Annotated in this window: 47 protein-coding genes; 23 read left to right on the plus strand and 24 right to left on the minus strand. The window is 72.0% G+C overall.

Annotated features, from left to right (window positions below; all coding sequences use genetic code 11):
* Nucleotides 1-136: 136 nt before the first annotated feature.
* From Vau01_RS41270 to Vau01_RS41280, 3 genes are read left to right on the plus strand one after another with little or no spacing between them, the layout of a single operon-like run.
* On the plus strand, nt 137-2,479 hold the full coding sequence (locus tag Vau01_RS41270) for a DUF5682 family protein (RefSeq protein ID WP_204005397.1): 2,343 nt from the start codon (nt 137-139) through the stop codon (nt 2,477-2,479).
* A 23-nt stretch (nt 2,480-2,502) separates the two neighbouring features.
* On the plus strand, nt 2,503-3,720 hold the full coding sequence (locus Vau01_RS41275) for a VWA domain-containing protein (protein WP_204005399.1): 1,218 nt from the start codon (nt 2,503-2,505) through the stop codon (nt 3,718-3,720).
* Nucleotides 3,721-3,762: 42 nt separating this feature from the next.
* Nucleotides 3,763-5,742 (plus strand): YehQ family protein, encoded by a 1,980-nt coding sequence (locus Vau01_RS41280; RefSeq protein WP_204005330.1) that lies wholly within the window; start codon nt 3,763-3,765, stop codon nt 5,740-5,742.
* A gap of 1 nt (nt 5,743) precedes the next feature.
* Here the strand turns inward: Vau01_RS41280 and Vau01_RS41285 are convergent, their stop codons facing one another.
* Nucleotides 5,744-6,502, minus strand: coding sequence for a hypothetical protein (locus Vau01_RS41285; protein ID WP_204005332.1), 759 nt, complete (start codon nt 6,500-6,502; stop codon nt 5,744-5,746).
* 158 nt (nt 6,503-6,660) lie between these two features.
* On the opposite strand from Vau01_RS41285, the gene Vau01_RS41290 reads away from it, so the two are divergent.
* Complete coding sequence (locus tag Vau01_RS41290; RefSeq protein ID WP_204005334.1) at nt 6,661-7,617, plus strand: hypothetical protein; 957 nt, start codon at nt 6,661-6,663, stop codon at nt 7,615-7,617.
* On the opposite strand, the gene Vau01_RS41295 is transcribed toward Vau01_RS41290, so the two are convergent.
* Together Vau01_RS41295 and Vau01_RS41300 are read right to left on the minus strand one after the other, a co-directional pair.
* On the minus strand, nt 7,597-8,265 hold the full coding sequence (locus Vau01_RS41295) for a response regulator (protein WP_204005336.1): 669 nt from the start codon (nt 8,263-8,265) through the stop codon (nt 7,597-7,599). The two genes, Vau01_RS41290 and Vau01_RS41295, sit on opposite strands and share 21 nt — an antisense overlap.
* On the minus strand, nt 8,262-9,428 hold the full coding sequence (locus Vau01_RS41300) for a sensor histidine kinase (RefSeq protein WP_204005338.1): 1,167 nt from the start codon (nt 9,426-9,428) through the stop codon (nt 8,262-8,264). Before Vau01_RS41300 ends, Vau01_RS41295 begins: the two co-directional genes overlap by 4 nt.
* Before the next feature lie 152 nt (nt 9,429-9,580).
* Between Vau01_RS41300 and Vau01_RS41305 the strand changes: the two genes are divergently transcribed.
* The 3 genes from Vau01_RS41305 to Vau01_RS41315 all read left to right on the plus strand — a co-directional run bounded on the left by Vau01_RS41305 (nt 9,581) and on the right by Vau01_RS41315 (nt 13,482).
* A complete protein-coding gene (locus Vau01_RS41305) occupies nt 9,581-10,591 on the plus strand; it encodes a DUF418 domain-containing protein (RefSeq protein ID WP_204005340.1) in 1,011 nt (336 codons plus the stop codon).
* 186 nt (nt 10,592-10,777) lie between these two features.
* Nucleotides 10,778-12,913, plus strand: a complete 2,136-nt coding sequence (locus tag Vau01_RS41310) for a hypothetical protein (protein WP_204005341.1) — start codon at nt 10,778-10,780, stop codon at nt 12,911-12,913.
* Complete coding sequence (locus tag Vau01_RS41315; protein ID WP_204005342.1) at nt 12,910-13,482, plus strand: DUF998 domain-containing protein; 573 nt, start codon at nt 12,910-12,912, stop codon at nt 13,480-13,482. Before Vau01_RS41310 ends, Vau01_RS41315 begins: the two co-directional genes overlap by 4 nt.
* Here the strand turns inward: Vau01_RS41315 and Vau01_RS41320 are convergent.
* Nucleotides 13,455-14,405, minus strand: coding sequence for a GlxA family transcriptional regulator (locus tag Vau01_RS41320; RefSeq protein WP_239152266.1), 951 nt, complete (start codon nt 14,403-14,405; stop codon nt 13,455-13,457). The genes Vau01_RS41315 and Vau01_RS41320 overlap by 28 nt on opposite strands.
* A gap of 72 nt (nt 14,406-14,477) precedes the next feature.
* Here Vau01_RS41320 and Vau01_RS41325 point away from each other — a divergent pair, with 72 nt between their 5' ends.
* Nucleotides 14,478-15,416 carry an NADP-dependent oxidoreductase gene (locus Vau01_RS41325; protein WP_239152267.1) on the plus strand — a complete coding sequence of 313 codons (939 nt, stop codon included), beginning with the start codon at nt 14,478-14,480 and terminating at the stop codon, nt 15,414-15,416.
* Here the strand turns inward: Vau01_RS41325 and Vau01_RS41330 are convergent.
* Complete coding sequence (locus tag Vau01_RS41330) at nt 15,409-17,871, minus strand: carbohydrate binding domain-containing protein (RefSeq protein WP_239152268.1); 2,463 nt, start codon at nt 17,869-17,871, stop codon at nt 15,409-15,411. The genes Vau01_RS41325 and Vau01_RS41330 overlap by 8 nt on opposite strands.
* 226 nt (nt 17,872-18,097) lie before the next feature.
* Here Vau01_RS41330 and Vau01_RS41335 point away from each other — a divergent pair, with 226 nt between their 5' ends.
* From Vau01_RS41335 to Vau01_RS41345, 3 genes are read left to right on the plus strand one after another with little or no spacing between them, the layout of a single operon-like run.
* Nucleotides 18,098-18,880: a putative hydro-lyase gene (locus Vau01_RS41335; protein ID WP_204005344.1), complete on the plus strand. Its 783-nt coding sequence runs from the start codon at nt 18,098-18,100 to the stop codon at nt 18,878-18,880.
* Nucleotides 18,880-19,779, plus strand: a complete 900-nt coding sequence (locus tag Vau01_RS41340) for a DUF6745 domain-containing protein (RefSeq protein WP_204005345.1) — start codon at nt 18,880-18,882, stop codon at nt 19,777-19,779. Before Vau01_RS41335 ends, Vau01_RS41340 begins: the two co-directional genes overlap by 1 nt.
* Nucleotides 19,780-19,789: 10 nt before the next feature.
* A complete protein-coding gene (locus tag Vau01_RS41345; RefSeq protein ID WP_204005346.1) occupies nt 19,790-20,242 on the plus strand; it encodes a DUF8820 family protein in 453 nt (150 codons plus the stop codon).
* Here Vau01_RS41345 and Vau01_RS41350 read toward each other — a convergent pair.
* The 5 genes from Vau01_RS41350 to kduI form a co-directional block, all read right to left on the minus strand.
* Nucleotides 20,239-20,985 carry a copper homeostasis protein CutC gene (locus Vau01_RS41350; protein ID WP_204005348.1) on the minus strand — a complete coding sequence of 249 codons (747 nt, stop codon included), beginning with the start codon at nt 20,983-20,985 and terminating at the stop codon, nt 20,239-20,241. The genes Vau01_RS41345 and Vau01_RS41350 overlap by 4 nt on opposite strands.
* 48 nt (nt 20,986-21,033) lie before the next feature.
* Entirely contained in the window at nt 21,034-21,225 is a 192-nt protein-coding gene (locus Vau01_RS41355) for a tautomerase family protein (RefSeq protein WP_204005349.1), read from the minus strand.
* Between the two features lie 190 nt (nt 21,226-21,415).
* Nucleotides 21,416-22,192 (minus strand): IclR family transcriptional regulator, encoded by a 777-nt coding sequence (locus Vau01_RS41360; protein ID WP_204005351.1) that lies wholly within the window; start codon nt 22,190-22,192, stop codon nt 21,416-21,418.
* Nucleotides 22,193-22,209: 17 nt separating this feature from the next.
* Nucleotides 22,210-22,959 carry an SDR family NAD(P)-dependent oxidoreductase gene (locus tag Vau01_RS41365; RefSeq protein ID WP_204005353.1) on the minus strand — a complete coding sequence of 250 codons (750 nt, stop codon included), beginning with the start codon at nt 22,957-22,959 and terminating at the stop codon, nt 22,210-22,212.
* The gene (gene kduI / locus Vau01_RS41370) at nt 22,956-23,777 is read right to left on the minus strand and encodes a 5-dehydro-4-deoxy-D-glucuronate isomerase (protein ID WP_204005354.1); all 822 of its coding nucleotides are present in this window, start codon (nt 23,775-23,777) and stop codon (nt 22,956-22,958) included. The genes Vau01_RS41365 and kduI overlap by 4 nt, the downstream gene beginning before the upstream one ends.
* Before the next feature lie 134 nt (nt 23,778-23,911).
* Here kduI and Vau01_RS41375 point away from each other — a divergent pair, with 134 nt between their 5' ends.
* The 4 genes from Vau01_RS41375 (at nt 23,912) to dctP (ending at nt 27,846) form a co-directional block, all read left to right on the plus strand.
* Nucleotides 23,912-24,916: a TRAP transporter substrate-binding protein gene (locus tag Vau01_RS41375; protein WP_204005356.1), complete on the plus strand. Its 1,005-nt coding sequence runs from the start codon at nt 23,912-23,914 to the stop codon at nt 24,914-24,916.
* 1 nt (nt 24,917) lies between these two features.
* Nucleotides 24,918-25,487 carry a TRAP transporter small permease gene (locus Vau01_RS41380; protein ID WP_204005358.1) on the plus strand — a complete coding sequence of 190 codons (570 nt, stop codon included), beginning with the start codon at nt 24,918-24,920 and terminating at the stop codon, nt 25,485-25,487.
* A complete protein-coding gene (locus Vau01_RS41385) occupies nt 25,484-26,758 on the plus strand; it encodes a TRAP transporter large permease (protein ID WP_204005360.1) in 1,275 nt (424 codons plus the stop codon). The genes Vau01_RS41380 and Vau01_RS41385 overlap by 4 nt, the downstream gene beginning before the upstream one ends.
* 119 nt (nt 26,759-26,877) lie before the next feature.
* Nucleotides 26,878-27,846 (plus strand): TRAP transporter substrate-binding protein DctP, encoded by a 969-nt coding sequence (gene dctP, locus Vau01_RS41390; protein ID WP_204005362.1) that lies wholly within the window; start codon nt 26,878-26,880, stop codon nt 27,844-27,846.
* 14 nt (nt 27,847-27,860) lie between these two features.
* Here the strand turns inward: dctP and icmF are convergent, their stop codons facing one another.
* The 3 genes from icmF to Vau01_RS41405 form a co-directional block, all read right to left on the minus strand.
* Entirely contained in the window at nt 27,861-31,013 is a 3,153-nt protein-coding gene (gene icmF, locus Vau01_RS41395; protein ID WP_204005364.1) for a fused isobutyryl-CoA mutase/GTPase IcmF, read from the minus strand.
* 69 nt (nt 31,014-31,082) lie between these two features.
* Entirely contained in the window at nt 31,083-31,964 is an 882-nt protein-coding gene (locus Vau01_RS41400; RefSeq protein WP_204005366.1) for an alpha/beta fold hydrolase, read from the minus strand.
* 183 nt (nt 31,965-32,147) lie between these two features.
* The gene (locus Vau01_RS41405) at nt 32,148-32,366 is read right to left on the minus strand and encodes a hypothetical protein (RefSeq protein WP_204005368.1); all 219 of its coding nucleotides are present in this window, start codon (nt 32,364-32,366) and stop codon (nt 32,148-32,150) included.
* A gap of 108 nt (nt 32,367-32,474) precedes the next feature.
* On the opposite strand from Vau01_RS41405, the gene Vau01_RS41410 reads away from it, so the two are divergent.
* Both Vau01_RS41410 and Vau01_RS41415 read left to right on the plus strand, forming a co-directional pair.
* Nucleotides 32,475-33,224 carry a class I SAM-dependent methyltransferase gene (locus Vau01_RS41410; protein WP_204005370.1) on the plus strand — a complete coding sequence of 250 codons (750 nt, stop codon included), beginning with the start codon at nt 32,475-32,477 and terminating at the stop codon, nt 33,222-33,224.
* Nucleotides 33,225-33,271: 47 nt separating this feature from the next.
* Complete coding sequence (locus Vau01_RS41415) at nt 33,272-34,732, plus strand: aldehyde dehydrogenase family protein (RefSeq protein ID WP_204005372.1); 1,461 nt, start codon at nt 33,272-33,274, stop codon at nt 34,730-34,732.
* 7 nt (nt 34,733-34,739) lie between these two features.
* Here Vau01_RS41415 and Vau01_RS41420 read toward each other — a convergent pair whose 3' ends face one another.
* The 11 genes from Vau01_RS41420 to Vau01_RS41470 all read right to left on the minus strand — a co-directional run bounded on the left by Vau01_RS41420 (nt 34,740) and on the right by Vau01_RS41470 (nt 44,726).
* Entirely contained in the window at nt 34,740-35,144 is a 405-nt protein-coding gene (locus Vau01_RS41420) for a VOC family protein (protein WP_204005374.1), read from the minus strand.
* Nucleotides 35,145-35,158: 14 nt separating this feature from the next.
* A complete protein-coding gene (locus tag Vau01_RS41425; protein ID WP_204005376.1) occupies nt 35,159-35,608 on the minus strand; it encodes a hypothetical protein in 450 nt (149 codons plus the stop codon).
* Between the two features lie 2 nt (nt 35,609-35,610).
* A complete protein-coding gene (locus tag Vau01_RS41430; protein WP_204005378.1) occupies nt 35,611-36,093 on the minus strand; it encodes a hypothetical protein in 483 nt (160 codons plus the stop codon).
* An 18-nt stretch (nt 36,094-36,111) separates the two neighbouring features.
* Nucleotides 36,112-37,245 (minus strand): MFS transporter, encoded by a 1,134-nt coding sequence (locus tag Vau01_RS41435; RefSeq protein WP_204005380.1) that lies wholly within the window; start codon nt 37,243-37,245, stop codon nt 36,112-36,114.
* Between the two features lie 17 nt (nt 37,246-37,262).
* On the minus strand, nt 37,263-38,372 hold the full coding sequence (locus tag Vau01_RS41440; RefSeq protein ID WP_239152269.1) for a 5-methyltetrahydropteroyltriglutamate--homocysteine S-methyltransferase: 1,110 nt from the start codon (nt 38,370-38,372) through the stop codon (nt 37,263-37,265).
* Between the two features lie 8 nt (nt 38,373-38,380).
* Entirely contained in the window at nt 38,381-39,160 is a 780-nt protein-coding gene (locus Vau01_RS41445) for an ABC transporter ATP-binding protein (protein ID WP_204005382.1), read from the minus strand.
* Complete coding sequence (locus Vau01_RS41450; RefSeq protein WP_204005383.1) at nt 39,157-39,939, minus strand: ABC transporter permease; 783 nt, start codon at nt 39,937-39,939, stop codon at nt 39,157-39,159. The genes Vau01_RS41445 and Vau01_RS41450 overlap by 4 nt, the downstream gene beginning before the upstream one ends.
* A complete protein-coding gene (locus tag Vau01_RS41455; RefSeq protein WP_204005384.1) occupies nt 39,936-40,703 on the minus strand; it encodes an ABC transporter permease in 768 nt (255 codons plus the stop codon). The genes Vau01_RS41450 and Vau01_RS41455 overlap by 4 nt, the downstream gene beginning before the upstream one ends.
* Nucleotides 40,700-41,656, minus strand: a complete 957-nt coding sequence (locus tag Vau01_RS41460) for an ABC transporter substrate-binding protein (protein WP_204005385.1) — start codon at nt 41,654-41,656, stop codon at nt 40,700-40,702. The genes Vau01_RS41455 and Vau01_RS41460 overlap by 4 nt, the downstream gene beginning before the upstream one ends.
* A gap of 155 nt (nt 41,657-41,811) precedes the next feature.
* Complete coding sequence (locus Vau01_RS41465; RefSeq protein WP_204005386.1) at nt 41,812-42,507, minus strand: glycoside hydrolase family 12 protein; 696 nt, start codon at nt 42,505-42,507, stop codon at nt 41,812-41,814.
* 311 nt (nt 42,508-42,818) lie between these two features.
* Nucleotides 42,819-44,726, minus strand: coding sequence for a beta-galactosidase (locus Vau01_RS41470; protein ID WP_204005388.1), 1,908 nt, complete (start codon nt 44,724-44,726; stop codon nt 42,819-42,821).
* Nucleotides 44,727-44,750: 24 nt separating this feature from the next.
* Here Vau01_RS41470 and Vau01_RS41475 point away from each other — a divergent pair, with 24 nt between their 5' ends.
* The 6 genes from Vau01_RS41475 to Vau01_RS41500 all read left to right on the plus strand — a co-directional run bounded on the left by Vau01_RS41475 (nt 44,751) and on the right by Vau01_RS41500 (nt 49,051).
* Nucleotides 44,751-45,581: an NAD-dependent epimerase/dehydratase family protein gene (locus tag Vau01_RS41475; protein ID WP_204005389.1), complete on the plus strand. Its 831-nt coding sequence runs from the start codon at nt 44,751-44,753 to the stop codon at nt 45,579-45,581.
* A 55-nt stretch (nt 45,582-45,636) separates the two neighbouring features.
* Nucleotides 45,637-46,218: a superoxide dismutase family protein gene (locus Vau01_RS41480; RefSeq protein WP_204005391.1), complete on the plus strand. Its 582-nt coding sequence runs from the start codon at nt 45,637-45,639 to the stop codon at nt 46,216-46,218.
* A gap of 80 nt (nt 46,219-46,298) precedes the next feature.
* Complete coding sequence (locus tag Vau01_RS41485; RefSeq protein ID WP_239152270.1) at nt 46,299-47,492, plus strand: amidohydrolase; 1,194 nt, start codon at nt 46,299-46,301, stop codon at nt 47,490-47,492.
* A gap of 42 nt (nt 47,493-47,534) precedes the next feature.
* Nucleotides 47,535-48,362, plus strand: a complete 828-nt coding sequence (locus tag Vau01_RS41490) for a transglutaminase-like domain-containing protein (protein ID WP_239152271.1) — start codon at nt 47,535-47,537, stop codon at nt 48,360-48,362.
* 67 nt (nt 48,363-48,429) lie between these two features.
* The gene (locus Vau01_RS41495; protein ID WP_239152272.1) at nt 48,430-48,768 is read left to right on the plus strand and encodes a peptidyl-tRNA hydrolase; all 339 of its coding nucleotides are present in this window, start codon (nt 48,430-48,432) and stop codon (nt 48,766-48,768) included.
* Nucleotides 48,749-49,051 carry a hypothetical protein gene (locus tag Vau01_RS41500; RefSeq protein WP_204005395.1) on the plus strand — a complete coding sequence of 101 codons (303 nt, stop codon included), beginning with the start codon at nt 48,749-48,751 and terminating at the stop codon, nt 49,049-49,051. Before Vau01_RS41495 ends, Vau01_RS41500 begins: the two co-directional genes overlap by 20 nt.
* The last annotated feature ends 149 nt before the right edge of the window (nt 49,052-49,200 follow it).

Here is a 49,200-nt window from a genome sequence, read left to right on the forward strand (position 1 = left end):
GGGCGGCCCGGCGCGGGGCGGCCCGGCGCGGGGCGGCCCGGCGCGGGGCGGCCCGGCGCGGGGCGGCACGGCGCGGGGCGGCACGGCGCGGGGAGACGAGGCGGCGACCGCATCGGGCGGTGTCACGCTAGTCGGGGTGCGGCACCACAGCCCGGCCTGCGCGCGGCTGGTCGAGGCGACGATCGCCCGCCTGCGTCCGGCGCACGTGCTGGTCGAGGGGCCGGCCGACATGAACGGCCGCCTCGACGAACTGCTGCTCGGCCACGACCTGCCGGTCGCGATCTTCAGCAGCTACCGCGATCCGGAGCGCACCCATGGGTCCTGGGCGCCGTTCTGCGCCTACTCGCCCGAGTACGTGGCGCTCACGGCCGGCCGGGGCGTCGGCGCCGAGGTGCGGTTCGTCGACCTGCCCGCCTGGCACCCGGCGTTCGCACACCGGCAGAACCGGTACGCCGACGCCGAGCAGCGCTACCACGAGGCGGTCGAGCGGCTGTGCGCGCGGTTCGCGGTCGACAACGTCGACACGCTGTGGGACCACCTGGTCGAGATCGAGGACCCGGACGGCATCGAGGAACGCCTCGCCACCTACTTCGACCTCGTTCGCGGTGAGGGTGACGGTGGCGAGGACGACGACGCCCGCGAGGCGTACATGGCCCGCTGGATCCGGGCCGCCGTCGCGGACGCGGGCGACCGGCCGGTGGTGGTGGTCACCGGCGGCTTCCACCGCCCGGCGCTCCTGCGGCTCACGGCCGAACCGTCCACAGAGGACGGTTGGCCCGAGGTGCCGGCCCTGCCCGAGGGGGCGGTGGGCGGCAGCTACCTCGTGCCCTACTCCTTCCGTCGGCTCGACGCGTTCGACGGCTACCAGTCCGGCATGCCGTCCCCGGCCTACTACCAGGACCTGTGGGACCACGGTCCGCAGGGCGCCGCCGACCGGCTCACCGGTGCCGTCGTCGCCCGGCTGCGCGACCGGCGCCAGCACGTGTCGACCGCCTCGCTCATCGCCGCCCGCGCGTCGGCCGCGGGACTGGCCACGGTGCGCGGTCACCGGCATCCGGCCCGCACCGACGTGCTCGACGGGCTCGCCACCACGCTCGTCGACGAGGCGCTCGACGTCCCGCTGCCGTGGGCGTCGCGCGGCACGCTGCGCTCCGGCACGCACCCGGTGGTGGTGGAGATGGTGGCGGCGCTGAGCGGCGACCGCGTCGGCCGGCTGCATCCCGACACCCCGCTGCCCCCGCTCGTGCACGACGTCGAGGCCGAACTGGAGCGGCTCGGGCTCGACGGCGACCGCGTGGTCGACCTGAACCTCACCACCGACGCGGGACGCACGCGCAGCCGGATGCTGCACCGCCTGCGGGTGCTGCGGATCCCCGGCGTGCGGCGCGACCACGGCCCGACCACCGGCGTCGATCCGGTGTTCGAGGAGGCGTGGACGCTCACGCCCGTCACCGAAAGGCTTCCCGCGCTGATCGAGGCCGGCGCCTACGGCGGCACGCTCGACGTGGCCGCCACCGCGCTGATCGAGGAGCGCGTCACCGACGCCGGCCCCGACGTCGAGCGGCTGGCCGCAGCCCTCTTCGACGCCGCGCTGTGCGGCATCGGCACCCTCCCCGACCGCCTCCTCGACCGGATCGACCGGGCCGTGAACGGCGCGCCGCACCTCGGCCCGCTCGGCGCCGTGCTGACCGTGACCCTGACCCTGTGGCGGCACGACCGGCTCCTCGGCACCGCCCGCAGCCTGGCCTTCGGCCGGGTGATCGGCGCCGCGGTGCGCCGGGCACTGTGGCTCGCCGAGGGCCTGCACGGCGGTCCGGCGCCGGCCGAACCGGCCCGGTTGGCGGCGCTGGTGGCAACCCGCGACGCGATCGTCCACGCCGGTGACGCGGTGGGCGCCGACCGGGAATCGGCACTGGAGGTGATGACCCGCGTCGCCGCCGACCGGACCGCCCCGCCCGATGTGCGCGGCGCCGCGTTCGGGTTCACCTGGTCACTCGGCGCGCCGGCCGGCTCGGCGGGTGGCGCGGCGGGTTCGGTGGGTGGCGCTGGCGGAGCGGCGGGTCTCGCCGGCGGTGCGGCGGGTCTCGCGGGTGGCGTGGTGGGGGGTGCGGAGAGGGCGATGGCGGCGGTGCGGTCGGCGGGGGCGGCGGATACCGTCGGCGACTGGTTGGCGGGGTTGTTCGCGTTGGCACGTGAGGAGGTGCTGCACGCGGAGGGCGTCGTCGGGATGCTGGATGAGTTGGTCGACGGGATGGGGGAGCACGACTTCCTGGTGGCGCTGCCCGCCCTGCGGCAGGCGTTCTCCTGGTTTCCGCCGCGCGAGCGGGAGACGATCGCGGGGCTGGTGCTGGCCCGGCGGGGTCACGGGGGGACGGGACGCGACCTGCTCCGGGACGCCGTCGACCCCGATGCGGTCGTGCGCGCGTTGGTGCTGGAGCGCACGGTCGACGCGCTGCTCACCCGGGAGGGGTTGATATGACGACCGGATCGGGTAGTGATCAAATCGCGGATCCCGGGTTGGAGCGGTGGCGGCTGATCCTCGGTGAGGCGGGGGATGCCTGTACCGGTGGGGGTGGCATGAGTGAGGAGGGGGCTGCCCGCGACGCCGCGCTCGACTGGCTCTACGGGCGGGACGAGGACCTGGCCAAGCGGGGCGTGCGGCGGGGCGCCGGCCGTGGGGGCGCGGGCGGCGGTGCGAACGGCCGAGGCGGTGCGGGCGGTGGTGCGAACGGGCGCGGGGGAGCTGCCGGCGACGGTCGGGCGGGCGGAAGTGGGCCGTCGCAGCTCACCACCGTCGACTGGCTGGACGAGATCACGCGGTTGTTTCCGCGGGAGACGATCGAGCGGCTCGAGCGGGACGCGGTGGAGCGGTACGAGATTCACGATGTGGTGACCGACCCGGCTGTGCTGGCGCGCATCGAGCCCAACGCGACCCTGCTCAAGGCGGTGTTGCGTACCAAGCACCTGATGAACCCGGAGGTGCTGCGGCTGGCGCGGCGCATCGTCGAGCAGGTGGTGCGGGATCTCATGGAGAAGCTCGCCCAGGAGGTGCGGATCGCGTTCACCGGGGCTCGGGCGCGCACGCCCAGCCGGTTCAAGCTTGCCCGCAATTTTGACGTCCGGCGCACGATTCGCCGCAACCTTGCCCACCACGATCCCGAGACGAAGCGGATCGCGGTCGAGACGCCGTATTTCCTGTCGCGCACGCGCAAGCACATGGAGCAGTGGCAGGTGATCCTCGTCGTCGACCAGTCGGGGTCGATGACGGGGTCGGTGATCCACTCCGCGGTGACGGCGGCGTGCCTGTGGGGGTTGCCCGGCGTGCGAACGCACCTGATCGCCTTCGACACCAACGTGGTCGACCTGACCAGCGACGTCGACGACCCGGTCGAGCTGCTGATGAAGGTGCAGCTCGGTGGCGGCACCGACATCGCCCGTGCGGTGGCGTACGGCGCGCAACTGATCGACCAGCCGCGCCGGACGATTCTCGCGGTGATCACGGACTTCTACGAGGGCGGCAGCGAGGCGCGGCTGCTGCGCACGGTCAAGGACCTGGTGGGGCAGGGCACGATCGTGCTCGGGCTGGCGGCGCTCGACGAGGACGCCAACCCCGTCTACGACCGCGAGCTCGCCCAGCGCATCGCCGACCTCGGTGCGCACGTCGGCGCGATGACGCCCGGCGAGCTGGCCGCGTTCGTCGCCGAGCGGGTGGGCCGATGAGAGCCGGGCGGGTGGGGCGATGAGAGCCGGGCGGGTGGGGCGATGAGAGCGGACCTGCTCGCTTTGACGACCGATGCGTTGACGACGTTGACCAACCGGGGTCTGGTCAAGCGGGCGACGAAGGAGGTCGACGCGGCGGCGCCGGCGTTGGTGTCGGACGGCGACGGGACGCTGACGGGCACGTTCGGCGACGGGGTCAGCACCAGGCTGCCGGTGGGTGGCGGGCTCGACGCGGCGACCTGCACATGCGGGGCGAGCGGGGTGTGCCGGCACGTGCTGGTGGTGGTGCTCGCGTACCAGCGCGACGCGGCCGGTGCCGGCGCCGAGGCGCCACCGGAACCGGAGAATGCGGTACCAGCGGCGACCTCAGACGCGTCTTCAAGAATCCACGCGACCACCGGATGGTCGCCCGGGGCCTTCACCGACGATCAGCTGGCCGCGCGGATCGGGAAGCGGCTGATGACGTCGGCGCAGCGGGCGGCGCGGGCCGGATACGCGGCGCGGGTGGTGCGGGCGACGGCGGCCGACCCGGCGCCGCGGGTGGAGCTCAGCTCCTGCTCCGTGCGGTTCCTGGTGCCCGCCGACCTCGGGTTCACGCACACCGACGCGGTGAAGGGCGCCCGCGACGACGTGATCGCGCTGGCGGTGTGGGCGTTCCGGGTCGCCGACGAGCGGCATCCCGGGGTTCCCGACGTGCAGGTGCAGGTCGGCGGGTCTTTGGACACGTCGGAGACCGGGCTCGCGGAGGCGGTGGCGCTGGCCGACGAGGTGCTGCGGACCGGCGCGGTGCACGCGGGGGCCGGGCTCGGCGGCGCGATCGCGGGCGTTCAGCGGACGCTCGACGCGGCCGGCCTGCGCTGGCCGCTGCTCGCCGTCGGCGACGTGGCCGAGCAACTGACCGCGTACGCCGAGCGCAGCAGCCGCTACCGGCCCGACCTGCTCGCCGACCTGGTGACCGAACTGCACGCCCGCCATCGTGCGGCCGCGAAGGGCGACGGCCTGCGCTCGCGCATCCTCGGCACGGAGGAGGCGGCACAGACGCCGCTGCGCCGGCTCCGCCTCGACGGGCTGGGATGCAGGATCACCGGCGACGCGACCGAGCGGGTGGTGGAGATCTTCCTCGCCCACGCCGACAGCGCGACCGTGCTGGTGATCCGCCGGATCTGGCCGGTGTCCGGGCCCGACGACCGGGTGACCAACCGGCGGATCGCCGGTGCCACGGTGGCGGCGCTGGCGGCCGGCTCGGTGGTGACCGAGTCGGCGGTGCGCAGCGCCAGCCGCACGGTGCGGTTGGGCACCGGCAACCTGGCGAAGACCTCGGTCGGCCCGTCGTCCGGCGCCTGGGACAAGCTGCCGGCGGGGCTGATCGTCCGCGACCTCCCCGCGGCGGCGGCCGAGCTCGACGAGCTGCCGCCGCGCTTCGTGCGGCCCCGGGTCGAGGCGGAACTGGTGCGGGTGGTGGAGATCGCCGAGGTGCGCGACATCGTGTACGCGCCGGGTGCCCAGCGGCTCGACGCGGTGATCGTCGACCCGGCCGGGGCGCCGGGGCTCGTGTCGTCGGTGTACCGGCCGACGGCGCCGGGTGGCCTCGACGCGCTGGCCCGGGCGTTGAGCGACGGGCCGCGGTTCGTCAGCGGGACGCTCCGGCGCCACGCCGGCGCGGTGGTGGTGGACCCGCTGGCGGTGGCCGTCGACGGTCGCGTCGTCGTGCCCGACCTCGCCGTCGACGAGCCCGCGGTGGCGCTGGCGACGGGATCGTTCGTCGAGTCGGACGCGCTCGATCTCGCCGTCGACGGTGCGGTGTCGGTGCTGGCGGAGGTGGCCCACCGCGGGCTGGACCACCTGCCGACGACGTTCCCGGAGCGGCTGCGGGCGGCGGCGGCCGAGCTGTCGCGGGCCGGGCTGGCCCGGGCGGCGGGGTCGGTGTCGGCGTTCGCGGCGGCGCCGCCCGCCTCGGCGGAGGCCGTGGTGGCCTGGGTGGACGCGTACCTGAGGCTCGCGGTGACCAGCGACCTTCGCTGAGTTACTCGTGCGGGAGGAGACGGCGCCAGCCGGCCGCGAGGTACCTGCCGTTCGGGGCGCGGTACGTGGTGAACGTCCACGCGTCCCTATGAGAATTGGCGTGGGGGATCGCCCGGACCGCCGCGCGGGCGGACCGGCCGTACAGGTCCACCGAACCGGAGAACTGGTCGGGCGGCGGGATCGGGACCGGCACGTCCGCCGGCCACGGCGGCACCGGCGTGGCGGGTGGCTGCTCGACCCGCATGGTCACGAGGCGGATGGCGGCCGGCGCGAACGGGTGGCCGCGCAGGGCCCAGTCGCGGAGATCGGTGAACTCGTCCAGAAGATCGTAGAGGGGACGCGGGAACGCGCGCTGCTCGCGCAGCACGGCCAGCCCCTCGGCCGAGATGCTCCACGTGCGGCCGCCCCGGCGGGCGGTGAACTTCGTGGCCGGCACGTCGGCGACGACCGGGGAGCCCGGGCGCTTCACGCCGTTGTCCGGGTTGCGCAGCACCGACGCGGCGAAGTCGACGAACTCGTTCAGCGCTCCCCGCCGCAGCCGGCGGTACTCGGCGGCGTCGGCCACCACCAGGCCGTCGCCGTAGACGGCCAGTTGCGGTGGACGCAGTTGCAGGTACCCGGCCGGGACGAAACCGCCCAGCTCCTCCCACAACGCCACCGGGCGGCTGCTCGTCCCCGCGATGGCCGGGACGGCCGCTCCCGCGCCTGCTACGGTGCCGGCGACGGCGGCCGCGACACCCAGGAACCCCCGACGATCCATCTTCGTACCCCCGTGCGTTGCCGATCTCCCCGGTCAGTCTTCACGGAGGGGGACAATTCGTGACGGAAACCGGGGTATACGACTCCAACGCGTGACCGCGTCGTTGAAGGGGGGTGGCAGTGATCCGGATGGCGACGGCCCTGGCTATCTTGTCGCTCGTGGCGGGCGGCATGGCGGGCGGAATAGCGGGCTGCGGTGCGGACGACACCGACGAGACGGCGTCGGCCGCTTCCACGGCGGCGTCGGCGTCGCCGTTGGTCGCGTCTGTTTCGCCCAGCGCCTCCGCGCCGCCCAGCGCCACCCCGGCGCAGACCGTCGCGCTGCCGACGGGGGTCACGGCCGGAGTGGCCGTCTACGACCGGAAGGCCGCGGCGTTCACCGTCCAGCACAACGTCGAGCAGCGGTTCCGGTCGGCGTCGCTGGTGAAGCTGCTCATCGCGATCGACTACCTCTGGACCCGGGAGACCGTCGCCGCCGGCGAGCGGAAGCAACTCGACCTCATGCTCAGCCGCAGCGACGACAACGCCGCGAGCCACTTCTACAACCTGGGCGGCCGGACGGCGGTCATCGCCCGGATGAACCAGCGGCTGGGCATGACCGTCGTCCCGCCGACCGCGCCCCGCACCGGCTGGGGCTCCACCGAGGTGAGCGCGGCGCATCTGGTGCGCGTCTACCGGTATCTGCTCGACGAGGCGCCGGCGCGGGTGGGGCAGTACATCCTGGGACGCCTGCGCAAGGGGACGTTCACGAAGTGCGGCACCGACGGGTACGACCAGTCGTTCGGGATCCCGTCGGCGTTTCCGGGCGTGCCGTGGGCGGCGAAGCAGGGCTGGTACGAGTTCGCGAGCGCGCCGAAGAACTGCACGAGCGCGACGCCGGCGGTGTTCGTGCCCGCCGAGGCCGAGGTCGTGCCGGTGGAGTTCGTGCCGGTGGAGGTCGCGCCGGCGCTCGCCCCGGTCGATTTCACCGGGGAGGCGCTGCACACGACGGGGATCGTCGGACCGGACGACCGCAGCATCGTCGTGATCCTCACGGTGCATCCGCACGGCACGCAGTACTCCGTGGCGACGGCGGCGGTCACGAAGCTGGCGGCGTCACTCCCGCTCACCGCGTAGCCCGGCTCGAAGGCCGGCATCGTGGGCGAGCAGCGCGGCCTCCGTGCGGTTGCCGCAGCCCAGTTTGACGAGCAGCCGCGAAACATAGCCCTTCACGGTCGCCTCGGACAGGTGCAGCCGGCGCGCGATCTGCTGGTTCGACCGGCCGGCGCCGAGGCTCGCCAGCACCTCCACCTCGCGATCGGTGAGCGAGCCGACGAGCGTGCGGGCGCGCTCGGCGTCGGCGGTGTTGTTCACCAGCCGCTGCGCGGGCACCGCCGACAGCACCGTGTGCCCGGCCGCCGCCACCCGTACCAGGTCGACCAGGTCCTCGGGCGACGTCGACTTCACCAGGAACCCGACCGCGCCGGCCCGCAACGCGCGCAGCACGTACTCGTCGAGGTCGAACGTCGTCAGCGCCACCACACGGGGCGGGGAGGGCAGCGTGACGATGCGCTCGATCGCGGCGAGCCCGTCGACGCCGGGCATCCGCAGGTCCATCAGCACGACGTCGGGCGTGAGGCGCACGGTGGCCTCGACCGCGTCGGCGCCGTCGTAGGCCTCGCCGACCACCTCCAGGCCGGGCGCGGCGGCGAGAATCGTGCGCAGGTGCGCGCAGACCATGCGTTCGTCGTCGACGACGAGGATGCGGATCGCGGCGCCGCTCATCGGCGCACCGCCGTGGGTACGTAGACCGGCAGCGTGGCCCGCACCGTGAATCCACCGTCCGATGTGGACCCCGCGGACAGCGTGCCGCCCACCACCTCCACCCGGTGCCGCAGGCCGGCCAGGCCGCTGCCGCCGCCGGCCGCGGTGAGGTCGGCGTCGGGCGGCCGCCGCGGGGGAGTGTTGGAGACGGTCGCGCGCACGCTGTCGCGTCCATAGTGGACGGACACGGTGGCGTCGGCGCCCGGCGCGTGCTTGTGCACGTTCGTCAACGACTCCTGCACGACGCGGAACAGCGTGCGCCGCACCGTCGGCGCCACCACCGCCGGGTCGCCGTCCTCGGCGAGGCACACCGGCAGGCCGACCGCGCGGGAATCGTCCACAAGGGACTCCAGCCCCGGCTCGGTGCCCGGATCCGTGGTGCCGGTGGGCTTCCCGCCGTCGGCGGCCGGCCCGGGCTGGCCGTTGCGCAGCACGCCGACCAGGTCGCGCAGCTCAGCCAGCGCCTGGCACCCGGCCACGCGAAGCTCCTCGGCCGCCGCCCGCGCGGCCGGATCGGTGCTGCTGACCCGCAACGCGCCGGCCTGCAGCACCATCAGGTTGATGCGGTGGGTGACCACGTCGTGCATCTCGCCGGCGAGCCGGATCCGTTCGTCGGCCCGTGCCTGCTCGGCGAGCAGCAGCCGCTCGCGTTCGGCCCGCTCGGCCCGGCCGGTGAGTTCGGCCACGAGGCTGCGGCGCGCGTTGAAGTACATGCCGAGCAGCGCCGACACGAAGATGACGGCGGGTGCGGTGAACGGGTCGTCGACCGCCCACGCGTGCATGCCCACGAGGAACGCCGTGGCGAGAAGCCCGACGGCGCCCCACTGCCGCGACCGTGGGCCGCTGGCGTACGCGGTGACGGCGTACGGGATGAGGAACGCCGCCCACGCCGGCGCGAACAGGCTGATCGCCGCGATCGCGAGCGTGGCGGTGTACGGGTACCGGCGGCGCACCAGCAGCATCGCCGCGGCGGCGGCCTGCGCCACCGCGTAGACCCACGCCGGCGCGGTGACGAACCGGGTGCCGACGTTCGGGTCGGCGAACGCCAGGGCGGCGCCCATCACGGCGGCGACCACTGCCACGGCCACGTCGACGGCGACCGGAAGCATCCGGCTGCGTCCCATGGGTGCAGGGTATCCGGGCGGCGGGGTTCCGGCGCGGCGTGCGCGGCGCGTCCATTCGAATTGACCGTGACCACCCGACGAAAGTAGGTCGCGGTCGCGACCTTCACCGCTGACCGCGCCGCGCACCCATGCGATGTGATCGATGGATGACAATGGCCCGGGTTGACGGGAACGAGGTGTCCACCGCCGGTCCACGCATCCACGCGCTCGACACCCTGCGCGGATTCGCCCTGTGCGGCATCCTGATCATCAACGTCTACCAGCAGGTGGTGTTCCGCGGCGAGGCCGCCGGCAGCGCCCCGAAGATGCCGGAAGCCGTACAGGTGCTGTTCTACGAACGGTTCTATCCGATCTTCTCGATCCTGTTCGGGATCGGCTTCGGCATCTTCCTGCGCCGCGCGGCGCTGCGTACCGACCGACCACGCGTGATCCTGGCCCGCCGCCTCGGCTGGCTCTTCCTCATCGGCCTCGCGCACTTCGCGGTGCACCCCGGCGAGGCGCTCACGGCGTACGCGCTGGCCGGTCTGATCGTGCTGATTCCGGTGAGTTTTCTCGGTGGACGCGCTGCGCTCGCCGTCGCCGTGGCGCTGCTCCTCCTGGGCGCGCAACTCGTCGTCGGCTACGGGCCGATCCCGGGCCTGCTCGCCCTCGGCTACGCCCTGGCGATGCTCGACGTGCCGGCCGCGCTGGAACGCCGCACGGGCCGGGTGACGGTCGCGTTCGTCGTGTTCGCTGCTCTTTCTCTCGCCTACGTGTGGCTGCGGGCGGACCTGCCGTTCGTGAACGTCGTCGGTGGACCCGGCGGCGGCGTGAGCCTGATCCCGCCGCTGGCCGGAATCGCCACCGGCCTCGCCTACTGCTGCGGGCTGCTCCTGGTGGTGCGCACCCCGATCGGTCCGGCCGTGTCGGCGGTGCTGTCGCCGATGGGCCGGATGGCGCTGACCAACTACCTCAGCGCAACCGTGCTGTTCCTCGTGTTCGGGCCGCTGCTGGGCATCGACAGCACCGACGACCTGCCGATGATCGTCGCGCTGACGGTCGCGATCCTCGTGCTGCAGGCGTTGTGGAGCCGGTGGTGGCTGCGGTCGTTCCGGTACGGGCCGGCGGAGTGGGCGTGGCGGTGCCTGACGTGGTGGCGCCGCGCCCCGATCCGCGCCGCCTGACCCGCGCGGCCTGTCCGGTTTGCGGATCTTGGACTCCTGGAGGGGTTATGGCACCTCACGCAGTCCAAGATCCGGAATTCCGAGCGTCGAGCGTGTACGGGAGTTCAAGATCGTGGGAGAGGGTTGTGGCCGTTCCGATGCCGGCGGGTGTCCGGACGGAGAGGAACGCGTTTCTACTGTCGGCGGATGCGGGGAGTGCTCTGTGCGGTGGCGATCGGGGCCCTGGTCGGTTTCCCGGCCGCACCGGCGGGTGCCGACGTGCGGGTCGCGACGGCGGATCCGGGTCCGGTGATCGTGGTCGGGGTGGCGGGGCTGCGCTGGTCGGACGTCTCGGTCACCGGGACGCCGGTGCTGGCGTCCATTGTGGACGGTGCCGCGGTCGGCGCCCTGTCGGTGCGCTCGGCGCCGGCGCCGCCGGACGTCACCTGCCCGGGCGAGGGGTGGCTGACCCTCGGCGCGGGCGGCTACGCCGCGATCGGCGGGAGTGCGGCGGCCGGCTGCGTGCGGCGGATGGCGCCGCCGGTCGAGGTGGCCGATCACGAGTCGTCCGACGGGGTGCCGGACGGCGTGTCGGCCCGGGTGCCGGACCTGCCGGCGCTGTACGCGGTCAACGCCGGCCTGCGGTTCGGCGCGCGGCCGGGGACGCTGGGCGACGCCGTGCCGTGTGCCGTGGCGGTCGGGAGCGGAGCGGCGCTGGCGGTCGCCGATCGGCACGGCATGGTCGACCGGTACGTGCCGTCCCTGCCGGACCGGCCCGGGCGTCTGTTCGAGGGCTGCCCGCTGACGGTGGTCGACCTCGGTTCGCTCCCGGCCGGATCCGGTGGCCGGCGTCAGGGGCTGGCGGCGGTCGAGCGGGCGCTGGGCACGATCGAGGCGTCCCGCCCGCCCGGCAGCACGCTGCTGGTGCTCGGGGTCGCGGGCAGCGTCGGCGATCCGGCGCCGCGGCTGCACCTGGCCGCCCTCACGGGTCCCGGTGTCGAGCCCGGGTGGCTGGTGTCGCCCAGCACCCGGCGCGCCCCGTACCTGCAGCTCAGCGACGTCGCGCCGACCGTGCTCACGCTGATCGGCGCCGACCTGCCGGCCGGGCTCGCGGGCCAGCCCGTGCGGGGCGGCGGCCCCGGCCGCCCGGACGGCGTCGAGGCGACCGCCGCGGCGCTGGTCGACCTCGACCGCGCCGCCGCCGCCCAGCGTGCGGCCGTGACCCCGTTCTTCGCCTGGTACGGCGCGCTCCTGCTGTTGATGCTCGGCCTCTACGCGCTGATCCGGCGCCGCGGCGGCGCACCGGGAGCGGCGGCGGGCGGTGCCGCGCTGCTGTTGGCGGCGGTGCCGGCGGGCACGTTCCTCGCGAACCTGGTGCCGTGGTGGCGGGCGCCGTACCCGCCGTTCGCCGCGTGGGTCGCCACGCTCGTCGCGGCCGGGGTGATCGCGGGGGTGGCCCTCGCGGCGTCCACGCTCGGCCGCCGTCCGGCGCGGCCGGGCGGAGCGGCGGCGTCGGGGCCGGGCGGAGCGGTGCGGCCGGGGCGGGCGGCGTTGGTGGTCGCGGTTGTCACGGCCGGCGTGCTCGCCTGGGACGCGGTGACCGGTGCCACCCTGCAGATCAACAGCATGCTCGGCTACAACCCGCTGGTGGCCGGCAGGTTCGTCGGCTTCGGCAATCTCGCCTTCGCCGTGTTCGCCACCGCGGCCCTGCTCGCCGCCGGTGCGGCCGCCGGTGGGCTGCGGCGAGCGAGGCCGCGCGCGGGCATCGCGCTCGTGACGACGGCGGGGGTGGTGGCTCTCACGGTCGACGGGGCGCCGGCGTGGGGGGCCGACTTCGGTGGCGTGCTCACGCTCGCGCCGGCGTTCGTCGTGCTCGGGCTGCTCACCGCGGGCGCGGCGCTCCGGCCGGGGCGGTTGCTGGTGGCGGGCGCGGCCGGGGTGCTCACGGCCGTCGGGATCGGGCTGCTCGACGCCCGGCGACCGGTCGAGCAGCGCAGCCACTTCGGCCGGTTCGTGGCCGGCATCGGTGACGGGTCGGCGGTCGCGACCGTCCAGCGGAAACTGGACGCGAACCTGGACCTCCTGTTCAGCGGCCCGCACACGATCGCGGCACTGGTCCTCACCGGTGCGGCGTCGGTCTGGCTGCTGCGCACGCCGGCGCCGCTCGCGGCGCTGTACGTCCGCGAACCGTGGCTGCGTCCGGCGCTGGTGTCGGCCGTGGCGATGGCGTGGATCGCGTTCGCCACCAACGATTCCGGAGTCGCGATCCCGATCGTGGCGATGCTGGTGGCGGGCCCGACGGTGCTGGCCGTCCACACCCTGAACCGGCCGGGTCGGGCATGACGCGCGCGCTCGTGTCCGCGTCGCTGGCGCCCGTCTTCCTGATCGGCGGCTGGACGCTCGCCGCGCGGCGGCAACCCGCCGGGTACGACGCGATCCGGGACACCATCAGCGCGCTCGCCGGCCACGGCGCCACCGACCGGTGGGTGATGACGGCCGGTCTGGTCGGGCTGGGCGTGTGCCACCTGGTGACCGCGTCGGGCCTGCGGAGCGCCGCGACGGCGGGCCGGGTGCTGCTGGCCACCGGGGGAGTGGCGACGCTCGCGGTGGCCGCGTTTCCGCTGCCCCGTACCGGATCGTCGGCGGCGCACGGGGTGGCGGCGCTGGTCGCGTTCGGCGCGCTGACCCTGTGGCCGGTGCTCGCGCGCGTCCCGAAAGGAGCGCGCGTCCCGAAAGGAGCAGTCGCGACCGCCGTCCTCGCGACACTGCTCGCCTGGTTCGGGTTGGAACTGTTCGGCGACGGCGCCCACGTCGGGCTGAGCGAGCGCGTCCTCGCGGGCGCGCAGGCGATCTGGCCGCTCTGCGCGGTCGTCCTCATGAAACGTCACGCGGCGCGGAACGTCCGCCGGTAAGCGGACGGTGAAACCCCCAACGTGACGCCGAGGTGCTGCCGCATCGACGCGGCGCTGCCGAACCCCGCGACCGCCGCGATCCGGTCGATCGGCAGGTCGCTCGACTCCAGCAACCGGCGCGCGTGCTCGATCCGTTGGCGGGTCAGCCACTGGCCCGGTGTCAGGCCGACCTCGTCGCGGAAGCGGCGGGTGAACGTGCGGACGCTCATCCGCGCGTGCGCGGCCAGCTGCGCGAGTGACAGCGGTTCGCCGAGGCGGCGCAGTGCCCACTCCCGCGTCGGCGCGGTGCCGCTCGACGACGGCTCGGGCACCGGCCGCGTGATGTACTGCGCCTGGCCGCCCTCGCGCCACGGCGGGACCACACACAGGCGGGCGACCATGTTGGCGACCTCGCTGCCGTGGTCGCGGCGCACGATGTGCAGGCACAGGTCGACGCCCGCGGCGGCGCCGGCCGACGTGAGGATGTCGCCGTCGTCGACGAACAGGACGTCGGGCTCGACCCGCACGGTCGGGTACATCGCCTGGAAGTGCGGCGCCTCGTACCAGTGCGTGGTCGCGGTGCGGCCGTCGAGGAGACCGGCGGCGGCGAGAACGTAGGCGGCGGTGCAGATCGAGACCAGGCGGGTGCCCGGCCGCACCAGCGCGAGCGCCTCGGCCGCACCGGGCGGCAGGACGCCGTGGCAGAGCCCGTGCGACGGCGGGATCACGACGGTGCCGGCGGTGGCCAGCACCGACGCGTCGTGCCGCACCGCCACCTCGAAGCCGGCGTCGGTGGCGACCGGCCGCCCGTCGAGCGTGCAGGTGAGCACCTCGTAAAGCGGTTCGTCCGCCGGGGAGCGGGCCGCGCCGAAGATCCGCGGCGCGATGCCGAGTTCGAACGGGACGACGCCGTCGAGCGCGAGCACGACCACACGATGTGCCATGGCCAGATCCTTGCACATGTTGGCGATCGGGCCACTCCTCTCCGTCCCGGAAATCCCGGATGCTCGGACACCATGACGAACACGATGCGGGCGATCAGCCTGGGAGATCCGGACGGACTGGTCGAGATCACGGCGACCCGGCCGGAGCCGCTGCCGACCGAGATCCTGGTGAAGGTGCACGCCGCCGGCGTCAACCCGACCGACTGGAAGTCACGCCGAACAGCCGGCAGCAAGCTGTGGAGCGACCCGCCGATCCCCGGCTTCGACGTGGCGGGCGTGGTCGAGGAGGTCGGCTTCGGGGTGACGCTGTTCCGCCCCGGCGACGAGGTGTTCGGCATGCCGTGGTTCCCGCGCCAGGCCGGCGCGTACGCCGAATACGTGACCGCGCCGTCGCGGCACTTCGCCCGCACGCCGGCCGGCCTGCCGTTCACCGACGCGGCCGCGCTGCCGTTGGTGTCGCTGACCGCGTGGCAGGCGCTGGTCGACACCGCCGACATCCAACCCGGCCAGCGGGTGCTGATCCACGCGGCGGCCGGCGGCGTCGGCCACGTCGCCGCGCAGATCGCCAAGGCGCGCGGCGCGTACGTGCTCGGCACCGCCCGCGCCGCCAAGCACGACTTCCTGCGCGGCATCGGCGTCGACGAGCCGATCGACTACACCGCCGTCGACTTCGCGGCCGCCGCGCGCGACGTCGACGTCGTCCTCGACACCATCGGCGGCGACTACGCGGAGCGGTCGCTGCGGGTGCTGCGGCCCGGCGGCACCTACCTGTCGATCGTCGCGGGGATCGACGACGGGTTGTCGGCGGCGGCGTCCGCGCGCGGGCTGCGGGCCGCGTTCGTCCTGGTGGAACCGGACCACGGTGCGCTCACCGAAATCGCCGCGCTGGTCGAGCGCGGCGATCTCACGGTGACGGTGGACGCGGTGCTGCCGCTGGCCGACGCCGCCAAGGCCCACGAACTCGGCGCGTCCAACCGGACGACGGGAAAGCTGGTGCTACGGGTCAGCTGACGGCGAACGCGTACAGGTCGCCGCCGGTCTGGGTGAACCGCAACCGGACCGGGCCGGCCGGCAGCGTCGAGGTGGCGCCCCACGTCACGGCCGCGCCGGGGGCGAGGGCGTTGGTCGTGACGGGGGTGGCGTCACCGATTCCGTAACCGGGCAGCGGGTTGCCGTCACCGTCGAGGACCTCGACCCGCAGCGAGCCCCCGCTGCCCGGGTCGTAGTTGACCGTCAGCGTGCGGCCGGCCGGCGTGAGCGGCCGCGTGGTCACCGAACCGGCGCCGCGGAACGACTCGAACCGGTCGGTCGGCCACGTGACCAGACCGATCTTCGCGTTGCCGGTGGCCTTGCCGCAGTCGCCGGCCGTCACGTTCGCCGACCCGCACCCGTGCTCGCCGGCGAACGAGCTGTACCAGAGCCGCGTCTCCCACTCCCCGTTCTGGAGTTGCCGCGTCTCCATCGTGGTGCCGCTCATGTTGAAGCCGTAGTCCCACGAGTCGATCCCGCCCCGCGTGACGATCGGGGTGCGGTTGGGGCGGCTCCAGCTGATCAGGTCGCGCGACGCGGCGAGGCCGAGGTGGCTCCGGCCGGCGTCGGGGCCGGGGTCACCGTTGTCGCGGTTCGGGCTCCAGCCGATCTCGAAGACCCACGGGACGCCGAGGAACTGGTCGCCGTAACGGATCGCGGGCATCCCGTAGAACTCCGCCCACGGCGTCATCCCGTGCCGGGAGGTGCCCGACGGGATCAGCGCGTCGTCCTGGAGGTCGGCCATGTGCGCCGGTCGGGGTGCCGTCCACGTCTTGAAGTCGGTGCTCGTCGACACCCACACGTGGCGCGGACCCGGCCCGACCGACGGCGGGGCGTAGTCGGCCGGGACCGGCTTGATCATCGCGATGTATTTCCGGGTGACCGGGTCCCAGCTCGCGTTCGCCACGTCCCAGCCGGGGATCGGTGTCGAACCGGGGACGGCCACCCACGCGATGCCGTCGGTGGACTGCTCCATGTAGTAGTGCCGCATGGGGTTGTCCGACGGCGGCGAGGCCGGCAGGTTCGGGTTGTTCGTGTGGTGGGCGCGCATGCGGAAGAACCGTGGCAGGCTGCTGCCGGGCGTCCACGCCGCGTTCTGCACGACGCCGTTGTTGCCGCGGTAGCTCACCGGCGTGGTGCGGCCGTTGCGGGTCCAGGTGACGCCGTCGGTGCTCGTCACGTACCCGGTGCCCTGGGTCGTGTGGTACCACATGCCGTAGCCGCCGTCGATCGGCAGCACCGACCCGGACAGGCGCGGGTTGGCGTCCCAGTCGCTGATGCCGCTGAGCACGACGCCGTCGTTCGGGCCCTTGGTGCCGGGGCGCATCACGCGCGTCACGCCGCTGTACGACTCGACCCGCTGGTCGCCGACGAACAGCACCGCCGCGTTCGCGGTCAGCGCGGCGTCGTAGGACGTGTCCGCGCTGGACCGCAGCGTCACGTCGTCCCACGTGGTCGTTCCGGTGGCGGCCTGCGTGCTGTAGAGCCGCACGGTCAACCCGGCGGTGCCCGACGGCGCGGTGCCCGTCACCGAGACCTGCCGCCACCCCGAGCCCGCCGGCACGTTCGCGGTCGGCGGCGTGCCGAGCCGGGCGCCGGCCGCGTTGCGGAACTCCAGGTACAGCACGCCCGTCGGTCCGTTCGCCCACACCGACGCGGTGACCGACTCCCCGGCCGACGCCGGAACCTGCCGGCTCAGCACCGACACCTCGCCGCTGCCCGACGTGTCGGTGGTCCGCACGCCCTGCCCGGTGCGACCCGGCGCCGACGTCACCGAACCGCCCGCGGTGACGACCGTCCACTCGGTCGGCCGGGTGTTGTTGCGCTTCTGCTCGAACGCGGCGTTCGGGACCTTCCGCTGCGGCGGCGGCAACGCGGTGACCGAGACGTCGTCCCACACCGTCGTGCCCGACTCGGCCTGGGTGCTGTAGGCGAGCACGGTGGCCGTCGTCGCCTCGTCCGGCGCGCTGCCCCGCACGGTCAGCTGCTGCCACCCGGTCGCGGACCCGGCCGCCACCGACGTCGCCGCCGCCCGCACCCCGTCGGGCCGCCAGAACTCCAGGTACAGCGAGCCACCCGTGCCGGCGACGCGCTGGATCCACGCGGTCGCGGTCACCTCCTCGCCGGGCAGGACGGCGAACGGCGCGCCGCGCAGGCTGATGCCCGCGGTGGTCGAGGAGTCGGTCAGCCGCGCCGCCGACCCGCCGCCGTGCACCGGCGACGTGACGACCGCGACGGCGGACGCGGTGTCGGCCGTCCACGACGACAGGCCCGCCTCGAAGCCGGGATTCGCGAGTAGCCGGACCGCGGCGGTCGCCGCCGCCGGAACGAGGACGGGTACGTCGGCCGCGCGTTCGCGGGCGGTGCCTGGGCCGGTGACGCCGGCGGCACCGACGCCGGAGAGCAGGAGCGCGGACACGAGCAGGGCGCGTCGCATCGATAAACCTCACTTCCCCCGTGGAGAAGTCAATCCAAAATGGCAAATCGTTCCATGTCAATCGATCGAGTTCACCCCGCGGGCACCTCGGGTCCGGAATTCCCGATCTTGGACGCCGTGAGGGCCTGGAGCACCGCAAGGAGTCCAAGATCGCGGAGGGAGGGGGTTGTGGGATTGTTGAACGATTCTTATAGTCAACACATCCTTCGATGGCGGGAGGCAACGGATGTCAGTCGACGCGTTCACCACAGCGGCCGACCTGAGAGCGGCCTTCCGCCGCGGGCTCAGCCGGCCCACCGCGGGCCTCGCGCCCGGCGCCGTGCAGGCGAACCTCATCGCCGTCCCGCGTGACTGGGCGTTCGAGATGCTGCTGTTCGCCCAGCGGAATCCCCGGGCCTGCCCGGTGCTCGACGTCACCGAGCCCGGAGACCCGGCCACCGTCCTCGCGCCCGGCGCCGACCTCCGCGCCGACCTGCCGCTGTACCGCGTCTGGCGGGGCGGGACGCTGCACCGGGAGACGCCGGACGCCACCACCGAGTGGCGCGACGACCTCGTCGCGTTCCTGATCGGGTGCAGTTTCACGTTCGAGGGCGGGCTGGCCGCGGCGGGCATCGAGGTGCGTCACATCGCGGCCGGCTCCAACGTGCCGATGTACCTCACCGGCCGGGAGTGCCGGTCGGCCGGGCGGCTGCGCGGGAACCTCGTGGTCTCGATGCGGCCGATCGCCGCCGACCGGGTGGCCGACGCGGTGCGGATCAGCGGCCGGTTCCCGGCGGTGCACGGGGCGCCGGTGCACGTCGGCGACCCGTCCGGCCTCGGCATCCGCGACCTGGGGCGGCCCGACTTCGGCGATCCGGTAGAGGTCCGCGCGGGGGAGGTGCCGGTGTTCTGGGCCTGCGGGGTCACGCCGCAGGCCGCCATCATGGCGTCGGGCGTGCCGTTCGCGATCACGCACGCGCCGGGGCACATGTTCGTCACCGACGTGCCCGACCGGGAGTACGAGACATGATGACGCGGCCGCTCACGGCCGCGGAGCGCACGGCCATCGTGGACGCGCTGCGCAGCCGCTACGAGGAAGCGGGGTTGCCCTGGCACGGCCGGGTCGTGTGGACGCCGTCCCCGTCGCCGGGCACGGTTGTCGAGGCGCTGCGCTGCCCCCCGTCCCCGATGCCTTTGACGCTCCTGGACCGCCTTCGCCACCACCGCGAGCCACCGCCGGCCCCCGCGGACCGGACCTGGCTGACCCTGGACCGGCGGTTCCGGCACCGGTGGCCGGACGGGGCGGACTGTCCCCTGATCCACGTCCGGTGGGCGCTCGACGCGGCCCTGACCCGCGCCGGCACACCGCCGGAGCGGTTCCACGGCATCGGCCGGGCCGGGCCGTGGTGGCCGCGCCGACACGTGACGGTGGTGAGCGAACCGCCGGTCGAGGTGCACGTCGAGCGGGTGGACGAGCACACCCACCGGTTGCACAACGCCGACGGGCCGGCCGTGCGGTGGGCCGACGGGTACGGCGTGTACCGGTTCCACGGCATCGCGGTGCCGGCGGAGATGATCGAATCGGGCTGGCACGGCCGGGAGATCCAGCGGCAGCCGAACAGCGAGGTGCGGCGCGCCGGCATCGAACGCATCGGGTGGACGCGCTACATCGCCGAAGCCGGCTGGCGACTCGTCGCCTCCGCGCCCGACCCGGGAAACGAACCGCACGAGCTGCACCTGTACGAGGACCCGACCCGGCGCGACGGCGTCCGCGTGCTCGTGATGACGAACGGCAGCCCGGACCGGTCGGGCCGGCCGCGGCGGTACGCGGAGGCCGTCCCCGTGCACCTCGACGATCCGGTGGCGGCGGCCGCGTGGCAGTACGGCTGCCCGGTGCGCGTCTACCGGCGGCTGAAACGACGGACCTGAGGGAGACATCATGCACACGTACGGCAGCGCGCTGGCCCTGATCGGCACCGGCGTTCCCGACCACCTGGTCGCCGACGCCGAGGTGCCCGTGCTCACCGGTCCGCAGGCGCAGGGCGACCTGCTGGTGTTCCGGCGGGCGGCACCGTCCACTGTGGAGTGGCGGGCGCTGCCGGCCGCCGGGCTACGGTTGGTCGACGGCGAGGCGACCGGCAACACGCACTGGCTGCACGCCGGCTTCGCGTCACCGGGCGTCCGGTGGGCGGCGTCGACGCTGGGCCCGCAACGGCTCGGGTTCCTGTTCGTCCCGCCGGGGGAGACGGCGCTGCTGATCCACACCGACGAGCACGGCGCCAACGGCGTCGGCCCGGGCACGTACGTTGTCCACCGCAAGCGGGAACAGGTCCAGATCCCGGACGACGAGCCCGAGCCCGGCCCGGCGGCGACCCGCCTCGTCGCCGACTAACCCCGGGCGGCCCGGCCCCGGACCGCCGCGAGGATCGCCTCGATCGTGCCTCGATCGGTGACCCGTCGGGTGTGGTCACCGTCCGCTGTGGACAGTGTGACGCGCGGGTTGCGGTGCCGGGCCGCACCGTCCACTGTGGTGCGTGCGGAGAAGTGGATCTCCGAAACGCCGGTGGCGGCCACGACGCGCGCCACGTTGTGCGCGGTGATCCCGCCGCCGGCCATGACTATGAGACGGTCGCCGGCGGCGTGCCCGAGCCCGGCGATGAGCGGCGCGCCGTCGAGCGCGGACGCCTCCTGGCCCGAGGTCAGCAACCGGTGGGCGCCGAGGTCGAGGATCGCGTCGAGCGCCCGGTACGGCTCCCGGGCCACGTCGAAGGCGCGATGGACGGTGACCGGGAGGCCGCCGGCCGCGTCCACCAACCGCCGGCACGTGTCGACGTCGAGGTCGCCGTCGGCGGTGAGCGCGCCGACGACCACGCCGTGCGCCCCCGACCGGGCGACGGCCCGGACGTCGCGCACCATCGCCGACACCTCGTACCGGTCGTAGACGAAGTCGCCGTCGCGCGGCCGGATCAGCACGTGCACCGGGAGCGCGGTGGTGGCGAGCACCTCGTCGACCAGGCCGGCGCTCGGGGTGAGGCCGCCGGTGCCGAGCCCGGCGCACAACTCGATCCGGTCGGCACCGGCCGCCTCGGCGACCAGCGCACCGGCGACCGTGTCGACGCACACCTCGGCAAGCACCCGGCCAGCCTAATGGATCTTGCCGTGGGGCCGGGCCGGGCCGGCCGGTCAGTTCGGCCGCTCGGACTCCAGCGTGCCGCCGTTGGCCACGTCGGACTTCTCGATCTCGTCGAACCGGATCCGGACGGATGCCCGCTTCGCCTTCAGGATCGCCACGGCCGCCTCCGTCACCGCCTCGACGAACTCGCGACGCTGGTCGATGGTGCGGCCCGAGAGCAGTTCCACCGTGATGTTGGGCATCGAGTCCTCCAGGATTTGTTCAGCCGTCCAGAACATCATCCCGTAGGACGGAACAAAATCAAGCCCGTGACTCTCTACGGCCGCGAGGCCTGGGCGACGTGGTGCGGCGTTAGTGGACTCCGGTGGGCCGCAGCGCGGGTGGCCGCTGCTGTTACAGGTGATCGGGTGCCGCCGCCGGCGACGGGCGGGCTCAGCCGGCGGCGCGGGTGCCGGGGTCCATCGGGGCGCCCAGCGACAGCGAGACCTCCCGCGCCGCGGCGATCACCTGGGCGGCCAGGGCCTCGTTCTCGACGTCGAGTTCGTGGGACAGGGCCGAGATCGAGATGCCGCCGATCACCCCGCCGGTGTGGTCGGCCACGGGCGCGCCGATGCAGTTGATGCCGGGGTCGTTCTCCCCGTCGTCGACCGCGAAGCCCTTGTCGAGCGCCCCCTGCAACTGCCGGCGGAGCACCGCCGGGTCGGTGATCGAGCGACGCGTCACGGCGGTGAGCCCGACCCGGCCGACGATCCCGTCGACCTCCGCCTCGGGCAGGCAGGCCAGCACCGCCTTGCCGATCGCGGTGGTGTGCAACGGGACGCTCATCCCCACCCGCGACTTCATCTGGTACGGCCGGCGACCCTCGATCTTGTCGACGTACACCACCTCGTCGCCGCTGCGGATGGCGAAGTGCACGGTGAGACCGGTGCGGTCGCGCAGTTCGCGCAGCGCTCCGCGGGCCTGCACCGCCGGGTCGAACCGGCTCATCATCCGGCCGGCGAGCGTGAGGATGCGCGGACCCGGCAGGTAGCCGCCGTTGCCGTCGGCGCGGGCGAAGCCCCAGCCGAGCAGCGACTGCAGGATGCGGTGGACGGTGGACTTGGGCAGACCGGTGGCGGCCGCGATGTCGGTGACCCGGTGGTGCTCCGCCAGCGCCTCCAGCACGGTGAGTGCCTTGTCGATCGAGCCGCTGGGCATACCTGTAGCCACCCCATCACCCTAACTGATCATCGTGTCATCCAGCCGCCGTCGACCACGAGCACATGGCCCGCCACGTAGTCGGACGCGGCCGAGGAGAGGAACACCGCACCACCGACCAGATCGTCCGGCCGACCCCACCGGCCGGCCGGGATCCGTTGCAGGATCGCCGATCCACGGGACGGGTCGGCCCGCAGCGGCGCGGTGTTGTCGGTCTCAATGTAGCCGGGCGCGATCGCGTTCACCTGTACCCCAAAAGGGGCCCACTCGTTCGCCAGCGACCGCGTGAGCCCGGCCACCGCGTGCTTCGAGGCGGTGTACCCGGCGACGTTGATCCCGCCCTGGAACGACAGCAAGGACGCGATCATGATGATTTTTCCGCGCCCCCGCTCGACCATGCCGGCGCCGACCGCCTGCGTCAGCAGGAACACCGCGTCGAGGTTCACCGCGAGGACCTCGCGCCAGGTCGGGAACGGCTGCGAGACGGCCGGACCGCGCCGGATCATGCCGGCGTTGTTGACGAGCACGTCGACCGGTGGCAGGTCGCGGACCGCGTCGGCGATCCGGGCGGGCGGGTCGCCGAGGTCGACGGTCCACACCGTCGCCGTGCGGCCCGCCGCGCGGACCTCGTCGGCCACCTCGGCCACCCGCGACGGGTGCCGGCCGTGCAGGACGACGTCGGCACCGGCGCACGCCAACCCGACGGCGAGCGCCCGCCCGATGCCCTTGCCCGCGCCGGTGACGAGCGCCGTGGTGCCGGTGAGGTCGAACAGACTCACCGCAGGTCCCGGACGTCGACCGGCTCCAGGTCGTCGTACGCCTGGTTCTCGCCGCCCATCGCCCACACGAACGAGTAGCTGTGCGTCCCGAATCCACAGTGGACCGACCACGGCGGCGAGATCACCGCCTCGCCGTCGGCGACGATGAGGTTGCGGGTCTCGTCGGGTCTGCCCATCAGGTGCACCACGCGGTGCTCCGGCGGCAGGTCGAAGTAGCAGTAGACCTCGGTGCGACGGTCGTGCGTATGGCAGGGCATCGTGTTCCACATGCTGCCGTCGGCGAGCACGGTGACGCCGAGCACCAGCTGGCAACTCCGGATCCCGTCGGCGTGGATGTACTTGTAGATCGTCCGCTCGTTCGAGCCCGACACGGATCCCAGCTTCACCGGCGTCGCGTCGGCCAGCGCGGCCCGCCGGGTCGGATGAACGGCATGCGCGGCCGTCGAGACGAGATACAGGCGGGCGCCGTCACCGGAGAAGCGCACCACCCGCGCGCCGCGGCCGACGTAGAGACACTCCCGCGCGGCGAGAGAAAAGGACCGACCGTCGACCTCGACGGCCGCGTCGGCCGTGCCGACGTTGACCACGCCGAGCTCGCGCCGGTCGAGGAAGGCCGACGCGCGCAGCGGCGCCGGCGCCGGGAGGTCGACCGGCGCGTCGCCGACCACCACCCCGCCGACCACCAGCCGGTCGTGGTGCGAGTACGTGAGCCGGATTCCCGGGCCGGCGAACAGATCCTCGACCAGGAACCGGGCCCGTAACCCGGTGGTGTCGAGCGTGGGCACCTCGCTCGGCGCCGTGGCGTGGCGGACTTCCATCGAACCCCCTGTCTACCGGCAGGTATCAATATATTCCATCAGGTCGAACCTTGTTCCGTCTGCTGGAACACAGTACAGTGCCCGACATCGAACCCGGAACACCCACGAAACCGGAACTTCATGAGGGGATCCCCATGGACAGGCGGCGCTTCCTTTCCCTGTCGATAGCCACCACGAGCGGAGCAGCCGCCCTGCTCGCCGGATGCGGCGACGGGGACGACGGTGGCGGTGGCGGTGGGAAGACCGACGTCCGGCTCGGCGACACCGTCAACGAGAGCAACCCGGAGATCGCGGCCGAGAAGTACTTCGGCGAGCGGCTCAACGCGCTCACGAAGAACGCGTACGACGTCAAGGTCTTCCCGAACGGGACGCTCGGCGACCACAACCGCATGAACGAGCAGGTGCGCAACGGCACGCTGCAGATGACCAAGACGCTGTTCGCGAACCTCACCGCGTTCGACAAGCGGCTCGGCGTCCTCTCGCTGCCCTACGCGTTCGCGAAGCAGGCCGACCTGTTCACCGCGCTCGGCGGCGATCTCGGCAAGCAGCTCTCCGGCATCCTGGAGTCCTACGACCTCAAGGTGCTCGCCTACTTCGACTCCGGCGCGCGCAACGTCTACAACAAGAAGAAGCCCATCAAGTCGCCCGACGACCTCAAGGGCCTGCGCATCCGGGTGCCGCAGGACGCCGTCGCCATCGACACGTTCAACACCCTGGGCGCGCAGGCCACCCCGCTCACCACCAACGAGATCTACTCGGCGATGCAGCAGGGCGTCATCGACGGCGCGGAGAACAACCCGATCTTCTACGTCACCAACAAGCACGTGGAGGAGGCGAAGTTCTGGTCGTGGACCCGGCACCAGTTCGGCGTCGACGCGTTGCTGGTCAGCAAGAAGTGGTTCGAGAAGCAGTCCAAGGCGAACCAGGACGCGTTCGTCCAGGCCGGCCAGGACACCGAGAAGCACGAACGCGAACTGTGGGCCACCGAGACGGAGAAGTACGTCAAGCAGGCCACCGACAAGGGCGCGAAGATCAACGACGACATCGACGTCGCCGCGTTCCAGAAGGCCGTCAAGCCGGTGCTGGAGAAGCACCGCGCCACGTTCGGCGACCTCGTCAAGCTGCTGCCGGTGAGCTGACGTGACGGCAGAGGTCGAGACCGAGGTCGAGGAGAAGAGCGCCACCCCCGACTTCCAGCGGTCGAACCGGTTCCTGGCCGGGCTCGCGGTGTTCGAGAACTGGCTCATCATGCTGCTGCTCGCCGGCACCGTGCTGGTCCTGCTGGGTCAGGTGTTCTTCCGGTACGCGCTGGAGCAACCGCTGTCGTGGTCGAACGAGGCGGCCACCGACCTGCTCGTGTACGTGGCGTTCGTCGGGTTCGCCATCGGCATCCGCGACAACGCGCACGTGGCCCTGAACCTGTTCGAGCGCAAGCTCGGCGCGCGGCCGCGCAAGTGGCTGCGGATCGGCGAACTCGTGGTGCTCGGCGTGGTGCTCGGCTGCATCGGGATCGGCGGCGCCACCTACCTGTGGGAGCAGCGCGACGTGGTGTCGCCGGTCGGCATCCCGCTGTGGGCGGCGTTCCTGCCGCTGCCGTTCGGCGCCGTGCTCGGGTTGGTGCACATCGTGGTCGAGGTGGTCGCGGTGCTGCGCGGCGCATCCGTGGAAGAGATCGTGGACCGCGAGGCAGAGGCCGGGGGTGCGGTGTGAGCTTCGCGCTCGCGTTCTTCGGCATCGTCGCGCTGATCCTGCTCGGCGCGCCGATCGTCGCCGCCCTCGGCGCGGTCGGCCTGATCCAGGCGACGGCGTCCGACGTGCCGCTGTCGATCGCCGCGCAGGCGGTGTTCCACGGGCTCAACTCGTTCACGCTGCTGGCGATCCCGCTGTTCGTGCTCACCGGCGAGATCCTGCACCGGTCGGGCGCCGCCGAGCGGCTGGTGCGGTTCGTGACGATCTGCGTCGGCTGGATGACCGGCGGGCTCGGCATGAGCGTGGTCGCGTCGACGATGCTGTTCTCCGGTCTCAGCGGCTCGGTGAACGCCGACGCGGCGGCGATCGGCTCGACGATGATCCCGCCGATGACGAAGGCCGGCTACCGCCGCCCGTGGTCGGCGTCGATCGTCGCCGCCGCGTCCGGCACCGGCATCCTCATCCCGCCCTCGATCACGATGATCGTGCTGGGGACGGTGGCCAACCTGTCGATCCGCGACCTGTTCCTCGCGTCGCTCGTGCCGGCCGTGGTCGTCGCCGCGAGCAAGGGCGTGGTCATCTACTTCTACGCGAAGTACAAGGAGCCGACCGCGGAACGGGTCCGGGTGACGCCGCGCGAACTCGGCCGGGCCGGGCTCGACGCGCTGCCCCCGCTGATCGCTCCGGTCATCATCCTCGGCGGCATCCTGTGGGGCGTCTTCACCGCCACCGAGGCCGCGGCCGTCGCGGTGCTGTACGCGGTGGTGCTCGCGCTGGTCTACCGGTCGGTGTCGCGGGCCGACTGGATCCGCATCTTCGTGAACGCCGGACGCACGAGCGGCGTGGTGCTGTCGCTGGTCGGCATGGCGCAGCTGCTCGCCTACATGCTGGCGTACGAACAGGTCGAGATCCAGCTGGCCGACTGGGCGAGCCAGTTCACCGGCAACTTCTTCCTGTTCGTCACGATCGTCATGGTGCTGTTCTGGATTCTCGGCGCGCTGCTGGACGGCGTTCCCGCGCTGGTGGTGCTGATTCCGCTGTTCATGCCGCTGGCCGCCGAAGCGGGCATGGGCGAACTGCACTTCGCCATCTTCAGCCTGGCCGTGTTCGGCATCTCGCTGGTGACGCCGCCGCTCGGGTCGGCCTGCTTCATCGTCACCGGCATCGCGCGGATCAGGATCGTCGACATGATGCGGCCGATGCTGCCGTTCATGGCGGTGATGTTCGCGACGATCGTGCTCCTCGCGTACGTACCGGCCTTCTCGGAGTGGCTGCCGAACCTGATCAGGTGATCCCGCCGCCGGGGTGCTCCAGTACAGTCCGACGACGAAGATCCAGAACACGTCGGGACCTGGAACTCCACGGAGGGATCGCCATGGACAGGCGACGGTTACTTACGGTGTCGCTTGGGATGTCGCTCGGAACGACGGCCGGTGCCGCGGCGATGGCCCTCACCGGCTGCGGGAAGGACGACGCGGACGCGACCGCCATCCGCCTCGGCGACACCGTGGCCGAGAGCAACCCGCAGATCGCGGCCGAACGCTACTTCGGTGAGCGGCTGGCCGCGCTGACCGACGGCGCCTACGACGTGAAGGTCTACCCCAACAGCACGCTGGGCGACCCCGCCAAGATGAACCTGCAGGTCCGCGACGGCAACCTGCACATGACCAAGACGCTGTTCGCCAGCCTCACCGTGTTCGACAAGCGACTCGGCGTGATGTCGCTGCCGTACGCGTTCGCCCGCCAGGACGACCTGTACATCGCGCTGCTGGCCCGCCTCGGCCGGCAGCTCGGCAACATCCTGGAGGCCCAGAACTTCAAGGTGCTCGCGTTCTTCGACTCCGGCGCCCGCAACGTCTACAACAAGAAGCGGCCGATCCGCACCCCCGACGATCTCAAGGGGCTGCGGCTGCGGGTGCCACAGGACACGGTCGCGATCGACACGTTCACCACGCTCGGCGCGGTGGCGACGCCGATGGCCGCCAACGAGATCCTCCCCGCGCTGCAGCAGGGCACCATCGACGGCGCGGAGAACAACCCGATCTTCTACGTCACCAACAAGCACGTGGGGGAGGCGACGTACTGGTCGTGGACCCGCCACCAGTTCGGCATCGACGCGCTGCTGGTGAGCAAGAAGTACTTCGACGGCCTCTCGAAGAAGCACCAGGACGCGTTCGTCGAGGCCGGCTTCGACGCCCAGAAGCGGGAATGGGACCTGTGGGCGAAGGAGACCGACAACTACGTCAAGCAGGCGACCGACAAGGGCGCCAAGATTAACGATGACGTCGACGTCGACGCGTTCCGGCGCGCGGTGAAGCCGATCATCGACAAGAACCGGATCGTCTACGGCGACCTGCTGGACCTGCTGCCGATCGTCTGACCGGCCCGGCCGGGTCAGACGTTGCGCCGGTACTGGCCGCCCACGTCGAAGAACGCCTCGGTGATCTGCTGCAGCGAGCACACCCGGGCCGCGTCCATCAGCACCGCGAACACGTTCCCGCCCGACATCGCCGCCTCGCGGAGCGCGGCCAGCGCCGCCGGCGCCTCGTCCCGGTGCGCCGCGTGGAACGCGTGCAACCGCGACAGTTGCGACTCCTTCTCCGCCTCCGTCGCCCGGGCCAGCTCGACCGCCGTCACCGTCGGAGCCGCGCCGTCCGGGCGCAGGAACGTGTTGATGCCGACCAGCGGCAGGCTGCCGTCGTGCTTGCGCTGTTCGTACAGCATCGACTCGTCCTGGATGCGGCCGCGCTGGTAACCGGTCTCCATCGCGCCGAGCACGCCGCCGCGTTCGGAGATGCGGTCGAACTCCGCCAGCACGGCGTTCTCCACGAGGTCGGTGAGCTCGTCGATGATGAACGCGCCCTGCAGCGGGTTCTCGTTGACCGCGAGTCCCCACTCCTTGTTGATGATCAGCTGGATGGCCAGCGCCCGCCGCACCGACTCGGCGCCCGGCGTGGTGACCGCCTCGTCGAACGCGTTGGTGTGCAACGAGTTCGCGTTGTCGTAGATCGCGGTCAGCGCCTGCAGCGTGGTGCGGATGTCGTTGAAGTCCATCTCCTGCGCGTGCAGCGAGCGTCCGCTGGTCTGGACGTGGTACTTGAGCTTCTGCGAGCGTTCGTTGGCGCCGTACCGCTCCCGCATGGTGACGGCCCAGATTCGCCGGGCGACGCGGCCGAGCACCGTGTACTCGGGGTCCATGCCGTTGGAGAAGAAGAACGACAGGTTCGGCGCGAAGTCGTCGATCTTCATCCCGCGCGCCAGGTACGACTCGACGTACGTGAACCCGTTGGCGAGCGTGAACGCCAACTGGCTGATCGGGTTCGCCCCCGCCTCGGCGATGTGGTAGCCCGAGATCGACACGGAGTAGAAGTTGCGCACCCCGTTCTGGATGAACCACTCCTGGATGTCGCCCATCATCCGCAGCGAGAACTCGGTGGAGAACAGGCACGTGTTCTGGCCCTGGTCCTCCTTGAGGATGTCGGCCTGCACGGTGCCGCGCACCTGTGCCAGCGCCTCGGCGGCGGTTCCGCCGTTCGCCACGTGCTGGTCGATCACGGTGTTCAGGAAGAAGGCGAGAACCGTCGGCGCCGGGCCGTTGATGGTCATCGAAACGCTGGTGGACGGCGAGAGCAGGTCGAACCCGTCGTAGAGCACCTTCATGTCGTCGAGGGTCGCCACCGACACGCCGGAGGTGCCGACCTTGCCGTAGATGTCGGGCCGCGGGTCGGGATCGCGGCCGTAGAGCGTCACCGAGTCGAACGCGGTCGACAGGCGGGTCGCCGGCGCGTCGGCCGACAGCAGCTTGAACCGCCGGTTCGTGCGGGCCGGGTCGCCCTCGCCGGCGAACATCCGGGCCGGGTCCTCGTTGTCGCGCTTGAACGGGAACACGCCCGCCGTGAACGGGAACGAGCCGGGCAGGTTCTCGCGGCGCAGCCAGCGCAGCAGGTCGCCGTGGTCGGTGAACCGGGGCAGGGCCACCCGCGGGATTTCGTTGCCGCTCAACGAGGTGCGGGTCAACGGGGTGCGGAACTCCTTGCCGCGCACGGTGAAGACGTGTTCGGTGCCCGAGTACGCCTCGACGACGGCCGGCCAGGCGGTGAGCTCGTCGCGCGTCGCGGCGGGGAGGGCCGCGCGGGCCTGGTCGCGCAGGTCCGCCGCGGCCGGCAACTCGGCGGCGACGGCCTCCAGCCGCTGCACGCGCCGCGCCCGCTCCGCGAGCGTCTCGGTCTCCGCGTGGAAGTCGCGCACCGCCTGCGCGATCTCGGCGAGGTAGCGCACCCGCTCCGGCGGGATGAGGCGGCGGATCATCGTGGTGGTCTTCGCGGTGACGGGCGTGAGCAGGCCCTCGCTCACCGGCAGCCCCTTGCCCGCCAACTGCTCGCGGAGGAACTGGTAGAGCGCGGTGACGCCGTCGTCGTTGAACGTCGCGGCCGACGTGCCGAACACCGGCATCTCGTCGGGACGCGAGCCGAACGCCTCGCGCTCGCGGACGAGCTGCCGCGCCACGTCGCGCATCGCGTCGGCGGCACCCCGCCGCTCGAACTTGTTGATGGCCACCGCGTCGGCGAACCCGAGCATGTCGATCTTCTCGAGCTGCGACGCCGCGCCGAACTCCGGCGTCATCACGTACAGCGAGACGTCGGCGAACGGCACGATCGCCGCGTCGCCCTGGCCGATGCCCGGGGTCTCGACGATCACCAGGTCGAAGCCGGCCGCCCTGGCGACCGTGATGACGTCGCCGAGACTCTCGGGCAGTTCGCGGGCGCCCCGGGTGGCCAGCGACCGGAAGTAGGCGGTGCTGCCGTCGAGCGCGTTCATCCGGATGCGGTCGCCGAGGAGCGCGCCGCCACCCTTGCGGCGGGTCGGGTCGACGGCGATGACGGCGACCCGCAGCTTGTCCTGCTGGTCGAGGCGCAGGCGGCGGACGAGTTCGTCGGTGAGGCTCGACTTGCCGGAGCCACCGGTGCCGGTGATGCCGAGAACGGGCACCGTCCGCTTGTTCGCCGCCGCGACGAGGTCCTCCATCGGCAGGACCCCGCGCTCGGCTCCCGTGATCGCGCGGCCGATCGCCGCCCGGTCGCCGCCGATGACGTCCGCCGCGGTGACCGGCCGGTGCTCCCACGGGCTCCAGTCGCAGTCGCGGATCATCGTGTTGACCATGCCGGCCAGGCCGAGCTTCTGCCCGTCCTCCGGCGAGAAGATCGTGACCCCGCTCCCGCGCAGGCGGGCGATCTCGGCGGGGATGATCACGCCACCCCCGCCGCCGTAGACCTTGACGTGACCGGCGCCGGCCTGCTTCAGGCTCTCGACCAGGTACTCGAAGTACTCGACGTGCCCACCCTGGTACGACGAGACCGCCACACCCTGCACGTCCTCCTCGACCGCCGCGTCGACGATCTCCCGCACCGACCGGTTGTGCCCGAGGTGCACCACCTCCGCACCCTGCGACTGCAGGATCCGTCGCATGATGTTGATCGAGGCATCGTGCCCGTCGAAGAGGCTGGACGCGGTGACGAACCGGACCGGCTCGGCAGGGACATGGAGCATCGTTGCACCGTCCTGGGATCTTTGTTCGGTCATCCAATAGTAGGGCGTCCTAGTATTTCGACCAAACGTTCAGCGCTGGACGGCGGCCGCGTCGAGGGCGGCCGTGATCCGCGCGGCCGTGTCGGGCCCCGAGGGGTCGAGCGCCAGGCTGTGCCCGGCCGCCGCGACGATCACCCGCAGGCTCGGCGCCGACCGGAAGAACGGCCGCTCGAACCGCTCGATCGCGGCCGCGTCGGAGCAGTTCCCCTGTGCGCAGAAGATCGCGTCCCGGTCGCCGACGGCGATCACCACCGGCACCGCTACCGCACTCGACGGATTGCGGTCGGCCGGCAACGCCTGCTGGGCGGCGAAGTCGCGCCAGCGCGGGTGGTCGCGGGTCGCCGGCTGGATCCGCCGGGCCACCACCGGGTCACGCGACGTGTGCAGGAAACCGGTCACGACGAGCTGGCTGACCTTCCCGGGAACGGTGGCGAGCTGGATGCCGACGGCGGCGCTGTACGAGTGCGTGAACAGGATGATCTGGTTCGGCTGGAGCCAGGTCAGGATCTGGTCGAGCACGTGGACGTCGGTGGTGAGGGTGACGTCGTCGGTCGGCCGGCTCGACCGGCCGGTGCCGATCCGGTCGTAGGTGAGGGTGGCCCGGCCCGTGGCGAGCAGCCGGTCGACCACGCTGTACGTCCGGTCCGGCCAGTCCCAGTAACCGGTGTACGTGGTGCCGTCGGCGAGGACGTCGACGGTGCGCGGCTCGGCCCAGGTGGTCGGCTCGCAGTAGTTGGCGGCGATCCGCTGATCGGCGGGCCGGTCCGGCGCCAGCGACACGGCGAGCGTGACGGCCCGGCACCGCCGTTGCGCACCCGGCGGACTCCCGGTGACGACCGGCACCGCCACCACAACGAGTCCGGCGACCAGCCCGGCCGCCATCAACCCGACGAACGCATGGCTTCGACTCACGAAGGCCCCCTCCGTACGGCCGCCCGGCAAGCCGTCGACGGCGCGGCGTGAACAACGCTGCGGAAAGGCGAGGGCCCTCACCTACATCGATCTCCACCTATTCTCGGATGGCACAGGGTTACGAATCAAACACGTCCGGTGTATCTGGCACAAAGATCGGCAACCTTTCGGGTAGCCGTATGGCTACGCTGAGTTGGACTGGAGGTCCAGTTCGGTCAGCCACCAGACGCCCGCCGTCACCACGGCGCCGGGGACGAAGGTCCACAGCCACCACGGGGCCTGCCAGTCGAGGCCGATCACGACGATCAGCGCCCACACGACGAACTGGATGCCGCTCGCCAGCAGCCATACGCCGGTGGTGAGCTGTCGGATGTTCCGCTTCGTGCTCAGGTCGTTTCTCATGACGTCGATGCTTCCGCTTGGGCCGCCCGCCGTCGCTGGTGCCGTCACCCGGACCGGGGTGGGGATAAACCCCCTGCGGCCCGGGGGTGCCGGCCCGAGAATTGGCGCATGGACATCGATACGGACACCAATCACGCCGCCTGGGACGCCGTCTCCGAGAAGTACTGGCGGGAGTACGACGACCTCCTGGCCAAGGCGCGCGCGGGGGACTCCCTGGTCGAGGTCGAGCGGGACGTCCTGACGCCGCTGCTCGCCGGGGGACCGGACGTCGTCCACCTGCAGAGCGGCGACGGCATCGACGACCACTCGCTGGTACGGGCCGGTGCCCGGTCGGTGGTCGGGGTCGACTACAGCCGGCGCGCCGCCGCGGCCGCCGCCCGCCGGGCGGCCGACCTCGACGTCCCCGTCCGGTACGTCGTGGCCAGGATCCCGGCGACGCCGCTGGCCGACGGAAGCGCCGACCTCGTCTACACCGGCAAGGGCGCCCTGATCTGGATGACCGACCTCGACGCCTGGGCCACGGAGATCGCGCGCATCCTGCGACCCGGCGGCCACCTGTTCGTCTACGACGGCCACCCGGCGTTCGCGCTCTGGTCGTGGGACGAGGACGAGGCCCGGATCCGCCCCGACCGCGGCTACTTCGCGCCCACGTACCCCTGCGACTCGTACCCGGCGAACGGCGCGATCGAGCACCAGTGGAACCTCGGCCAGATCGTCACCGCCGTGGTCCGGGCCGGCCTGCCGGTGACGCATCTCGGCGAGCACCCGGAGCCGTTCTGGAAGATGGACGAGCGGGAGGCGGCGGCGTGGCAGGGTCAACTGCCGAACACGTTTTCGTTGCTGGCGGGGCCTCGATAGTTGCCGGGGCAAGTGGTTGAGTAGGGCAACGGAAGGAGCCCCCCGCCATGCTTCTGGACAAGGAAACCTGGACCAACCGCATCTTCGTCGGCGGCAAGTGGACCGAGGCCGCCGGCGGTAGCCGCGACGTCATCGAGCCCGCCACCGGCAACGTCCTCGGCAAGGTCGGCGCCGCCGACGCGAGCGACGTCGCACAGGCCGTCGAGAGCGCCGCCGCCGCGCAGCCCGCCTGGGCGGCCACCTCGCACGCCGAACGGGCCGCGATCCTGCGCAAGGCGGCCCAACTCTGGGCCGAGCACGGCGAGGAGATCTCCTGGTGGAACGTGCGGGAGGTCGGCACGATCCCGCCGATGGCCGGGTTCGCGCTGCACGTCGCCGAGATGGAGTGCTACGAGGCGGCGTCGCTGCCCGGCCGGCCCTACGGTGAGCTGATCGCGAGCGAGCAGCCCCGGTTGTCGATGACCCGGCGGGTGCCGGTCGGCGTGGTCGGCGTCATCTCGCCGTTCAACGTGCCGATCATCCTCGGCATCCGGTCGGTGGCGCCGGCGCTGGCCCTCGGCAACGCCGTGGTCCTGAAGCCCGACCCCCGCACGGCCGTCACCGGCGGTGTGGTGCTCGCCCGCATCTTCGAGGAGGCCGGGCTGCCGCCGGGCGTCCTGCAGGTGGTGCCCGGCGGGGTCGACGCCGGCGAGGCGCTGATCACCCACCCGAAGGTGCCGGTCATCTCGTTCACCGGGTCCACCGGCGCCGGCCGCCGGGTCGGTGAGCTGGCCGGCAAGCACCTCAAGCGGGCGCACCTGGAACTCGGCGGCAACTCGGCCCTCGTCGTGCTCGACGACGCCGACGTCGACGAGGCGGTGACGCTGGCCGCGTTCGGCACGTTCTTCCACCAGGGCCAGATCTGCATGACGACCGGCCGGCACATCGTCGCCGAGAACCTCTACGACGACTACGTGGAGCGGCTGGCCGCCAAGGCGGCACACCTGCCGGTGGGCGATCCGGCGACCGCGCAGGTCGCGCTCGGCCCGCTGATCGACGAGCGGCAGCGCGACAAGGTGCACGGCCTGGTCACCGCGAGCACCGCCGCCGGTGCCCGGGTCGCCGCCGGCGGCACCTACGACCGCCTGTTCTACCCGGCCACCGTCCTCGCCGACGTGCCACAGAGCGCGCCGGCGTTCGCGGAGGAGATCTTCGGACCGGTCGCGCCGGTACTGAAGTTCGGCTCGATCGACGACGCCGTGCGCATCGCGTCCGACACCGAGTACGGCCTGTCGCTGGGCATCGTCACCCGCGACGTCCTCAAGGGCCTGGCGCTGGCCGACCGCATGCCCACCGGCATCGTGCATATCAACGACCAGACCGTGAACGACGAGGCGAACGCCCCGTTCGGCGGCATCGGCGCGAGCGGCACCGGATCCCGGTTCGGCGGAGCCGCCGCGAACGTGGAGGCGTTCACGGAGACCCGCTGGGTCACGATGCGCAGCCAGCCGCCCACGTACCCGTTCTAGCCAGCCGTCAGAGGAACAGGCAGAAGGGATGTCCGGCCGGGTCGAGGAGAACCCGCACGGTCTGCTGCGGCTGCACCGCCGCCAGCGACGCACCGGCGGCGATGGCGTGGTCGGTGGCCGCGTCGAGATCCTCGACGAGGATGTCGAGGTGCTGCGTCGCGTTCTGCGTGCCGGGCTCACTCGGCCACGTCGGCGGCTTCCACCGCGTCTCGTACTCGAAGTTGAGCGTCGGCTCGGAACTGCCCTCCGGCGCGCGGAGCTGCGCCCAACCGGCGGTCGGCGGCTCGCCGGGGCGCGGTTCCTCCTCGGTCGTGACCGGCCGGCCGAGCAGGCGCGCGTAGAAGCCGGCCAGGGCCCGCGGATCCGGGGCCGTGATGGTGATGGAGGTGACCCGAAGGCGAAGTCCGTCCACGGGGCCGAGCGTACCTAGGACGACCGGGATCGCGAGGGGAGTCCGATCACCGCGAGGCCGCACAGCGCCGTCACCAGGAGGCCCTGTGCGGCACTCAGCGGTGCGTACCACGACGGGACGACCCCGGCGAGGTCGTCGTTCGGCGCGATGTTCAGCAGCCCGTCGAGGGTCAGCAGGAGGCCCAGCGCGATCCCGGCCAGCAGGGCGACGGTCAGGGCGCGCCGGTTGCGGCCCGGGTTCCACATCAGCCCGACGACCACCAGCGACAGCACCACCCCGCCGGCGTACCCGACGGTGGCGAGCGCCCACCGGTCCGGCCCGACGGTGACGGGCAGCCCGTGGTCCATCCGGTAGAGCCCGATGTTCCCGTCGGCGGCCGTGGCGCCCGCACACAGTGCCACGAAGCCGGTGACCGGCACCGTCGCCGTGACCGCCGCGACGGCGAACGGGATGCGGGCGTGCACCGTCAGCGACCGGCCACCCGCGCGGCGCGGGGGCCGCCCGCGGTCACCATGATCACCGCCGGGACGTACACCGCGAGCGCGAGCAGGCCCATCGCCAGGTTGAGCGGGAAGAAGTACGCCGGGTAGACCGCGCCGACGATGCCGTCGGGCGACACGTTCACCAGCCCGTCGAGCGTCTGCACGAGGCCCAGCACGATCCCGCCGATCAGCGCGAGCGTCGTGACGGTCCGCAGCCACTCGCGGCCGGTGGTCGTCAGGCGTTCCAGGAGCACGATGATCGCGAGCGTGAGCGCCGCGCCGCCGATGAACTCCAGCGCCATCCAGCCCCGGCTGTCGTAGCGGGCGGTCGGTGGCAGGCCCTCACGCACCAGGTACTCGTCGAGGTTCTGCTGGATGTCGAGCCGGCTGAGGAACAGGACGCCGAACCCGAGGATCAGCAGTATCCCCGCGCCGACGACCGCGCCGAACATGGCCCGTGATCGCATGGGCCACATTCTGGCACGTCAATGCATGCGGGCGGCCGTCGACCGGGCGGCGGCCGTGCCCACGACCGCGGTCACGACACCGACCGCGCCGAGCACGAGGAAGCCAGCCCGGTACCCACCGGTGAGGTCGGTCAGCCGACCCAGCGCGACCGGCCCGAGCGCCGCGAGCGTGTAGCCGACGAGGAACGCCATCCCCGTGTACGCCGACGCCTCGCGCGGGGTCGGCGCGAGATCGGTGACGATCGACAGCGCGAGCGACAGGTTGCCGCCCATGCCCAGCCCGAGCAGCGCCGCCCACAGCCACGGCGCGGCCGGGAACGGGTCGGGTGCCAGCGCCACGAGGAACAGCCCCACGGTGGTGACGCCCACCGAGCCGAACGTCCACAGTGGACGCCGGCCGAACCGGTGCGCCAGCGCGGGAAGCGCGAACGCCGTCACCATCTGGGTCGCGCTGAACAGCGCCAGCAGCAGGCCCGCGTGGGCGGTGTCCATGCCGAGCCGGGTGTAGACGGCCGCCAGCCACGCCAGCGACCCGTAGAACAGCAGCGACTGCGTCCCCATGAACACCGCGCCGAGCCAGGCCGCCCCGCTGCGCCAGGGGAGTGGTACCCGGGTGCCGCCACGGGGCGGCGACGGCGACCGGGCGGCCAGCCACACGACCACGGCGACGATCGCGGGCACGGCCCACACGGCGAGCACCGCCTGGGTCGACACGCCCAGCGCGTCCCGGAGCGGTTCCGTGGCCCCGGCGGCCAGGAACGCCCCGGCGATGAGCGCGGCCGTGTAGATGCCGGTGACCGGGCCGACCCTGGCCGGCACCCGGGCCCGGACCACCGACGGCAGCAGCGCCCCGGCGACCGCGATGCCGGCGCCGGCCACCGCCGTGCCCGCGTACAGCCCGGCGACGCCGGCCACCGACCGCAGCAGCGCGCCGGCCGCGATCAGCCCGACGGCGAGCGCCAGCGTCGCCGACTCGCCGACCCGCCGCGAGACGATCGCGCCCAGCGGCGCGAACAATCCCATGCACAGCACCGGAACCGTCGTGAGCGCGCCGGCCGCGAACGCCGACAACCCGAACGTGGCCACGAGGCCGTCGACCACCGGCGGCACCGACGTGATGACCGGACGGAGGTTGGCCGCTACCAGGACCACCGCCAGGTACCACAGTTTCAGCCCCAGACCTCCGCGGCCGTTTCCACGATGAGCCGCAGCTTCGCCACCTGCTCCTCGTAGGACAGCGCGTTACCCTCCACAGTGGACGAGAACCCGCACTGCGGCGACAGGCACAACTGCTCCAGCGGCACGTACCGGGACGCCTCCTCGATGCGCCGCTTCAGGTCGTCCTTCGACTCCAGCGCCCCGCGCTTGGTGGTCACCAGGCCGAGCACCACCATCTTGCCGGCCGGCACGAAGCGCAGCGGCGCGAAGTCCCCGGACCGCTCGTCGTCGTACTCGAGGAAGAAACCGTCGACGGCGAGCTCGCTGAACAGCGCCTCGGCCACGAAGTCGTACGAGCCCGACGCGGCCCACGACGACCGGTAGTTGCCGCGGCACATGTGCGTGGTGACCCGCAGGCCGGCCGGCTTTCCGGCGAGCGCGGCGTTGATCTGCTTGATGTAGCGCAGGTGCTGGTGCTCGGCGTCGTCGCCGCGGGCGTCGAGCACGGCGCGCTGGTCGGGGTCGTTGAGGTAGGCGAGGCTGGTGTCGTCGAGCTGCAGGTAGGTGCAGCCGAGCTCGTGCACCGCCTGCACCTGCGCGGCGTACGCGGCGGACAGGTCGGCCCAGAACGCGTCCTCGTCGGCGTAGACGGCCGGGTCGATCGCGGCCCGGCCGCCCCGGTAGTGGACCATCGACGGCGACGGGATCGTGAGCTTCGGGGTGACGCCGGGCCCGGCGACGGAGCGCAGGTACTCGAAGTCGGAGCCGAAGATGGGCTCCTGCAACGTGATCGGCGCGTTGATGTGCAGCGCGGGCGCGGTGAACTCGACGTCTCCGTCGTTGTTGTGCATGCGGACCGTGAGGCGGTCGTCGCCCTGGCTGACGCCGCCGAGGCGGTAGATGAAGTCCATGTGCCACGAGGTGCGCCGGAACTCGCCGTCGGTGGCGGAGCTCAGCCCCACCTCGGCCTGCATGCGCACGACGTCCCGGATCGCGTCGTCCTCGATCGACCGCAGGTCGCCGGCGGAGATCGACCCCTCGGCGCGTTGCGCGCGGGCCTTGAGCAGGGCCGCCGGGCGCAGCAGGCTCCCGACGTGGTCGGCGCGGAACGGTGGCAACATGTCTTTCCTCATTTCTCTAAGGGGGAGCGCTTGGCCCGCTGGATCTGCGAGTAGACGTGTCCGCGCAGTTCGACGAACCGGGGATCGGACCGGGTGGTGAGCTGGTCGCGCTCCGCGGGCAGGTCGACCGCCACGTCATCGATCACCGTGGTCGGTGACGACGACAGGATCACCACCCGCTGCCCCAGGTACACCGACTCGTCGATGTCGTGGGTGACGAACAGCATCGTGATGCCGAACTTCTTCCACACGTCGCGGACGAGGTCCTCGAGCTCGGCCCGGGTCTGCGCGTCGACGGCGGCGAACGGCTCGTCCATCAGCAGCACGCCCGGCTGGAACGCCAGCGCCCGCGCGATCGCCACCCGCTGCTGCATGCCGCCGCTGAGCTGCCACGGGTACGCCGTGTGCGCGTCGGCGAGGCCGACCGCCTCCAGCGAGGACCGCACGAGGTCGCGCCGCTGGCTCTTCGCCACGCCCTTGGCCTTCAACGGAAGCTCGACGTTGGCGCCGACCCGCAGCCACGGGAACAGGCTGCGGCCGTACTCCTGGAAGACGATCGCGAGGCCGTCGGGCGGCCCCTGCACGCGTTTCCCGTCGACCGTGACCGTGCCGTCGGTGGGCGGCAGCAGCCCGGCGAGGCACCGCAGCAGCGTCGTCTTGCCGCACCCGGACGGGCCGACGACGCAGACGAACTCACCGGCCTCGACGCCGAACGTGATGTCGGCCAGCGCCTCGACCTGACGCCCGTGCCCGTCGTAGGCCTTCCGCAGGCCGTTGATCTCGATCAAGTCCGCACCTCGTCGTGGCTCGCCGCCCGCAGTCCCTCGTACCAGCCGAGCACCTGCCGCTCGACCAGCCGGAACAGCACCGACAGTACGACGCCGATCATCCCGAGCAACAGCACACCGCTCCACATCTCCGGTATCTGGAAACCCGTCTGGAACTGCCGCACCGTGAAACCGACCCCCTGGCTGGCCGCCTTCAGTTCGCTGATCACCATGAGGATCAGCCCGATCGACAGCGCCTGCCGCGCGCCGGCCATGATCTGCGGGCTGGCCGAGCGGAGCAGGAAGTGCCGCAGCCGCAGCCCGCCGGTGACCCGGTAGACGCGGCAGGTGTCGGCGAGCACGTCGTCGGCGGCGCGCACGCCGGCCACCGTGTTGAGCAGGACCGGCCACACGCAGCCGGACAGGATCACGAGCACCTTCATCAGGTTGTCGATGCCCGCGATCAGGATGAACACGGGCACCAGTGCCGGCGGCGGGATCGCCCGCAGGAACTCCAGCACCGGTTCGGTCACCGCGCTCAGCGTGCGGTTGGTGCCGATGAGCACGCCGAGGCCGACGCCGACGACCAGCGACAGCGCGAAGCCGATCGCCAGGCGGGCGAGGCTCGGCAGCACGTCGTCCACCATGCGGTCGCCGAACCAGGTCTCCGGGAACACGCCGAGGATCTTCGACAGCGGCGGCTGGTAGAAGTCGACGCTGCCGGCGCTGGCGAACCACCAGACCGCCAGCAGCACCACGGGCAGCGCGAGGAACGTCACCGTTTTCAAAAGGATCCTCACACCGGCACCTCACCCCGGATCGAGGGGTGCCAGGCCAGCACGTACCGCTCCGCCCGGCGGGTGGCGAGGTTCGCGAGCACCCCGATGATGCCGGTGACCACCACGATCGCGTACACCGACGGCACCGCGCCGCTGTTGTACGCGGTGTCCATCAGCTTGCCCAGCCCCGGCGTGCCGATGGTCAGTTCGCCGGTGATCGTGAGGATCAGCGCGACCGCGGTCGCGAGGCGGATCCCGGTGACCGCGTACGGCAGCGCGGTCGGCCACACCAGGTACCGCACCCGGTACACGAAACCGAGGCGGTACGACAGCGCGGTCTCGCGGGCCACCGGGTCGATGTCGGCGACGCCGTGCAGCGTCTGCACCAGCACCTGCCAGAACGACGCGTAGACCACGAGTACCAGCGTCGACGCCATGCCCGTGCCGAGCAGCACGATCACGAGCGGGATCAGGGCCACGGACGGAATCGGGCGGAGAAATTCGATGGTGGACGCCGTGAGCGCCCGCAGGATCGGCACCGCGCCGATGACCACGCCCAGCACGATGCCGGCCACCACGGCGATGAGCAGCCCGATGAACCAGGTGGTCAGCGTCTGCCGGAACGCGGTCCAGAACGCGCCGTCGCCGGCGTGGTCGGCGAGCGCACCGAGGATCTCGCTGGTGGGCGGGAAGTACTCACGGTCGAGGAGGCCCGTTCGCGGAACGATCTCGAGGAGCAGACCGAACCCGACCAGGCCTCCCACACCAAGAAGTGCTCTGTTCACGGCAAGAGCGAATCCACGTCGGGCTTCGACTTCAGCAGACCGTAGGTGACCGCGAGGTCGGCGAGCTTGTTGATCGCGTCCTTGTCGATCTCCGACGGCCACTTGGGCAGCGTGAGCGACTTGCGGACCTGCTCGGTGATCTGGGTGTAGGTGCCGAGCGCCGCGCGCACCTCGTCGGGGTGGCTGTTGGCGTAGGTGAGCGACTCGTTCATCGCCTCGGTGAACCGCTTGACCAGATCGGGGTTCGACTGGATCTGCTGCTGCGACGTGAAGTACAGCGCCACGCACAGGTTCGGGTCGACGTCGGCGTACGAGCCGATCGTCCGCCAGCCCTTGGCTTTCGCCGCCGACAGGAACGGCTCCACCACGAAGATGGCCTGGACGTTGCCGGCGTCGAGCTGGGCGGCCATGTCGGGGAACGCGAGCTCCACGAACGACACCTTGTTCGGGTCGCCGCCGTCCTTCTTGACGATGTCCTTCACCGACGTGTCGACGATGTTCTTCAACGCGTTGGTGGCGACCTTCTTGCCCTCCAGCTGCTTCGGGCTCGTGATCGCCGGATCCTTGACGACGATCCCGCCGAAGTCGGCCTTCGGGTCGCCGGTGGAGTTGACGCCGTTGGCGACGGCCTTCAGCGGCGCGTTCTGCGACTTGGCCAGCAGCAGTGACACGACGTTGCTGAAGCCGAACTGGTACTGGCCGCTGAGGACGCTGGGCGCGATCGCCGACCCGCCCTGCGCGGTCTCCAGGGTCAGCTCGATGTTGCGCTTGGAGAAGAAGCCCTTCTCCTTGCCGAGGTAGATGGGCGCGACGTCGAGGATCGCGATGACGCCGGCCTTGACCTGGTCGGGTTTGCCGGGCGTCGACGTCGTGGGGCTGTCGTCGTCGCCGCAGGCGGCGGTGGCGGTGGTGAGGATCAGGGCGGTGAACAAGGCAAGGGTTCTGCGTGACATGGCTGACTCCGGGCGGTTCAGAGCTGGGGTGGGTTGTTCGGATGTCGCACGCACGTTCTCTGAGAGAACATATGGCCCCGTACTCATGATCGTCAACCGATGCGGACGACGGCGCCCGGGGCGGGTGCCCCGGGCGCCGTCGAAGAGGGGTCCGGTCAGCCGGTGACCGTGAACGAGTTGGTCACGAAGTCCTTGCCGCCGGCCGACGAGGTGATCTCGTAGCCGAACTGGACGTCGCCGATGGTGACGTCGCCGAACCAGCCGCGGTCGCGGATCCACTGGCAGATCGCCCGCACGTCGACCGTGCCGGAACTGGTGTTGCTGGTGCGGACGAACGAGTACACCTGGTTCGCGCCGTTGGAGCCGCGGTAGATCTGCCAGGTGTGGCCGCCGACGCTCGTGGTCGTCTGCAGGCTGCCCAACGGGCCGACCGGCCCGTACTTGTTCATCCACAGCATGATCTCGTGCGCGTGGTCGCTCGACCAGATGTCGTACGCCGAGGTGAACGCGACGCCGCTGGTCGGCACGCTGACGTTGAACGAACTGGAGACGGCGCCCAGCGCGCTCACCCGGCGACCGATGTACCGGGTCGAGTTCGGGTACGCCTTGATGCCGCCGGTGTTGGGGTGGTTGGCCCACACGCCCCAGTTGGTGGCCGAGTTCGCCCAGATCGTCTGCGGACCGTAGCCGGAACCCCAGATGTTGTTGTAGAGCGTGTACCCGCCGCTGGACCAGGTGCCCCAGCGGTCGGACGACCACCAGACGGCGGCGTCGGCGGGAACCGCGGTGCCGACCAGGAGGGCGGCGACCACGGCGGTGGCGGCGAGAAAGCGGCGGCGTCTCAAGGGCATGTCATCAATGTAGGTCGATGCGTGCACCTAGGGAAGAAATTCGATTAATTCGACCATAGGCCGCGAATTAACTACCCCGAACGGATGATCCGTGGCACCGCTGGCCTGGCAGGATACGAACGCAAAGCGGCCTTCCGGTAAAGGGACGGTGCCGCACAGTCACCAGGGAGGTGTACGCGATGGCAAAGAAGAAAAAGGACAAGAAGTCCAAGAAGGGCAAGAAGAAGTAACCCCCTTTCCCGTCGATCTTGCAGTTGTGTCCGCCATTACGGGATGGAATGCCGCCCTTTGTCCCGGGCACAACTGCAAGATCAACGCACTGGGGGGTGGCGGATGGTGTGGGCGTAGGGGGCCAGTTGCGTGCGGTCGGGGAGGGTGACCGGCGACGGGGTGTGGTTGATCAGGACGACGGTGTCGGCTCTCGCGGCGGCCTCGACGCCGTACGGGAGGTCGGGCATCACGGGCGCGACGCCGGATCGGTCCGCCAGGTGGCGGGCCAGTGCCAGGCGGCCGGCTCGGTCGGTCATCGTCGCCAGGTAGTAGGCCTCGCCCTTGCCGTGGGAGTTGCGGGTCAGGGCGGGTGCGCCGTCGGGGGTGAAGCGCGCCAGCACCTCGGCGCCGGCCAGCTGTAGCTCCTCGGTGAGCACGTCGGTCAGATGGCTCTCGCCGTCCCATTCGAAAGCGCGACCGTCGGATGGCAGCGACCCCGCGAACTCCACCACCCGGACGCCGAGCGCCGGGCCGAGCCGCGTGGTGAACCCGCCGGGCAGGAACCGGTCGTGTTCGTCGACCACGTCGGTGAACGCGGTGGCCAGCAACCGCCCGCCGCCCGCGACGAACGCCAGCAGCGCGTCCGCGTCCCTGAGCAGGTACAGGCTCGGCGCGACCACGAGCGCGTACCCGTCGAACGGCCCGTCCGGGCGCACGATGTCGACCTGCACGTTGAGTTCGTGGAAGGCGTTGTGCCAGCCCAGCGCCTGGGCGTGGTAGTCGAACTGGGCCGGGTGGTCGGGCTGGTCGATCGCCCACCACGAGTGCCAGTCGAACACGATCGCCACTCGGGCCTCGCCGCCGGGCGCGGGCAGGTCCAGTGTGGACAGTTCCGCGCCCAGCGCCGCGACCTCCCGGTACGTCCGGGTCTCCGGGCCGGCGTGCGGCAGCATCGCGGAGTGGAACTTCTCCGCGCCCGCGGCGGCCTGCCGCCACTGGAAGAACAGGATGCCGTCGGCACCGCGCGCGACCGCCTGCATGCTCAGCGCGGTCATCTGGCCCGGTGCCTTCGGCGCGTTGTTCGACCGCCAGTTGACGGCGTTCGGCGCCTGCTCCATGAGGATCCACGGCGTGCCGGGCTTCAGCGACCGCATCAGGTCGCGGGCGAAAGCGGCGTGGCGGAACGACTCCGGGTCGCGCGGGTCGGGGTAGCAGTCATCGGAGACGACGTCGACCTCCGCCGCGAAGGCCCAGTAGTCGGTGGTCGGCCACGCGCCGATGAAGTTCGTGGTGACGGGCTGCGGCGCGCCCGCGTCCCGGATGATCTTCTTCTCCATCCGGAACAGGTCGAGCAGCGCGTCGGAGCTGAACCGGCGGAAGTCGAGCAGCCCGCCCGGGTTGACGCTGTACGGCGCGAGCCGCGGCGGCACGATCTGCTCGAAGTCGGTGTACCGCTGGGACCAGAACCACGTGCCCCAGGCGGTGTTCAGCGCGTCGATGTCGCCGTACCTGGCCCGTAGCCAGACGCGGAACGCCGCCGCGGCCCGATCCGAGTAGTCGTAGGTGAGGTGGCAGCCGAACTCGTTGTTGACGTGCCACATCGTCACCGCGGGATGGTCTTTGTACCGGTCCACGATCGCTGTCACCAGTTCGGCGGCGAGCCGGCGGTAGTCGGGCGACGTGGGCGCGTAGTGCTGGCGGCTGCCGGGCCAGCGGGTCGCGCCCTCGCGGTTCTGCGTGAGCATCGCCGGGTATTTCGCGGTCGCCCACGGCGGGGGAGACGCGGTCGCGGTCGCGAGGCAGACCTTGATGCCGCCCCCGTGCAGCAGGTCGAGAACGCGGTCGAGCCAGTCGAAGTCGAACTCGCCCTCCGCCGGTTGGATCCGCGCCCACGAGAACACGCCGACGGTCGCGAGGGTGACCCCGGCCGTCCGCATGAGCCGGACGTCGTCGGGCCAGACGCTTTCGGGCCACTGTTCCGGGTTGTAGTCACCGCCGTACCAGATCACCGGCCATACCCTAGCCTTTGATCGATGCGGATCCTGGTGACCGGTGGAGACGGCATGGTCGGGTCGGCGGTCGTGCGGCACCTGCTCGCCGCCGGTCGCGACGTCACCACGCTGACGCTGCCCGGCGTGACGCCGCACGCGGGCGTCCGTGCGGTCTTCGGTGATGCCCGCGACGAGGCCGCGGTGACCGACGCCCTCGACGGCGTCGACGCCGTGGCCCACCTCGCCGCGATCCCGAACCCGCTCAGCGACCCGGCGCCGGTCGTGTTCGCCAACAACACGCAGGCGACGTTCACCGTGCTGTGGACCGCGGCGGCGCTCGGCGTGCGGCGGTTCGCGATCGCGAGCAGCGTCAGCGCCGCCGGCCGCAGCTTCAACCCGCACCGGCCGCTCCCGGCGGCGTACCCGGTCGACGAGACGATGCCGGCCGATCTCGGCGACCCGTACGGGCTGTCCAAGCAGGTCGACGAGCTCACGTTGGGCACGGTGTGCCGGCGGTTCGGCGCGGCGGGCGTGGCGCTGCGGCTGCCGCTGATGATCGCGCCCTCGAACCTGGAGTTGATGCGGCGGGCCGACCTCGCCTCGGAGGTCGGCAACGGCTGGGCGTGGCTCGACGTCCGCGACGGGGCGGAGGCGTTCCGGCTGGCCCTGACGGTTCCGCTGACCGGCGCGCACGTGGTGCACCTGGCGGCGGCGGAGATCTTCCCGGACGGGGAGACGGAGGAACTGCTCGACCGCCACGCACCCGGCGTTCCCCGGCGGCGGTCGTTCGCCGCGCGCGAGGTTCCGGTCGATACGGGACGCGCACGCGCGCTGCTCGGATTCGAACCGCGGTTCCGCGTTCCGTCACCGTAGCGGCCTCACCGCGTTGACCCTGCGTCGTGTTCCGGGCGATCCGTGGGGGTCTGTGATGTTCCGTTCCGTTCTGCTCGCGGCGGTGTTGCTGCTGGCCGGGTGCTCCTCGTCCGATCCCGGGTCCGGCGGGACGGGTGGCGGCACCGGGGCGGGGGAGAACACCGCCACCGGCACGTTCACGGTCTACTCGTCCGGCGCGAACGCCATCACCTACAACGAACTTCTGGTGCCGGTCGGCGCGACCGCCGGCGTCACCATCGAGGAGACCGACGGCGGCACCACCGTGACGCTGGTCGTCGCCGGCCTGCAGAAGACGCGGGCGTACGGCGCGCACCTGCACGTCAAGCCGTGCGGCGCGGCGCCGGCCGACTCGGGCGGCCACCTGCAGCACAGCCACGACCCGGCCGCGTCGAGCTCCCCGCCGTCGGTGGACCCCTCGTACGCGAACCCCGGCAACGAGGTCTGGCTCGACTTCACCACCGACGACACCGGTGCCGCCCGGTCCAGCGTCACCGTCGACTGGACGTTCGACCCGAAGCCGCGATCGCTGGTGATCCACGCCCAGTCGACGAAGACCGGCCCGGGCGAGGCCGGCACCGCCGGCGTGCGGGCCGCGTGCCTGACCCTGCCGGAATAACAGAGATCGATGCCGACGTGCCGCGGCCTCCCGGCGGCACCCCGGCTGTTAGGTTTCTGCTGGGTTGAGGGGGTGCAGCGTTGAGTCCACTCGCGATCGTGCGGGGCCGGGTGGTGCCCATCGTGGGCGAGCCGATCGAGAAGGGCATCGTCCTGGTCGACGGCGGCCGGATCGTCGCCGTCGGCGACATGGACCTTGACATCCCGCCCGGGTACAAGGTGGTGCCGGCCGACCGGCAGCACGTGCTGCCCGGGTTCGTCGACGTGCACACCCACCTCGGCGTGGCCGAGGAGGCCGAGGGCTGGGCCGGCGAGGACATGAACGAGGCGACCGACCCGAACACCGCCCACGTGCGCGCGATCGACGGCATCAACCCGAGGGACCTCGGGTTCCGCGACGCGATCGCCGGCGGGGTGCTGGCGGTGAACGTCAACCCGGGTTCGGCCAACCCGATCGGCGGGCAGACCGTGGCGATCAAGTGCTGGGGCCGCACCGTCGACGAGATGGTGCTGCGCGCGCCGAGCGGCGTGAAGTCGGCGCTGGGCGAGAACCCGAAGCGCGTCTACGGCACCCGTCAGCAGATGCCCGGCAGCCGCCTCGGCACGGCCGCGGTGATCCGGGAGGGCTTCGTCAAGGCGGAGGGGTACCGCTCCCGGCTGGCCTCCGCCTCGCCGGACAAACCGGTCGAACGGGACCTGCGGTCGGAGGCGCTGGTCCGGGTGCTCGACGGGGAGATCCCGTGGCGGCAGCACTCCCACCGCGCCGACGACATCGCCACCGGGCTGCGCATCGCCGACGAGTTCGGCTACCGGCTGGTCATCGACCACGGCACCGAGGCACACCTGATCGCCGACGTGATCGCCGAACGCGGCGTGCCGGTGGTCATCGGTCCGCTGATCTCGGCGCGGGTGAAGGTCGAACTGCGCAATCTCTCGATGGCCAACCCCGGCATCCTCGCCGCCGCGGGCGTCACGATCGCGATCACCACCGACCACCCGTTCCTGCCGATCCACTACCTCACCCACCAGGTGGCGCTGGCGGTGCGCGACGGGCTCGACCGCACGACGGCGCTGGAGTCGATCACGATCAACCCGGCCCGGATCGCCGGCATCGACGACCGGGTCGGGTCGCTGGAACCCGGCAAGCACGCCGACCTCTGCATCTGGACGGGCGACCCGCTCGACCCGATGAGCCGCGTCGACCGCGCGTTCGTCGACGGCCGGCAGGTGTACGAGTACGACCCGGAGCTCCGGCAGGGCGTGTTTCTGTCGTAGGTCTCTGGCAGGCTGCCCGGCATGTATGTGGAGCCCGGGGTCATGACCTCGTTGGGGCGGTTCGCGCCGCAGCTCACCGGCCTGCCCGCGGCCCCGGCGGAGCTGGCCGCCATCGGCCACGGCCTGCTGATCCACGAGCACATCGCGCCGAACTACGGGGTGGAGCTGTCCGAGCACGAGCGGCGCAGCGTCCACCTGCGCCGCATCGAGCAGGTGCTCGAGCACGCGCTGTCGATCGATCCCGCCCCGCTCACCACCGCGCGGCCGCCGGCGAAGCGCGCCCCCGGCAACTGCCGGCATTTCACGGTGCTGCTGGTGGCGCTGCTCCGCGCGCAGGGCGTGCCGGCGCGGGCGCGGTGCGGCTTCGGCATGTACTTCCGCGCGGGCCGCGGTGAAGACCACTGGGTCGCCGAGTACTGGAACGCCGCCGAGTCGCGGTGGGTGCTGGTCGACGGCCAGCTCGACGCGAAGCAGCGCGAGATGTTCGGCATCGGGTTCGACGTGCTCGACGTCCCGCGCGACGGGTTCCTGGTGGCCGCCGACGCCTGGCAGCGGTGCCGGGCCCGGTCGGCCGATCCCGACACGTTCGGGCTGAGCTTCCTCAACGAGGCCGGCTACTGGTGGATCGCGGCCAACATGATGCGCGACGCGGCGGCGCTGGAGAACGTCGAGGTGCTGCCCTGGGACCTGTGGGGAGCCATGCCCGAACCCGACGACGCGGTCGACATGGAGCTGTTCGACGAGCTGGCCGCGGCGACGATCGACCCCGACTCCACTGTGGACACCCGCCGGCGGCTGATGGAAGACGAGCGGCTGCGGGTGCCCTCGAAGGTCCGCAACGCCGCCCGGCAGGTGCTCGAGGATCTGTAAACCGGTTGCGGGTGTCGGGTAGGGTTGATCCATGCCGTTCCGGTAGCTGTCCATCCCGCGCCTGTACCTGGTCACCCGTGCCGACCTTCCACCGGGAACCCAGGCCTGTCAGGCGGCCCATGCGGCCCTCGACCTCGCGGTCACCCGTCCCGATCTTGTCGGCCGGTGGCACGCGTCCTCCAACACGTTGGTCATGCTGTGCACGCCCGACGAACCGTCGCTGCGGTGGTTGTGCGCCGAGGCAACGGCGGCGGGCCTCACGTGCGTCCCCTTTCATGAGCCCGATCTCGGCGGCGCCCTGACCGCCGCGGCCCTCGAACCGGCCGCGCACCGCCTGGTCTCGCACCTCCCGCTCGCCCTCTCGTCGCGAGGGGAGGTGAACAACAATGACCATGTCCACGGATGACCGGGTTGCCGAGCTGTACGTCAAGCTCGGCGCCCTGGCCGAGGAGCGTGACGCGCTGCGCGCACAGCTGGACGGCGACCTTCCGGCCGCCACCCGCTGGCTGCAACGCAAGGTGTGGCGGCAGGCCGCCGCCCTCGACACGCTCAACCGTCGCGTCGTGACGCAGCGCTTCGTGCTGCGCACGCTCGACGGCCTCGGCCGCTCCCTGACCGCCGACGAGTACCGCGCCGCCCGCGCGGAAATCGCCGACGCTCAGCTGCAGGAACGCATCGAAGCGGCCTGACCGTATGTTGGTGTCCGGGTGGGCGGCTCGCTCCGCTCGCCCTCTGCCCCAGATGCCCGACGGACGGGCAGCCGCCTCTAAAGCGGCCCGTAGCGGGTTCGACTCCTGCCTGGGGCGCGGTTCCTTGTGCTGGTCTTCCGGACGCGGTT

This window comes from Virgisporangium aurantiacum, assembly GCF_016863635.1.
Classification (GTDB): domain Bacteria; phylum Actinomycetota; class Actinomycetes; order Mycobacteriales; family Micromonosporaceae; genus Virgisporangium; species Virgisporangium aurantiacum.

What these genes read in the sequence shown, in the direction of transcription:
- Vau01_RS41280 (WP_204005330.1), top strand. Translation starts at nt 3,763, where the DNA reads ATGAGAGCGGACCTGCTCGCTTTGACGACCGATGCGTTGACGACGTTG.
- Vau01_RS41285 (WP_204005332.1), bottom strand. Translation starts at nt 6,502, where the DNA reads ATGGATCGTCGGGGGTTCCTGGGTGTCGCGGCCGCCGTCGCCGGCACC.
- Vau01_RS41295 (WP_204005336.1), bottom strand. Translation starts at nt 8,265, where the DNA reads ATGAGCGGCGCCGCGATCCGCATCCTCGTCGTCGACGACGAACGCATG.
- Vau01_RS41300 (WP_204005338.1), bottom strand. Translation starts at nt 9,428, where the DNA reads ATGGGACGCAGCCGGATGCTTCCGGTCGCCGTCGACGTGGCCGTGGCA.
- Vau01_RS41305 (WP_204005340.1), top strand. Translation starts at nt 9,581, where the DNA reads ATGGCCCGGGTTGACGGGAACGAGGTGTCCACCGCCGGTCCACGCATC.
- Vau01_RS41310 (WP_204005341.1), top strand. Translation starts at nt 10,778, where the DNA reads ATGCGGGGAGTGCTCTGTGCGGTGGCGATCGGGGCCCTGGTCGGTTTC.
- Vau01_RS41315 (WP_204005342.1), top strand. Translation starts at nt 12,910, where the DNA reads ATGACGCGCGCGCTCGTGTCCGCGTCGCTGGCGCCCGTCTTCCTGATC.
- Vau01_RS41320 (WP_239152266.1), bottom strand. Translation starts at nt 14,405, where the DNA reads ATGGCACATCGTGTGGTCGTGCTCGCGCTCGACGGCGTCGTCCCGTTC.
- Vau01_RS41325 (WP_239152267.1), top strand. Translation starts at nt 14,478, where the DNA reads ATGACGAACACGATGCGGGCGATCAGCCTGGGAGATCCGGACGGACTG.
- Vau01_RS41330 (WP_239152268.1), bottom strand. Translation starts at nt 17,871, where the DNA reads ATGCGACGCGCCCTGCTCGTGTCCGCGCTCCTGCTCTCCGGCGTCGGT.
- Vau01_RS41335 (WP_204005344.1), top strand. Translation starts at nt 18,098, where the DNA reads ATGTCAGTCGACGCGTTCACCACAGCGGCCGACCTGAGAGCGGCCTTC.
- Vau01_RS41340 (WP_204005345.1), top strand. Translation starts at nt 18,880, where the DNA reads ATGACGCGGCCGCTCACGGCCGCGGAGCGCACGGCCATCGTGGACGCG.
- Vau01_RS41345 (WP_204005346.1), top strand. Translation starts at nt 19,790, where the DNA reads ATGCACACGTACGGCAGCGCGCTGGCCCTGATCGGCACCGGCGTTCCC.
- Vau01_RS41355 (WP_204005349.1), bottom strand. Translation starts at nt 21,225, where the DNA reads ATGCCCAACATCACGGTGGAACTGCTCTCGGGCCGCACCATCGACCAG.
- kduI (WP_204005354.1), bottom strand. Translation starts at nt 23,777, where the DNA reads ATGGAAGTCCGCCACGCCACGGCGCCGAGCGAGGTGCCCACGCTCGAC.
- Vau01_RS41375 (WP_204005356.1), top strand. Translation starts at nt 23,912, where the DNA reads ATGGACAGGCGGCGCTTCCTTTCCCTGTCGATAGCCACCACGAGCGGA.
- dctP (WP_204005362.1), top strand. Translation starts at nt 26,878, where the DNA reads ATGTCGCTCGGAACGACGGCCGGTGCCGCGGCGATGGCCCTCACCGGC.
- icmF (WP_204005364.1), bottom strand. Translation starts at nt 31,013, where the DNA reads ATGCTCCATGTCCCTGCCGAGCCGGTCCGGTTCGTCACCGCGTCCAGC.
- Vau01_RS41405 (WP_204005368.1), bottom strand. Translation starts at nt 32,366, where the DNA reads ATGAGAAACGACCTGAGCACGAAGCGGAACATCCGACAGCTCACCACC.
- Vau01_RS41410 (WP_204005370.1), top strand. Translation starts at nt 32,475, where the DNA reads ATGGACATCGATACGGACACCAATCACGCCGCCTGGGACGCCGTCTCC.
- Vau01_RS41415 (WP_204005372.1), top strand. Translation starts at nt 33,272, where the DNA reads ATGCTTCTGGACAAGGAAACCTGGACCAACCGCATCTTCGTCGGCGGC.
- Vau01_RS41430 (WP_204005378.1), bottom strand. Translation starts at nt 36,093, where the DNA reads ATGCGATCACGGGCCATGTTCGGCGCGGTCGTCGGCGCGGGGATACTG.
- Vau01_RS41440 (WP_239152269.1), bottom strand. Translation starts at nt 38,372, where the DNA reads ATGTTGCCACCGTTCCGCGCCGACCACGTCGGGAGCCTGCTGCGCCCG.
- Vau01_RS41460 (WP_204005385.1), bottom strand. Translation starts at nt 41,656, where the DNA reads ATGTCACGCAGAACCCTTGCCTTGTTCACCGCCCTGATCCTCACCACC.
- Vau01_RS41465 (WP_204005386.1), bottom strand. Translation starts at nt 42,507, where the DNA reads ATGCCCTTGAGACGCCGCCGCTTTCTCGCCGCCACCGCCGTGGTCGCC.
- Vau01_RS41475 (WP_204005389.1), top strand. Translation starts at nt 44,751, where the DNA reads ATGCGGATCCTGGTGACCGGTGGAGACGGCATGGTCGGGTCGGCGGTC.
- Vau01_RS41480 (WP_204005391.1), top strand. Translation starts at nt 45,637, where the DNA reads ATGTTCCGTTCCGTTCTGCTCGCGGCGGTGTTGCTGCTGGCCGGGTGC.
- Vau01_RS41490 (WP_239152271.1), top strand. Translation starts at nt 47,535, where the DNA reads ATGACCTCGTTGGGGCGGTTCGCGCCGCAGCTCACCGGCCTGCCCGCG.
- Vau01_RS41500 (WP_204005395.1), top strand. Translation starts at nt 48,749, where the DNA reads ATGACCATGTCCACGGATGACCGGGTTGCCGAGCTGTACGTCAAGCTC.